Source organism: Sphingobacterium sp. LRF_L2 (genome assembly GCF_965644235.1).
In the GTDB taxonomy this organism is placed as follows: domain Bacteria; phylum Bacteroidota; class Bacteroidia; order Sphingobacteriales; family Sphingobacteriaceae; genus Sphingobacterium.
On the sequence record NZ_CBFFRI010000011.1, the window covers coordinates 57,672 to 115,342 of the forward strand.

General features: G+C 39.1%; 54 protein-coding genes (2 of these 54 cut by a window edge). 33 read left to right on the forward strand and 21 right to left on the reverse strand.

Annotated elements, in window-relative coordinates; all coding sequences use genetic code 11:
* Both ACSZOX_RS20015 and priA read left to right on the forward strand, forming a co-directional pair.
* Positions 1-18: the 3' end of a DUF423 domain-containing protein gene (locus tag ACSZOX_RS20015; RefSeq protein WP_437921970.1), read on the forward strand. Its footprint begins 372 nt before the window's first position; 18 of the gene's 390 nt are visible here — the last part of the coding sequence; the start codon falls outside the window, past its left edge; its stop codon occupies positions 16-18.
* A gap of 134 nt (positions 19-152) precedes the next feature.
* Positions 153-2,633, forward strand: coding sequence for a replication restart helicase PriA (gene priA / locus ACSZOX_RS20020; RefSeq protein ID WP_437921971.1), 2,481 nt, complete (start codon positions 153-155; stop codon positions 2,631-2,633).
* Between the two features lie 72 nt (positions 2,634-2,705).
* On the opposite strand, the gene ACSZOX_RS20025 is transcribed toward priA, so the two are convergent.
* Together ACSZOX_RS20025 and aspS are read right to left on the reverse strand one after the other, a co-directional pair.
* Positions 2,706-4,094 (reverse strand): LUD domain-containing protein, encoded by a 1,389-nt coding sequence (locus ACSZOX_RS20025; RefSeq protein ID WP_437921972.1) that lies wholly within the window; start codon positions 4,092-4,094, stop codon positions 2,706-2,708.
* A 427-nt stretch (positions 4,095-4,521) separates the two neighbouring features.
* Positions 4,522-6,273, reverse strand: a complete 1,752-nt coding sequence (aspS, locus tag ACSZOX_RS20030; RefSeq protein ID WP_437921973.1) for an aspartate--tRNA ligase — start codon at positions 6,271-6,273, stop codon at positions 4,522-4,524.
* 387 nt (positions 6,274-6,660) lie between these two features.
* Between aspS and mraZ the strand changes: the two genes are divergently transcribed.
* The 15 genes from mraZ to ACSZOX_RS20105 all read left to right on the forward strand — a co-directional run bounded on the left by mraZ (position 6,661) and on the right by ACSZOX_RS20105 (position 24,010).
* Positions 6,661-7,134 (forward strand): division/cell wall cluster transcriptional repressor MraZ, encoded by a 474-nt coding sequence (gene mraZ / locus ACSZOX_RS20035; RefSeq protein WP_437921974.1) that lies wholly within the window; start codon positions 6,661-6,663, stop codon positions 7,132-7,134.
* Positions 7,127-8,041, forward strand: a complete 915-nt coding sequence (rsmH, locus tag ACSZOX_RS20040; RefSeq protein WP_437921975.1) for a 16S rRNA (cytosine(1402)-N(4))-methyltransferase RsmH — start codon at positions 7,127-7,129, stop codon at positions 8,039-8,041. Before mraZ ends, rsmH begins: the two co-directional genes overlap by 8 nt.
* 13 nt (positions 8,042-8,054) lie before the next feature.
* Positions 8,055-8,462: an FtsL-like putative cell division protein gene (locus ACSZOX_RS20045; RefSeq protein WP_437921976.1), complete on the forward strand. Its 408-nt coding sequence runs from the start codon at positions 8,055-8,057 to the stop codon at positions 8,460-8,462.
* Between the two features lie 18 nt (positions 8,463-8,480).
* Positions 8,481-10,601 carry a penicillin-binding protein gene (locus tag ACSZOX_RS20050; protein ID WP_437921977.1) on the forward strand — a complete coding sequence of 707 codons (2,121 nt, stop codon included), beginning with the start codon at positions 8,481-8,483 and terminating at the stop codon, positions 10,599-10,601.
* Positions 10,602-10,609: 8 nt separating this feature from the next.
* Complete coding sequence (locus tag ACSZOX_RS20055; protein ID WP_437921978.1) at positions 10,610-12,064, forward strand: UDP-N-acetylmuramoyl-L-alanyl-D-glutamate--2,6-diaminopimelate ligase; 1,455 nt, start codon at positions 10,610-10,612, stop codon at positions 12,062-12,064.
* A 9-nt stretch (positions 12,065-12,073) separates the two neighbouring features.
* Positions 12,074-13,318 (forward strand): phospho-N-acetylmuramoyl-pentapeptide-transferase, encoded by a 1,245-nt coding sequence (gene mraY, locus ACSZOX_RS20060; protein ID WP_437921980.1) that lies wholly within the window; start codon positions 12,074-12,076, stop codon positions 13,316-13,318.
* Between the two features lies 1 nt (position 13,319).
* Positions 13,320-14,693 (forward strand): UDP-N-acetylmuramoyl-L-alanine--D-glutamate ligase, encoded by a 1,374-nt coding sequence (murD, locus tag ACSZOX_RS20065; RefSeq protein WP_437921981.1) that lies wholly within the window; start codon positions 13,320-13,322, stop codon positions 14,691-14,693.
* A 16-nt stretch (positions 14,694-14,709) separates the two neighbouring features.
* Complete coding sequence (locus ACSZOX_RS20070; RefSeq protein ID WP_437921983.1) at positions 14,710-15,909, forward strand: FtsW/RodA/SpoVE family cell cycle protein; 1,200 nt, start codon at positions 14,710-14,712, stop codon at positions 15,907-15,909.
* 9 nt (positions 15,910-15,918) lie between these two features.
* Positions 15,919-17,016: an undecaprenyldiphospho-muramoylpentapeptide beta-N-acetylglucosaminyltransferase gene (gene murG, locus ACSZOX_RS20075; RefSeq protein WP_437921984.1), complete on the forward strand. Its 1,098-nt coding sequence runs from the start codon at positions 15,919-15,921 to the stop codon at positions 17,014-17,016.
* Positions 17,017-17,019: 3 nt separating this feature from the next.
* Positions 17,020-18,378 carry a UDP-N-acetylmuramate--L-alanine ligase gene (gene murC, locus ACSZOX_RS20080; protein WP_437922088.1) on the forward strand — a complete coding sequence of 453 codons (1,359 nt, stop codon included), beginning with the start codon at positions 17,020-17,022 and terminating at the stop codon, positions 18,376-18,378.
* Entirely contained in the window at positions 18,371-19,198 is an 828-nt protein-coding gene (locus ACSZOX_RS20085) for a cell division protein FtsQ/DivIB (RefSeq protein WP_437921986.1), read from the forward strand. Before murC ends, ACSZOX_RS20085 begins: the two co-directional genes overlap by 8 nt.
* 35 nt (positions 19,199-19,233) lie before the next feature.
* On the forward strand, positions 19,234-20,598 hold the full coding sequence (gene ftsA / locus ACSZOX_RS20090; RefSeq protein WP_437921987.1) for a cell division protein FtsA: 1,365 nt from the start codon (positions 19,234-19,236) through the stop codon (positions 20,596-20,598).
* A gap of 139 nt (positions 20,599-20,737) precedes the next feature.
* Entirely contained in the window at positions 20,738-22,453 is a 1,716-nt protein-coding gene (ftsZ, locus tag ACSZOX_RS20095) for a cell division protein FtsZ (protein ID WP_437921989.1), read from the forward strand.
* 144 nt (positions 22,454-22,597) lie between these two features.
* On the forward strand, positions 22,598-22,783 hold the full coding sequence (locus tag ACSZOX_RS20100) for a histone H1 (protein WP_437921990.1): 186 nt from the start codon (positions 22,598-22,600) through the stop codon (positions 22,781-22,783).
* Positions 22,784-22,870: 87 nt separating this feature from the next.
* A complete protein-coding gene (locus ACSZOX_RS20105) occupies positions 22,871-24,010 on the forward strand; it encodes a sugar phosphate isomerase/epimerase family protein (protein WP_437921992.1) in 1,140 nt (379 codons plus the stop codon).
* 30 nt (positions 24,011-24,040) lie between these two features.
* On the opposite strand, the gene ACSZOX_RS20110 is transcribed toward ACSZOX_RS20105, so the two are convergent.
* Positions 24,041-24,682: a response regulator gene (locus ACSZOX_RS20110; RefSeq protein ID WP_437921993.1), complete on the reverse strand. Its 642-nt coding sequence runs from the start codon at positions 24,680-24,682 to the stop codon at positions 24,041-24,043.
* Between the two features lie 212 nt (positions 24,683-24,894).
* Here ACSZOX_RS20110 and mscL point away from each other — a divergent pair, with 212 nt between their 5' ends.
* The 5 genes from mscL (at position 24,895) to tsaB (ending at position 27,024) form a co-directional block, all read left to right on the forward strand.
* Positions 24,895-25,302: a large-conductance mechanosensitive channel protein MscL gene (gene mscL, locus ACSZOX_RS20115; RefSeq protein WP_437921995.1), complete on the forward strand. Its 408-nt coding sequence runs from the start codon at positions 24,895-24,897 to the stop codon at positions 25,300-25,302.
* A 193-nt stretch (positions 25,303-25,495) separates the two neighbouring features.
* Positions 25,496-25,654, forward strand: coding sequence for a 50S ribosomal protein L34 (gene rpmH / locus ACSZOX_RS20120; RefSeq protein WP_320185676.1), 159 nt, complete (start codon positions 25,496-25,498; stop codon positions 25,652-25,654).
* A gap of 50 nt (positions 25,655-25,704) precedes the next feature.
* Positions 25,705-26,115 carry a ribonuclease P protein component gene (locus ACSZOX_RS20125; protein WP_437921996.1) on the forward strand — a complete coding sequence of 137 codons (411 nt, stop codon included), beginning with the start codon at positions 25,705-25,707 and terminating at the stop codon, positions 26,113-26,115.
* Positions 26,078-26,332 carry a membrane protein insertion efficiency factor YidD gene (yidD, locus tag ACSZOX_RS20130; protein WP_437921997.1) on the forward strand — a complete coding sequence of 85 codons (255 nt, stop codon included), beginning with the start codon at positions 26,078-26,080 and terminating at the stop codon, positions 26,330-26,332. Before ACSZOX_RS20125 ends, yidD begins: the two co-directional genes overlap by 38 nt.
* 5 nt (positions 26,333-26,337) lie before the next feature.
* Positions 26,338-27,024: a tRNA (adenosine(37)-N6)-threonylcarbamoyltransferase complex dimerization subunit type 1 TsaB gene (tsaB, locus tag ACSZOX_RS20135; protein ID WP_437921998.1), complete on the forward strand. Its 687-nt coding sequence runs from the start codon at positions 26,338-26,340 to the stop codon at positions 27,022-27,024.
* 3 nt (positions 27,025-27,027) lie between these two features.
* Here tsaB and ACSZOX_RS20140 read toward each other — a convergent pair whose 3' ends face one another.
* Both ACSZOX_RS20140 and ACSZOX_RS20145 read right to left on the reverse strand, forming a co-directional pair.
* On the reverse strand, positions 27,028-27,930 hold the full coding sequence (locus tag ACSZOX_RS20140) for a CorA family divalent cation transporter (RefSeq protein WP_437921999.1): 903 nt from the start codon (positions 27,928-27,930) through the stop codon (positions 27,028-27,030).
* Between the two features lie 80 nt (positions 27,931-28,010).
* Positions 28,011-28,637: an OmpH family outer membrane protein gene (locus ACSZOX_RS20145; protein ID WP_437922000.1), complete on the reverse strand. Its 627-nt coding sequence runs from the start codon at positions 28,635-28,637 to the stop codon at positions 28,011-28,013.
* Between the two features lie 218 nt (positions 28,638-28,855).
* Between ACSZOX_RS20145 and gyrB the strand changes: the two genes are divergently transcribed.
* Positions 28,856-30,817 (forward strand): DNA topoisomerase (ATP-hydrolyzing) subunit B, encoded by a 1,962-nt coding sequence (gene gyrB / locus ACSZOX_RS20150; RefSeq protein WP_437922001.1) that lies wholly within the window; start codon positions 28,856-28,858, stop codon positions 30,815-30,817.
* A gap of 170 nt (positions 30,818-30,987) precedes the next feature.
* A complete protein-coding gene (locus ACSZOX_RS20155; RefSeq protein WP_437922003.1) occupies positions 30,988-31,869 on the forward strand; it encodes a pirin family protein in 882 nt (293 codons plus the stop codon).
* A gap of 56 nt (positions 31,870-31,925) precedes the next feature.
* On the opposite strand, the gene rpsA is transcribed toward ACSZOX_RS20155, so the two are convergent.
* The 5 genes from rpsA to ACSZOX_RS20180 form a co-directional block, all read right to left on the reverse strand.
* A complete protein-coding gene (gene rpsA, locus ACSZOX_RS20160; protein ID WP_437922004.1) occupies positions 31,926-33,860 on the reverse strand; it encodes a 30S ribosomal protein S1 in 1,935 nt (644 codons plus the stop codon).
* Positions 33,861-34,224: 364 nt separating this feature from the next.
* On the reverse strand, positions 34,225-35,190 hold the full coding sequence (locus ACSZOX_RS20165; RefSeq protein WP_437922006.1) for a YihY/virulence factor BrkB family protein: 966 nt from the start codon (positions 35,188-35,190) through the stop codon (positions 34,225-34,227).
* Positions 35,190-35,600, reverse strand: coding sequence for an acyl-CoA thioesterase (locus ACSZOX_RS20170; RefSeq protein WP_437922007.1), 411 nt, complete (start codon positions 35,598-35,600; stop codon positions 35,190-35,192). Before ACSZOX_RS20170 ends, ACSZOX_RS20165 begins: the two co-directional genes overlap by 1 nt.
* A 97-nt stretch (positions 35,601-35,697) precedes the next feature.
* The gene (gene mltG, locus ACSZOX_RS20175; protein ID WP_437922009.1) at positions 35,698-36,741 is read right to left on the reverse strand and encodes an endolytic transglycosylase MltG; all 1,044 of its coding nucleotides are present in this window, start codon (positions 36,739-36,741) and stop codon (positions 35,698-35,700) included.
* A gap of 6 nt (positions 36,742-36,747) precedes the next feature.
* Entirely contained in the window at positions 36,748-37,503 is a 756-nt protein-coding gene (locus ACSZOX_RS20180; RefSeq protein WP_437922010.1) for a PASTA domain-containing protein, read from the reverse strand.
* 223 nt (positions 37,504-37,726) lie between these two features.
* On the opposite strand from ACSZOX_RS20180, the gene ACSZOX_RS20185 reads away from it, so the two are divergent.
* Entirely contained in the window at positions 37,727-38,728 is a 1,002-nt protein-coding gene (locus tag ACSZOX_RS20185) for a D-alanine--D-alanine ligase family protein (protein ID WP_437922011.1), read from the forward strand.
* A gap of 44 nt (positions 38,729-38,772) precedes the next feature.
* Here the strand turns inward: ACSZOX_RS20185 and ACSZOX_RS20190 are convergent, their stop codons facing one another.
* The gene (locus ACSZOX_RS20190; RefSeq protein WP_437922013.1) at positions 38,773-39,270 is read right to left on the reverse strand and encodes a dihydrofolate reductase; all 498 of its coding nucleotides are present in this window, start codon (positions 39,268-39,270) and stop codon (positions 38,773-38,775) included.
* Between the two features lie 29 nt (positions 39,271-39,299).
* Positions 39,300-40,121: a thymidylate synthase gene (locus ACSZOX_RS20195; RefSeq protein WP_437922014.1), complete on the reverse strand. Its 822-nt coding sequence runs from the start codon at positions 40,119-40,121 to the stop codon at positions 39,300-39,302.
* Positions 40,122-40,236: 115 nt separating this feature from the next.
* Between ACSZOX_RS20195 and mtaB the strand changes: the two genes are divergently transcribed.
* The gene (mtaB, locus tag ACSZOX_RS20200; RefSeq protein ID WP_437922016.1) at positions 40,237-41,556 is read left to right on the forward strand and encodes a tRNA (N(6)-L-threonylcarbamoyladenosine(37)-C(2))-methylthiotransferase MtaB; all 1,320 of its coding nucleotides are present in this window, start codon (positions 40,237-40,239) and stop codon (positions 41,554-41,556) included.
* Between the two features lie 170 nt (positions 41,557-41,726).
* Here mtaB and ACSZOX_RS20205 read toward each other — a convergent pair whose 3' ends face one another.
* Positions 41,727-42,620, reverse strand: a complete 894-nt coding sequence (locus ACSZOX_RS20205; RefSeq protein WP_437922017.1) for an EamA family transporter — start codon at positions 42,618-42,620, stop codon at positions 41,727-41,729.
* A gap of 83 nt (positions 42,621-42,703) precedes the next feature.
* Between ACSZOX_RS20205 and ACSZOX_RS20210 the strand changes: the two genes are divergently transcribed.
* The 4 genes from ACSZOX_RS20210 (at position 42,704) to ACSZOX_RS20225 (ending at position 47,200) form a co-directional block, all read left to right on the forward strand.
* Positions 42,704-43,291 carry a C40 family peptidase gene (locus tag ACSZOX_RS20210; protein ID WP_437922018.1) on the forward strand — a complete coding sequence of 196 codons (588 nt, stop codon included), beginning with the start codon at positions 42,704-42,706 and terminating at the stop codon, positions 43,289-43,291.
* A gap of 89 nt (positions 43,292-43,380) precedes the next feature.
* Positions 43,381-43,881: a hypothetical protein gene (locus tag ACSZOX_RS20215; RefSeq protein ID WP_437922019.1), complete on the forward strand. Its 501-nt coding sequence runs from the start codon at positions 43,381-43,383 to the stop codon at positions 43,879-43,881.
* Positions 43,882-44,017: 136 nt separating this feature from the next.
* On the forward strand, positions 44,018-45,580 hold the full coding sequence (locus ACSZOX_RS20220) for a calcineurin-like phosphoesterase C-terminal domain-containing protein (protein WP_437922020.1): 1,563 nt from the start codon (positions 44,018-44,020) through the stop codon (positions 45,578-45,580).
* 300 nt (positions 45,581-45,880) lie between these two features.
* Complete coding sequence (locus tag ACSZOX_RS20225; RefSeq protein WP_437922021.1) at positions 45,881-47,200, forward strand: mechanosensitive ion channel family protein; 1,320 nt, start codon at positions 45,881-45,883, stop codon at positions 47,198-47,200.
* Positions 47,201-47,214: 14 nt separating this feature from the next.
* Here ACSZOX_RS20225 and ACSZOX_RS20230 read toward each other — a convergent pair whose 3' ends face one another.
* From ACSZOX_RS20230 to ACSZOX_RS20245, 4 genes are all read right to left on the reverse strand, one after another.
* Entirely contained in the window at positions 47,215-48,576 is a 1,362-nt protein-coding gene (locus tag ACSZOX_RS20230; protein WP_437922022.1) for a nucleoside permease, read from the reverse strand.
* A gap of 13 nt (positions 48,577-48,589) precedes the next feature.
* Entirely contained in the window at positions 48,590-49,213 is a 624-nt protein-coding gene (locus ACSZOX_RS20235; RefSeq protein WP_437922023.1) for a bifunctional nuclease domain-containing protein, read from the reverse strand.
* A 108-nt stretch (positions 49,214-49,321) separates the two neighbouring features.
* Entirely contained in the window at positions 49,322-50,296 is a 975-nt protein-coding gene (locus ACSZOX_RS20240; RefSeq protein WP_437922024.1) for an electron transfer flavoprotein subunit alpha/FixB family protein, read from the reverse strand.
* A gap of 24 nt (positions 50,297-50,320) precedes the next feature.
* Positions 50,321-51,058, reverse strand: coding sequence for an electron transfer flavoprotein subunit beta/FixA family protein (locus ACSZOX_RS20245; protein WP_437922025.1), 738 nt, complete (start codon positions 51,056-51,058; stop codon positions 50,321-50,323).
* A gap of 376 nt (positions 51,059-51,434) precedes the next feature.
* On the opposite strand from ACSZOX_RS20245, the gene ACSZOX_RS20250 reads away from it, so the two are divergent.
* Both ACSZOX_RS20250 and ACSZOX_RS20255 read left to right on the forward strand, forming a co-directional pair.
* A complete protein-coding gene (locus ACSZOX_RS20250) occupies positions 51,435-51,773 on the forward strand; it encodes a tetratricopeptide repeat protein (protein WP_437922026.1) in 339 nt (112 codons plus the stop codon).
* Between the two features lie 68 nt (positions 51,774-51,841).
* Positions 51,842-52,255 (forward strand): copper resistance protein NlpE, encoded by a 414-nt coding sequence (locus ACSZOX_RS20255; protein ID WP_437922027.1) that lies wholly within the window; start codon positions 51,842-51,844, stop codon positions 52,253-52,255.
* A 59-nt stretch (positions 52,256-52,314) separates the two neighbouring features.
* On the opposite strand, the gene ACSZOX_RS20260 is transcribed toward ACSZOX_RS20255, so the two are convergent.
* From ACSZOX_RS20260 to rsmI, 4 genes are read right to left on the reverse strand one after another with little or no spacing between them, the layout of a single operon-like run.
* Positions 52,315-53,451, reverse strand: coding sequence for a cysteine desulfurase family protein (locus ACSZOX_RS20260; RefSeq protein ID WP_437922028.1), 1,137 nt, complete (start codon positions 53,449-53,451; stop codon positions 52,315-52,317).
* A 48-nt stretch (positions 53,452-53,499) separates the two neighbouring features.
* Positions 53,500-55,110 carry an apolipoprotein N-acyltransferase gene (gene lnt, locus ACSZOX_RS20265; protein ID WP_437922029.1) on the reverse strand — a complete coding sequence of 537 codons (1,611 nt, stop codon included), beginning with the start codon at positions 55,108-55,110 and terminating at the stop codon, positions 53,500-53,502.
* Positions 55,111-55,113: 3 nt separating this feature from the next.
* The gene (locus tag ACSZOX_RS20270) at positions 55,114-55,818 is read right to left on the reverse strand and encodes a PH domain-containing protein (RefSeq protein WP_437922030.1); all 705 of its coding nucleotides are present in this window, start codon (positions 55,816-55,818) and stop codon (positions 55,114-55,116) included.
* Positions 55,819-55,861: 43 nt separating this feature from the next.
* On the reverse strand, positions 55,862-56,530 hold the full coding sequence (rsmI, locus tag ACSZOX_RS20275; protein WP_437922031.1) for a 16S rRNA (cytidine(1402)-2'-O)-methyltransferase: 669 nt from the start codon (positions 56,528-56,530) through the stop codon (positions 55,862-55,864).
* A 546-nt stretch (positions 56,531-57,076) separates the two neighbouring features.
* Here rsmI and serS point away from each other — a divergent pair.
* Positions 57,077-57,671, forward strand: partial view of a serine--tRNA ligase gene (gene serS, locus ACSZOX_RS20280; protein ID WP_437922032.1) — the 5' portion only. It continues 677 nt past the right edge of the window; 595 of the gene's 1,272 nt are visible here — the first part of the coding sequence; its start codon is at positions 57,077-57,079; its stop codon lies beyond the right edge, outside the window.

The following is a 57,671-nucleotide window of genomic DNA, read 5'->3' on the forward strand; positions in this document are numbered from 1 at the left end:
TTACGTAATCGTTCTTGATTTTTTTCTGCACGTTTGTCAAGTGATTTAGCGACATTCTTCATATTGTCTTGCTACTCACTTCTTATCTTTCATCTTTAAGCCCATTAACAGTGGGCATCTAACTCTTTGGCGGATTTTTTACCTTTGTAGATATGTCGGAAACCTCTTTATTTCATCGGGATAGACAGACCTTATTTGTTGAGGTAGTGTTGCCCCTTTATATTGCAAAGACCTATACGTATCGTGTACCCGTAGAATGGAATGATCAAATTGGAGTTGGAAAGCGGGTGATTGTGCAGTTTGGTAGAAACAAAATCTATGCGGCTATTATTTATAAGGTTTCTCATGAGGCTCCATTAAATTATGAAGCGAAATATATCTTAAATCTGATTGATGATCAACCTATATTGAATCTAAAGCAGTTGTCACTGTGGGAGTGGATTTCGGAATATTATATGTGTTACTTAGGTGAAGTGATGCAAGCGGCTCTTCCCGCGGCACTCAAAATGGCTAGTGAGACGAAGATTGTGGCAGCAGACAATGAGGGGCTTGATCGTACGTTGTTGTCCGATAAAGGATACCTTGTCATGGAAGCACTGGATGTGGCAGGTGAGCTGACCGTAAATGATATTGTCAAACTATTAGGTCAAAAAACGGTATTTCCCTTGTTAAAGACGTTATTTGATCATGGTTTTATATTAATATCGGAGGAAATAAAAGACAGATTTAAGCCGAAAAGAAAATCATTTTTGATCTTAGCATCGGAATTTTCAGATGCTGATGGTATGCGCGGTTTATTGGATTCCTTGAATAAAGCACCAAAACAACAAGATGCGATATTGGCGTTTCTGCAATTGAAGAAGAGTAAAGTTGATATCACTCGACAGGATATTATGGAAGCTGCAGGTGTAAGTTCGGGGATTTTGGGCTCATTGATTGAAAAGGGTGTATTCGAAGCCAATGAACGAATTGTATCGCGCTTAGGAGGCGAAGAGGTGGAAATCACGACAGCATTTGTTCTTAACGATAGGCAACAGGATGCTTTTCAGCAAATTAATTCCATTTTCGAGCATAAAGACGTTGTATTATTGCATGGTGTTACTGCATCTGGGAAAACACAGCTTTACATTCGTCTAATCGAACAAATGATGGAGTCGGGTAAAAATGCGCTTTATCTATTGCCGGAAATTGCACTCACTACGCAGATTACTGATCGATTGAAACTCCATTTTGGTGAAAAACTTGGGGTATACCATTCTAAGTTTAATGATAATGAGCGTGCCGAAGTGTGGCATAAAGTATTAAAGGGGGAGTACAAAGTGGTAATAGGTGCTCGTTCAGCAATTTTTTTGCCATTTAGGGATCTTGGAATAATTGTGATTGATGAAGAACATGAAAGCTCGTATAAGCAGTACGATCCTTCACCAAGATACCATGCGCGAGATACAGCTATATATTTGGCTCATTTGCACAAAGCGAAAGTGTTGCTTGGGTCTGCTACACCTTCTATAGAAAGCTACTATAACGCCAAAGCTGGAAAATATGGTTTTGTAGAAATTAAAGAACGATTTGGGGATTCCAAGCTTCCTGAAATCAGCGTAATCAATATTGCTGAAGAGGGGCGCAAGGAGCAAATGTATTCTTACTTCAGTGCGGCGCTGTTGTCGGGAATCACCGAAGCAATGGAGCGTAAGGAGCAAGTCATTCTTTTTCAAAATAGACGAGGTCATACTCCCTTTGTACAGTGCAGCACTTGTGGTTGGGTGGCCAAATGTGTGAATTGTGATGTAAGTCTAACATACCATAAATCCAGTAATCATCTGCATTGTCATTATTGTGGTCATATGGAGTCTCCAATTCAGGTCTGCCCAGCTTGTGGGATGCCTCATATTGAAAGTAAGGGCTTCGGTACGGAACGTATTGAAGAAGAGTTAGAGATTATACTTCCCCAAGCCCGTATCGGACGCCTCGACCTTGATTCTACAAAAGGTAAATTTGGCTTTGATAAAATTATTACGGCCTTTGATGATTATGAATATGACATTCTTATCGGGACACAGATGGTTGCAAAAGGTTTGGATTTTGGCCGAGTAAGCCTTATTGGTATAATTAACGCAGATGCAATGATCAATTTTCCTGATTTTCGAGCCTATGAACGTGCCTTTTCATTATTTTCGCAGGTCGCTGGGCGTGCAGGTAGGAGAGAGAAAGAGGGGAAGGTTATCATACAGACCCATACGCCCAATCATCGAGTCTTGGAACAGGTTCTTCAACATGATTACGAAGGAATGTTTATGACTGAAGTTAAAGAACGGAAAAATTATCAATATCCACCATTTTATAGGCTGATAGAAATTAATATAAAGCATACGGATATGCAGGTCGTGTATGACGGAGCGATTCGTTTAGCTTCTTTACTAAGGTCGCAATTGGGGAGCAGGGTGTTGGGGCCAGAGCCACCATTGATTGCTCGTATTCGGAATCACTTTATTCAAACCGTTACCTTAAAGATAGAGCGCAGCAATGTGAGTATTGCGAAGGTGAAAGAATTGATTCACCACTCCATCACGCAATTTGAAATTGATAAAGTAAACAAAGGAATTAGAATTTCTATTGATGTCGATCCTTATTAGTAAGGATGTTTCGAGAAAAGGGGCGTAAACCTAGAGATGAACAAAAACCGGAAAATCTCTAGGTACTCGTTTTTATGATCTATTTTTCTCTTGTTCTTTCCATTGTTTGGAGAATGATTTGTCTGCAACTTTTGGCATTTCACGATGTTTTCCCCATGCTTTACCAAAAAAATACCGAAGAAGAAAATTCTTCAATTTTCCTCCGAACAAATCAAGTATACTGCGTCGTTGAAATACGAAGTTGAAGCGTTTCCATATGCGCTTTTCTCTTGCTGAAATCAAGTTTTTGTCTACGGCGCTTTTTCGGTTGAGAAGTGTCATTTTTCGAAGATCTATACCCATAGGACAAATTTCGGTGGCGCTACCGCAAAGTGGGGAAGCAAAACTTAGGTGTATGTATTCTTTAAAGCCTCGCTTGTAGGGCGCGGTAACAGCACCTATTGGGCCCTGATAATCGGTATGATATGCTTGACCTCCAATATTTTGATAAACAGGGCAGGTGTTTAAGCATGCTCCACATCGCATACAGTAAAGCCCCTGTCGTTGGTCTTTGTCGGCGAGAAGGTTTGTTCTGCCATTGTCAAGTAATATAACAATAGTATCTTCCAATCCATCTGGCTCTGTATTTTTACGAGGGCCGTTCAATATATTATTATATACTGTGAGATTTTGCCCTGTTTCGTGAGAGGCTAGAAGAGGCCAGAATAAATCTAAATCGTTTATATTTGGTATAATTTGTTCTATCCCTACGACGGCTACATGTACTTTTGCGATACTGGTCATGCGATAAGCATTACCTTCATTTTCACTGAGGGCAATGCTGCCGGTGTCAGCAATAAGAAAATCAGCACCTGTAATGCACATCTCCGCTGCTTGGGATTTGTTAAGAAGAAGATCTCTCGAGAACTCGATTAAAACTTCTGGACTAGCTTCGGCGGGCGTGCCAAATTTCTCGTGAAATAGCTTGGTGATTTCTTCGAGACTGAGTTGAATTGTTGGGTTGGTAAAATGAGGAGATTTTTGTCCTGCCAGTTCAAGAATTAGCTGTCCTAAGTCTATTTGAGTGTTTTCTATCCCTTTCTTTTGAAAAAGTCGATTTAATTGAATTTCGTCAATAGTGGACGACTTTGTTGTCGTAACAGTTTTGACTTGCAGGGCATCAACGATTTTTTCAATCTCTACATGTGCTTCTTCGATATCATTAGCCCATATCACTTTGCCTCCACGACGTGTAAAGTTCATTTCGAAATCTAATAAATATCGATCCAAATTCTCGAGCGTCTTCCATTTGATGAGATGTGCCTTCCTCTTGGAGTTCTCCAGATTAAAAAATTTGCTTTTAGCCTTTTTAAAGGCTAGCTGATATTTTTCAATGCTGGAATTGATAATGTCGCGATGCTGTTGGTCAAATGAATTAACCGCACTTTCCTCTCTGAATTTTTCTGCCAATTTTTGCGCCATACGGTAAAACTACTCTTTTTGATTAAATACTTCCAATTTTTTTCTACGATAGGGGATAATTTATTTTTCTTAGGTTTATTTTTTGAAAATATGACCTTCACATTTATTAATTGTTCATCTCCTTTAAATGTTTTCTCAAATTCTACGTATCTTGTTTGAAAGTTTGTTGGAATCTGTAAAAAATTGATTCTGATTGGACTTGTGGTTATACTCCCTTTTCTACCAAATGTTTCACTTGTATTTTAGCGAATAGGAGAGGTAATGTAAAAGTCTCCAAAATGAACTATAAAACTATTTATAGGGCAAGATGAAATGAGTTAACGTATTAAAAGAATATTAACAAAGAATTTTGTGATAAATGAAAGAAGTCATTTTACTGCTTAGTAAAATGACTTCTATGTGTTTCGTCTGCAGCTTCTGCGTAAATTTATTTTACGTTCAAAGCTATACTCAATTCATCAAGTTGGGTCGTCGCTATAATGGATGGAGCGTCGATCATAACATCTCTTCCCGCATTATTTTTTGGGAAGGCAATGAAATCCCGGATAGTTTCTTGTCCACCCAAAATTGCTGTTAATCTGTCTAAGCCAAAAGCTAATCCGCCGTGTGGGGGAGCTCCATATTGGAATGCATTCATTAAGAAACCAAATTGTTCTTGTGCTTCTTCAGCAGTGAAGCCAAGGTGTCTGAACATGAGTGCTTGAGTCTCTTTGTCGTGTATACGAATAGATCCACCTCCAATTTCGTTGCCATTTAATACTAAATCGTACGCATTGGCACGGACGTTTCCGGGTTCGCTGTCTAGTAAATGTATATCCTCTGGCTTAGGGGATGTAAAAGGGTGATGCATAGCGTGGTAACGCTCTGTTTCTTCATCCCATTCTAATAAAGGGAAATCGACAACCCATAGCGGTGCAAATTCATGTGGTTTTCGTAAACCAAGACGGTTTCCTAATTCCATACGAAGAGCGCTCAATTGTGCGCGAGTTTTATTTGCAGGACCGGATAAAATGAGGATTAAGTCGCCTTTTTGAGCTCCTGTGATTTGTGCCCAATTTGCAAGATCGTCTTGATCATAGAATTTATCAACGGAAGACTTATACGAACCGTCTTCTTCACATTTGCAATAAACCATGCCTGATGCACCTACTTGGGGGCGTTTTACCCATTCGATGAGTTCATCAATTTGTTTTCTGGTATATGCCGCTGCATTGGGAACCGCTATACCAACAACAAGCTCTGCACTATTGAATACCGAAAATTCTTTATGTTGAGCAACATTATTTAGTTCTCCGAACTCCATCCCAAAGCGGATATCCGGTTTGTCATTCCCGTATTTGCGCATAGCTTCTTCGAATGTCATACGGGGAAATTTGTCAATCTCGATTTGATGTATTTTTTTGAGTAAATGCCTAGTGAGTCCTTCAAATACATCCAAAATATCCTCTTGGTCAATAAAGGACATTTCACAGTCAATTTGTGTGAACTCGGGTTGTCGGTCAGCTCGTAAGTCTTCGTCGCGGAAGCATTTTACAATTTGAAAGTACCGATCCATCCCCGCCACCATGAGCAATTGTTTAAAAGTTTGAGGGGATTGAGGTAATGCGTAGAATTGTCCCGGATTCATGCGTGATGGTACAACAAAATCGCGAGCCCCTTCAGGTGTTGATTTAATAAGATATGGTGTTTCGACTTCACAGAAATCAAGATTTGAAAGGTAGTTTCGCACCTCCTGCGTTACCTTGTGACGAAATAGTAAACTGTTTCTGACAGGATTTCTTCGGATATCCAAGTAGCGATATTTCATACGGATATCTTCACCTCCATCAGTGTCGTCCTCGATTGTAAAAGGAGGGACAATAGATGTATTGAGGATCGTCAATTCTTTTACTAGAACTTCAATGTCACCTGTCGGGATTACGGTGTTTTTTGATTCTCGTTCGATGACGGTACCTTTTACTTGAATAACAAATTCGCGACCTAGTGATTTTGCCAATTGCATAAGGGCAGCATCAGAGCGAGATTCATCGAATATTAATTGGGTGATTCCGTAACGATCACGTAGATCGACCCATACCATGAATCCTTTATCACGCGACTTTTGGACCCATCCTGCCAGTGTGATCTCTTTATTAATATCGTTTATGCGTAGCTCGCCGCAATTATGACTTCTGTACATTACTCACTGAAAATTAAAATTAGAAAATTTAAAAAAGCAAAAATATCGGATTTTATGGACAATAAAGAAAGTTTCTCTTCCACTTTCTCCCACTTTTTAGGTGAAAGTGTAGTAGAGGAGGTGAAAGCATGTTAAAAATAAAGAAACGCGAACTGCTTGTTACTGAATAAGGGGTGGTGCATCGTAAGAGCATTTGGGAACTGTTAGTTTATTGTTTTGTCTTTTAATCGATTGATTTTTATTGTTTTATATTGTTTTTGATGTGAGGTTTTTTCTGTTTTTTTTTACTTTTCTAGGTGTGGAAAACTTTTTTGTGTTATATTGTGGGGGAAAGTGGGGGAAAGTGTATACTTTTACATTAAATTTTGATTAGGCTTATAGGCTATAATGAATTATTTGATCGGAGAATACGAATGTAAGTTGGATACCAAAGGTAGAATGGTGGTTCCTGCAGCGCTCAAGAGGCAATTGCCTGATGTGGAGCGCGAGGGGCTTGTCGTGAACCGTGGTTTCGAAAGAAATTTGGTTATTTATACCCGATCGGAATGGGACAGAATTTTGAAACAGCTTTCTAGATTAAATCAATTCCAGACTAAAAACAGGGAGTTTGTTAGAAAATTTATGAGTGGAGCTACGGAGTTGATGTTGGATTCGGCGGGGCGTGTTTTATTGCCAAAGAGTTTGTTGGAGTATGCTGAGGTTGGAACGGATTTAGTGTTAGCTTGTAATTTGGAAAAGATAGAGGTTTGGTCGAAGGCTAAATATGAAGAACAGATGGAGATGTTGTCAGGAGAGGATTTTTCAGATCTTGCGGAGCAGGTGATGGGTGATTTTGATTTGGGAGGAGGTTTGGATGGCTAATCCTGAAACTTATCATGTTCCTGTGATGTTGCAAGAGTGTATGGATGCTCTGGCGATTAAGGCGGATGGTGTGTATGTTGATGTGACTTTTGGGGGAGGAGGGCATTCTCGTGAGCTATTGAAGAAGTTGGGTCCCAATGGTCGTTTGATTGCTTTTGATCAGGATCCAGATGCCGTTAATAATGCAATAGATGATCCTCGGTTCACGCTGGTTCATCAGAATTTTAGATTTCTGAAGAATAACCTGCGTTTGCTAGGTGTGAAGTATGTCGATGGGATTTTGGGGGATTTGGGTGTTTCTTCGCATCAATTTGATTCTCCGGAGCGTGGTTTTTCCATTCGATATGATGCTGATCTTGATATGCGTATGGATCGTGTTTCAGAAGTTGATGCTCGATCTATCCTTAATAACTATGCTGAGGAAGATTTGCATCGGATTTTTGGGATGTATGGTGAGATACAAAATGCCCGTTCTTTAGCAAAGACTATAGTTACAGCTCGTTTGAGTGGAAGTATTGATACTGTCGTGAGGTTGAAGGAGGTTATTAAGAGGTTGGTTCCGAAAGGGAAAGAGCATAAATATCATGCGCAGGTTTTTCAGGCTTTGCGTATTGAGGTGAATCAGGAGTTGGAGGTTTTGCAGACTTTTTTGGAGCAGACGACTTCTGTTTTGAAACCCGGGGGTAGATTGGTGGTTATGTCTTATCATTCTTTGGAAGATCGGTTGGTGAAGAGTTTTATGCAGAAGGGGAAGTTTAGGGGTGAAGTGGAAAAAGACTTTTTTGGGAATGAAATCAAGCCCTTTAAAGTGATTAGTCGTAAGGCTATTACAGCTAGTTCGGATGAATTGGTTATAAATAATAGATCGCGTAGCGCGAAGCTACGTGTTGCTGAAAGGGTCGATTAATTTTTTTTTGTTTATGTCGAAGAATACGATAAGAAATAAAGAATTAAGCGAGGAGGTTCAGGAGGAGATGAGTGAGTCGGTTGAGGAGAAGGTGGAACAAACGCAAGACTTCTTGCGTTCTGCATTTTCTACAAAGCGACTTTCAAGTTATCTCGTTGCTAGGAATCTTCCCTTTGCTGCTTTTGTTGCATTATTAGGTTTATTGTATATCTCAAATAGACATTTGGCTGAACGTACGGTTCGATCCATCGATCAATTGGGACGTGATGTAAAGGAGTTGAGTTGGGATTATAAATCTTTGTCGGCGGAGTTGATGAAATTAACAACGCAAACCGAGATAGCCAAACGTGCAGATACCTTAGGATTGAAAGAGCGTACGGAGCCGCCGATTAAGATTGAGGTGGTGAAGAAGCGTGATTAGTTAATAACACATGGTCATATGAATATTAGGAAATCTATACTTATTCGGGTATACCTGGCGTTCGGGCTTATGGTGTTTGGTGCGTTGTTGGTCTTTGGTAAGTTGTTGCATTTGCAGTATGTAGATGGTGGGGAGTGGCGAGCGATGGTAGATAGTTTGACGATACGGGAGAGGATTGTTGAGGCAGCTCGAGGAAATATCTACTCCAATGATGGGAGTTTGTTGGCTACTTCGGTTCCTGAGTATGAATTGCGGTTTGATGCAATGTCTATTCCTGCGGAGGCGACGGATGTGTTTAACTCCAAGGTGGACTCTTTGGCGTTTCGTTTAGCATCGCATTTTGGGGATAAATCTGCAAGGCAGTATTTGGCTTTATTAAAGAATGCGCGGGCTAAGAGAGCTCGCTATGTTTTGTTGAAAAGGAATGTTTCGCATCAGGAGTTGAAGGAGATAAAAGAATTTCCTTTGCTTCACACCTTCAGAGAGGGTAAGCAACGTTACTCAACAAGCTTGGTTACGGTTCGTGAAAATAAAAGAATCTTGCCGTTTACAAATTTAGCAGCCCGGACAATTGGCTATAAGAACATGAAGGGGGATACGGTGTTGGTTGGTTTGGAAGGCGCGTATGGATCCTATATGGATGGGAAGAGTGGTTCTCAGTTGATGCAGCGGATCGCTGGAGGTGTGTGGGTGCCGGTGAATAGAGAAGTGGAGGTTGCGCCAGTTGATGGTTCTGATATTATTTCAACATTAGATGTTAATATGCAGGATATGGCGCAACGGGCATTGTTGAAGCAGCTTATTGTGAGTGATGCAAATGACGGGTGTGTGGTTCTGATGGAAGTGAAAACCGGAGAAGTACGAGCTATAGCGAATTTTACGAGAGATAGTGAAGGTGTTTTTAGGGAGAAGTATAATTATGCAATTGCAAATGGAGCAGATCCGGGTTCGACATTTAAATTAGCCAGTTATCTGGCTTTGTTGGATGATGGGTTGGTTGATACCTCCACTACTGTTGATATAGGGAACGGTACATATAAGGTTCCTGCGCATACGATTCGGGATTCACATGCGCCGAAAAAGTCTGTGTTGACGGTGAAAGAGGCTTTTGAGGAATCTTCAAATGTTGGAGTTGCTAAATTGGTTAACGCGCATTATGGAGCTAATCCCGCAAAATATACCTCAAAGTTGCATGATTTTGGGCTGGGTCAACCTTTAGGATTGCAAATTCCAGGAGAGGCGAAGCCATGGGTTAAGAACCCTGATAGTAGGACTTGGAGTAAATTGTCCTTGGTTCAAATGGCGTATGGATACGAATTGAGATTGACACCACTGCAGATGTTGACATTTTATAATGCTGTGGCTAATGACGGTAAAATGGTTGCTCCCTTATTTGTTAAGGAGATTAGGCATCTAGGAAATACGGTAGAGCAATTTGAAGCGCGTGTAGTAAATAAACAGATTGCATCTAAGCAAGCGATAAAAAAGGCGCAAGAGATGTTGGAGGGGGTGATGATTGAGGGGACAGGTAAAAGTTTGCGATCGCCTCTATATACTTCAGCGGGAAAGACAGGTACGGCGCAGATGAATGACGGTGCGCGTGGTTATGGAGCCCGTCGTTACCAATCATCGTTTGCAGGATATTTTCCGGCAGAAAACCCAAAGTATTCTATGATCGTTGTGATCAGGAATCCGAGAAAAGGATATTATGGAGGGGCAATAGCGGGGCCTGTGTTTAAAGAATTGGCTGACATGGTGTATGCAAATGATTTGTCATTGCATGGATCGTTTGCTACTAGAAAGGTAAATATGGCAGGCACACGGACGCCATTAACATTAAAAGGTTCGAAAGAAGCATCGAATGCAGTTTACGAAGCTTTGGGTGTTCATGCTTCTAATTGGAACGCGTTAGCACAGTCTACAGATTCGTCAGCTAAAGGTGTGCCATTTGTGGAGGTAGCTGTTAAGGATGGTGTTGTGCCTGATGTGGTTGGAATGGGCCTTTCTGATGCCATTTTCGCTATGGAGAATGCGGGTTTTAAAACGCGCGTGACAGGAAGGGGAAAGGTTACTTTGCAATCCCTGACTGCAGGAACAAAATTGAAACGAGGTACGCCAATTGTTTTGGCACTGAATTAAAGAGTAATATGAAGCTGAAAGAACTATTACATGCTATTCCGGTACAGCAGCTTGAGGGGAGCCTCGAGGTTGACGTGCAGTCGATTTGTTTCGATTCTAGGAAAGTTGTTGAAGACAGCTTGTTTGTTGCTGTTCGTGGGGTTCATACCGATGGACATTTGTTTTTGGATAAAGTTGTGGAACAGGGTGGGCAGGTTTTGGTGGTTGAGGAGCTCCCTGTGAAACTGCAAGAGGGTATAACCTATGTATTGGTAGATGATACAGCCTATGTGTTAGGTCTTCTGGCAACGAATTTTTATGGAGATCCTTCAAAGAAACTAAAGTTAGTTGGAGTGACGGGAACAAATGGAAAGACGACAATTGCCACATTGCTCTTTAATTTATTTGAAAATCTTGGCTATCATGTAGGTCTTATCTCTACTGTGCAAAATAAAGTAGGAGATCGGATTATTCCATCAACGCACACAACTCCTGATCCGATTGCATTGAATGCTTTATTGCATGACATGGTAGAAGATGGATGTGATTATTGTTTTATGGAGGTGAGTTCACATGCCGTAGTGCAACAGCGTATTGCAGGCCTCCGTTTTGCAGGTGGAGTGTTCTCTAATATAACGCATGATCATCTCGATTTCCACGAAACATTTGATAATTATATCAAGGCGAAGAAGAAATTTTTTGATGATTTAGATCGATTCGCTTTTGCGCTGACTAACGTTGATGATCGTAATGGTTCCGTGATGTTACAAAATACCATTGCACACAAGAAGACATATGGCTTGAAAAACATGGCTGACTTTAAAGCTAAAATTGTTGAAAGCCACTTTGATGGTATGTTATTGCATATTGATGGTCATGACGTGTGGGTGAAGCTTGTTGGAGGTTTTAATGCATATAATCTTTTGGCGGTATACGGAGCGGCTATCTTATTGGAGCAGGAGACTGTAAAAGTTCTTACTGCGATGAGTAGTATAGTTGGAGCTGAGGGACGCTTTGATGTTGTTCGTTCGAGTCAAGGTGTAACTGGTGTTGTAGATTATGCACATACGCCAGATGCTGTTGAAAATGTATTGACAACTATCCGTGATTTACGAAGTTCCGGTCAACAAATTATTACCGTCTTAGGATGTGGGGGGGATCGCGATAAAACGAAACGCCCGGAAATGGCCGCTGTTGCCGTTCGTATGAGTGATCGCGTCATTATCACATCGGACAACCCGAGAACGGAGGATCCGATGACAATTATTCGGGATATGGAAACAGGGATAGAAGCTAAGGATCGAAAAAATGTGTTTACCATCGCTGAGAGGAGAGAGGCCATTCGTGCAGCTTGTCATCTAGCGCAGCCTGGAGATATTATATTGGTTGCTGGGAAGGGGCATGAAAAGTATCAAGAAGTGAATGGTATACGTCATCATTTTGACGATAAGGAAATATTGGAAGAAACTTTTAACGAACAATAACAAGATAGGATGTTATATTATTTATTTACCTGGTTACAAGAACATGTGCATATTCCTGGTGCAGGATTGTTTCAATACATCTCTTTTCGTACAGCGATGGCTGTTATTGTGTCGTTAATTATCACCACTGTTTATGGAGGTCGCCTGATTCGAGCTTTACACAATAAGCAGGTGGGAGAGACGATTCGAGATTTAGGTCTAGAAGGTGAAAAACAGAAGGCCGGGACACCTACAATGGGTGGTCTGATCATCATCGCTGGTATTCTCATCCCAACATTATTGTTCGCGAAATTAGATAATATCTACGTCATTGTTATGATTGTGACGACAATTTGGATGGGGGCTATTGGTTTTTTAGACGATTATATAAAAGTTTTTAAAAAGAATAAAGAAGGTTTAGCGGGGCGTTTTAAAGTAATTGGTCAAATTGGATTGGGTACATTGATTGCTATCACAATGTATTTCCATCCAGGTATTGTTTCCCGAGAAGAGGTGAAAAACCCAACGTCTACACATGCTGTTCAGATTATGACCGATACACAGACAGGTGAACGTTATTATGCTGAAAATGTTAAATCAACGAAGACTAACATTCCTTTCTATAAAAACAATGAGTTTGATTATGCTAAGGTGTTGAGCATGTTTGGACTGAATAGCAGTCTTGCAACTTTTATTGTATTTCTTATTGTCGTCGTTTTTATTGTAACTGCTGTTTCAAATGGTGCTAATATTACCGATGGTATTGATGGTTTGGCAACAGGGACTTCAGCGATCATAGGTATAACGTTAGCTATTCTGGCGTATGTTTCCGGAAACGTTATTTTCTCAGACTATCTGAATATTATGTACATCCCAAATTCTGGTGAACTCGTAATTTTCGCAGGAGCTTTTGTTGGAGCGTGTACTGGTTTTCTTTGGTACAATGCTTATCCTGCGCAGGTTTTTATGGGGGATACAGGAAGTTTGGCTATTGGTGGTATTATAGCTGCGTTTGCTATTTTAATTCGAAAAGAACTATTAATCCCTGTACTATGTGGTGTTTTTCTGTTGGAAAATGTTTCCGTTATTATGCAGGTATCTTACTTTAAATACACCAAGAAGAAATATGGAGAAGGGCGGCGTATATTTCTTATGTCACCGTTACATCACCATTATCAGAAGAAAGGATATCATGAATCTAAGATTGTAATGCGATTTTTTATTGTATCTATCATCTTAGCAATTTTGACTATTGTAACATTAAAAACAAGATAGCATGGCTAATATTGCTCATACATACTATCCGCAATCTGGATTTTTGGTTGTGCTAGGTGCAGGCGAAAGCGGTGTTGGTGCCGCGATTTTAGCTAAAGATAAAGGTTTTGATGTATTTGTTTCTGATCGAGGTGTAATTGCTGAAAATTACAAATCTACTTTACGGGATGAGCAACTTCTTTTTGAGGAGGGGATTCACAGTGAGTCAAAGATTTTGAAAGCAAACCTAGTGGTGAAAAGTCCAGGTATTCCCGAAGGAGCCCCACTTATAAAAACGTTAAAAGCAGCGGGTATTCCTGTAATCTCTGAGATCGAATTCGCAGCACAGTATACAGATGCAAAGTTGTTTTGTATTACAGGATCTAATGGGAAGTCAACCACGACGATGTTGACTTATTATATGCTAAAGAATGGTGGAGTCAACGTTGGCTTGGCGGGAAATATTGGAAAAAGCTTCGCTCTTCAGGTGGCGCGAGCGCAATATGATGTGTATGTATTAGAGATTTCCAGCTTTATGTTGGATGACATGTATCATTTCCGCGCGGATGTTGCTGTTATTCTTAATATAACAGCAGATCATTTGGATCGATATGATTATCGAATGGAAAATTATGTCGCCTCTAAATTCAGGATGATTAGAAATCAAACGGAAGATGATTATTTCATCTATTGTTTAGATGATGAAGAAACGAATAAAGCACTTGCATTGTATCCTACTTCTGCATTGCATTTGCCTTTTTCAATTCAGCAAGAAGTTTCGCAAGGAGCTTATGTTGATCAAGAGAATACTATTGTAATAAATGTACCAAATAAAGAAACTTTCGAAATGAATATTGAAGAACTATCATTACAGGGAAAACACAATGTGTATAACAATATGGCTTCAGGGCTTATTGCAAAAGCACAGGAGTTACGTAATCAGACGATGAAAGAGAGTATGGGTTCTTATGTGAATATAGAACATCGTTTAGAGCATGTTGCCTGTATAGGTGGTGTGAACTATATAAATGATTCCAAGGCAACAAATGTCAATTCTGTTTGGTATGCTTTGGAGAGCTTCTCTCCTGATATCATACTGATTATGGGAGGAGTTGACAAAGGAAATGACTATGAAATGCTTCGTGATTTGATAAAGGCAAAGGTGAAAGCAATAGTTTGCATCGGAAAAGATACTGTTCGTATTCATGAGTCATTTGAAGATGATACCGACGTGATTGTTAATAGTTCATCTATGCAGGAAGCGGTTGAAATGGCTTCACACTTATCAAAAAAAGGGGATACGGTGCTTCTTTCTCCTGCATGCGCGAGTTTTGATTGGTTTAAAAACTATGAAGAACGTGGCGATAAATTTAAAGAAGCGGTAATGGCTTTGTAGTAAAAAAGAGCGTACGATGATAGATCAAATTTTTAGTAAGCTGAAAGGAGACAAATGGATTTGGATAATTGTGATTGTCCTATCTGGTTGGTCTTTGCTTGCCGTGTACAGCTCGGTCGGTACGTTAGCTTATAAAGAAGGGAAAGGCACTGAAATGTATCTTTTTAAGCATTTCTCTATCATCGCAATTGGTTTGGTTTTAATGTACCTGTCTCATAAGTTGGATTACCGCTATTATGCTGGTATATCTAAATTGTTGATGATCATTACGATTCCACTATTGCTGTTTACGTTGATAGGAGGGAATAGGGTAAACGATGCAAGTCGTTGGGTAACAATACCTGTAATCAATCAAACGTTTCAGACCTCCGATTTAGCAAAGTTAGCATTGATTACATTTTTAGCTCGGATGCTCTCACGCAAGCAAGAGGATATAAAGGATGTAAAGAAGTCTTTTGTTCCAATCATGGGTGCTGTTTGTGCGGTTTTTATATTGATCGCCTGGGCAAATTTATCGACGGCGTTGATGCTATTTGGTACAAGCGTTCTCTTGTTGTTGATCGGACGTATCAGTTTTAAACAAATAGCGATGGTATGTGTAGGGGGAGGGTTTTTGTTGACATTGGTTATTTTGATAGGACCACGACGCGCGACTTATTTGAGCCGTATAGAAGGTTTTTTTCGCACAGAAGAATCCATAGATGGGGGGGCTGTTCCTTTTCAGGAAGATAAAAACTATCAGGCTAACCTCGCTAAAATGACGATCGCTTCCGGAGAGTTTTTTGGAAAGGGGGCTGGGAACAGTGTAGGACGAAATCTACTTCCTCATCCCTACTCCGATTTTATCTTCGCTATTATTATCGAAGAATATGGTACGATAGGAGGGGCGATATTGTTGTTGTTGTATATGGCGTTGATGTACAGATGTATTCGTATTGTAACGCTAAGTCCACGTGCGTTTGGAGCTTTTTTGGCGGCCGGCTTGGGATTTAGTTTGACTATACAAGCCTTAGCCAATATGGCTGTGGCAGTAGGATTGGGGCCTGTCACTGGGGTACCGTTGCCGTTGGTCAGTATGGGAGGAACTTCCATTTTGTTCACCAGTGTTGCTTTGGGAATCATTCTTAGTGTCAGCCGTAATATTGAAGAGTTGAAAAATAAGGAGGAGTTAAATGAAACTCCGCGGCCTAGAAAAGTCGTGGTAGGAACAATATAATTAAGCAGTATGGCTCATAAAATAATTATCAGCGGCGGAGGGACAGGAGGACATATTTTCCCGGCAATTGCGATAGCAAATGCCTTGCGTCAATTGGAGCCTGATGTAGAGATATTGTTTGTAGGGGCCAAGGGGCGTATGGAAATGGAGCGAGTCCCAGCAGCAGGGTATTCGATTGTTGGGTTGGATATACAGGGGATTAACAGGAAGTCGCTTTTGAAAAACATAACGCTTCCTTTTAAGATGATAAGTAGTTTAATGCGTGCGAAACGTATTATACGTGAATTTAAAGCGGATGTTGCTGTAGGTGTAGGAGGTTATGCTTCTGGACCGTTATTGATGATGGCTAATACGTTGGGTGTACCTACTTTGATTCAAGAACAGAATTCGTATGCTGGTGTGACGAATAAACGATTGGGAAATAAAGCTGCGCGCATATGTGTTGCTTATGAAGGTATGGAGCAATTTTTTTCGAGAGATAAATTGTTGTTGACGGGGAATCCAATTAGACGTGCTTCCGTGGATATTGCCGGTAAAAAAGAAGAAGCATTGGCTTCGTTTGGGTTGAAAGAAGGAAAGAAAACGGTGCTGTTTACTGGAGGCAGTTTGGGGGCGAAGACATTGAATGATTGTGTGCGCGGAGGTTTGTCAACGTTTGAAGGGCATGATATTCAGGTGATTTGGCAGTGTGGAAGTTACTATTACGAGACGTTGGATAGCGAATTGAAAGAAGTCCTACCGAAAAATGTTGTCATGGTACCATTTTTACAACGTATGGATTATGCGTATGCAGCAAGTGATCTGATAATTTCTCGTGCTGGTGCTGGAACAATTTCCGAATTGTGCGCTATAGGAAAAGCCGTGATTCTGGTGCCTTCTCCGAATGTAGCAGAAGATCATCAGACGAAAAATGCGCATGCCCTGGCTGTGAAACAAGCGGCTGTTTTGATAAAAGATGATGTAGCAAGGGGGGAATTGCTTGATACTATACTTTCATTGTTCGAAGATGAAAGTAAACGAGCGCAGTTGGGAGTAGAAATTAAGAAGCTTGCTAAATTGGAAGCAGATGAAATTATTGCAAAAGAAGTACTGAAATTAATTAGATAGATGATGAACCTCGACCATATAAAACGCGTTTACCTTCTCGGGATTGGAGGGATAGGAATGAGTGGATTAGCAAGGTACTTCCAGCATTTAGGCTGTGAGGTGAAGGGGTATGACAAGACGGAAACGGATCTGACTCAAGCTTTGGTCTCAGAAGGCATTGAAGTTGTTTATCAAGACGATTTATCGTTGATTCCAACGGCTTATCAAACGGCATCTGAAGAGACTCTTTTGATCTACACGCCAGCAGTTCCAAAAGATCTTAAATTGAAGTGTTTCTTTTTAGAACAAGGATTTACACTGTATAAGCGATCAGAAGTATTGGGTATTATTAGTGCTAGTAGATTTACCATTGCAGTAGCTGGTACGCATGGGAAGACAACGACGTCGACAATGATAGCTCATATTTTAAAGGATTCAGGCTATGACTGTTCTGCATTCTTGGGCGGGATCAGTTCGAACTATAATACGAATGTGTTGTATGGAGGTAATAATGTCGTAGTGGTGGAGGCAGATGAGTACGATCGTTCATTTTTAACACTACATCCCAATATTGCTGTTGTGACATCCGCAGATGCAGATCACTTAGATATTTACGGAGATGAAAGTCATCTGCTTGAATCTTTTGTTTTGTTTTTAGGCCGGATTGTATCAAATGGAGTATCAATTGTAAAAAAAGGATTGCCATTTCAGGGGACATTAACCTATGCGAAAGAAGATGAATGTGATGTCTATGCCGCAAATATTCATATTGTAGAAGGAGAATTTTTCTTTGACTATATCGGTAGGGATGGGTTAGTTTTCGAGGCGATTCATTTAGGAATTCCAGGGTTGCATAACGTCGAAAACGCCGTAGCGGCTGTTACAGTTGCTTTGGAACTCGGTATAGAAGAGGGGAAAATAAGACAGGCTTTAAGTTCCTTTAAAGGTGCGAAACGTCGCTTCGAATATATCGTTAAAAAATCTGAGGCAGTTTATATAGATGATTATGCGCACCATCCGGAGGAACTACGTGCTTTTTTAACGTCCATGCGTAAGTTGTACCCCGAGGAAAAGTTGACAGTTATATTTCAACCTCACTTGTTTAGTCGTACACGAGATTTCGTAGAAGGATTTGCTGAAGTACTTGGTATGGCGGATGAACTCTTGCTTATGGATATATATCCCGCTAGAGAACTGCCAATAGAAGGAGTGACGTCAGGTTGGTTGCTTGATAAAATACAGTTGCAACAAAAAAGAATTGTGACAGCGCAAGAAGTACTTGATGTTGTGCGGTCAGAAAAACCCAAGTTGCTGGTAACAGTTGGGGCGGGAGATATTGATCGATTGGTAAGGCCACTAAAGGAGATTTTGGAACATGCTTAAACTATGGCGTCGCATATCGTGGAGTTTCGTAGGCTATACCTGTTTAGTTCTGCTCGCTTTTGTGGGTTTAGGTATGTTGATGGGGCTAGTCAAGAAAAAAGATATGACGCAGATTTGTTCGTCGATGAAAGTAATGATAGAGGGGAAAGAAGCTTTTATTGATCAGCATGACATTTCTGATTTAGTAAAGACAAAATTTGGAAAAGTTGTTGGAAAGCCATTAGCACAGATACCCGTGGAGGAAATAGAAAAAGCGCTGTTAGAATTACCTTACGTATCTGCCGCGGAGATTTATGTAGATATGGATGGGGTGTTGCAAATTTCTGTGCAGCAAAGGGAAGTACTACTGCGGATAATTAATAAGAATGGTCAGGAATTTTATATCGATACAAAAGGGGCCAAGGTGCCCGTAACTTTAAGGTATGTTCCTCACGTGTTAGTGGCAAACGGAAATATTAGAGAAGGATATAAAAAAGCCTTGGATACAGTAGAGACAAAGTTGGTTAGGGATTTGGTAAGTGTCGTGGAGCATGTGAAAAATGATCCCTTATGGAGCAATCAAATTGTTCAGTTGTATGTCAACGAAACTAAAGATATTGAAATTGTACCTCGGGTGGGTACGCAGCAGTTGGTGCTGGGGGATGCAACAAAGCTAGATGAAAAATTGAAGAGATTGCTTTTGTTCTATCAGAGTATTTTACCGAAGGTGGGAACTGAAGCATATACGAAAGTGAATGTCAAGTATGACGACCAAATCGTTTGTGAACGAAAAGGAAATTGGGTTATTGACAGTTTGCAGTTTAAAATGAAGTTGAATTAAAGTAATACAGTATATACAGCACAAATACACAGCATATGAAACCAAGATTAGCAGAAAACGAAAAAGAGAATCCGATCATCGTAGGATTGGATATCGGAACAACAAAGATTTGTGTAACCGTGGGTCGACGGAGTGGCACAAACAAGATTGAGCTGTTAGGCGTGGGGAAAGCCGAATCTTCGGGGGTTAACAGAGGAGTGGTAGCTAATATCCAGAAAACCGTGAGTAGTATCAGGGAAGCTGTTACCATTGCGGAGTCACAATCAAATGTAGATATTAAAGTTGTCAACGTGGGGATTGCGGGACAGCATATCAAAAGTATTCAACACCGTGGTATTTTGACAAAACGTGACTACGATGAAGTAGGTCGTCTGGACGTTGAACAATTGATTTCTGATATGTACAAATTGGTTCTTCCTCCAGGGGAAGAGATTATTCACGTTCTGCCTCAAGAATTTACAATTGATAATGAACCGGGTATCAAAGAGCCTATAGGTATGGCCGGACGTCGCGTAGAAGCTAATTTTCACATTATTTCTGGGCGCGTAACAGATATTAGAAATATAAAGCGTTGTGTGGATAACGCTGATCTTGAAGTTTCATCATTAGTTTTGGAACCTCTAGCATCATCTGAAGCTGTGTTGGATGAAGAGGAAAAAACTGCTGGCGTTGTATTGGTTGATATTGGAGGTGGTACTACGGATGTTGCCATTTTTCACGAAGGTATTATTCGTCATACTGCTGTTATTCCTTTGGGAGGGAATATTGTGACAGAAGATATTAAACAAGGATGTTCCGTTCTGCGTAACCAAGCAGAACAACTAAAGGTGCGCTACGGTTCCGCTTTGGCTGATGAAAATAAAGATAACGAGGTTATTTGTGTGCCAGGTATACGCGGACGTGAAGCTAAAGAAATCTCAGTTAAGAATCTAGCTTATATCATTCAAGCTCGTATGGAAGAGATTATCGAGCATGTTTACTATGAAATCAAATCTTCTGGTTATGAAGATCGATTAATTGCAGGTATTGTTATTACAGGTGGTGGCGCTCAGTTAAAGCATTTGGTACAACTGGTGGAATATATTACAGGTATCGGTTGTCGTATAGGTTATCCAAATGAATATCTATCGAAAACAGAAATGTTGAACAAACAGGCTTTGGAAGAATTGAAGAGCCCTATGTATGCTACATCAATCGGCTTGTTGATTAAAGGTGTTCAAGCTATGGAGGAAGATGAGGCAACGCAACAAGAGATGGTATCTAAACGTGTGAGTAAGGAAAAAGTGACTGAGATAGCAGAAGAGAAACGGAAAAAGGAAAGCTGGTTTACGAAGATCTTGTCGGATTTTATTAAAGATGATACCGGCATTGATGATGACACGTTTATAGGAAAGAAGTAAGTTTTCCACAATTTGAGTTTTTTCCACAATTTAACAAATGTGGAAAACTCTCGTGGAGATTTTGGTATTATTACATTTGAATTGTTGAACCCAGAACAGTTTTCTAAGTGGTTTAGCAAGAGTTAAATAGGGTATTTTTATGTCGATACAATTTGAAATGTTAAAGGAGCAATCGTCAATAATCAAGGTTATTGGGGTTGGTGGTGGCGGAGGCAATGCCGTTAACCACATGTACAAGCAAGGTATTAGTGGAGTAGATTTCATTGTTTGTAATACAGATGCGCAGGCTTTGGAGCTAAGTCCTATTCCTAACAAGGTACAGTTGGGTGTTAGTTTAACAGAGGGAATGGGAGCTGGAGCGGATCCTGATGTAGGTGAGAACTCTGCAATAGAGAGCATCGAAGACATTAAACGTATGTTGGGGACCAACACAAAGATGCTTTTTATTACAGCAGGTATGGGGGGAGGAACTGGTACGGGAGCGAGCCCTGTATTAGCTAAGGCTGCAAAAGAATTAGGTATTCTCACTGTTGCTATTATTACAACTCCATTTACATTCGAAGGTAAGCGTCGTCGTTCTCAAGCGGAAGAAGGTTTGGAAGAGTTGCGTAAGTATGTAGATTCCTATTTGGTTATCTCGAATGACCGTTTACGTGAAATATTTGGTAATCTAACCATGACGGCAGCCTTCGCAAAAGCAGATGACATTTTAACTACAGCTGCTAAAGGTATCGCAGAAATTATTACAATACCAGGTTATGTGAACGTGGATTTCAAGGATGTGCGTACTGTGATGAATGATAGTGGTGTTGCAATTATGGGAAATGCCATTTCTACAGGAGAGAATCGCGCTATCGAAGCTGTTACAGGTGCATTAGCATCGCCGCTTTTGAAAGATAATGAAATAGAAGGTGCCCGTTATATTTTATTGAATATAACTTCAGGTAGAAAAGAAGTGACTATGGATGAAGTAGCCATTGTTACTGATTATATACAGGAAAAAGCAGGCTTGTCTGCCGATTTGATTTGGGGTAATTGTATTGATGAGAGTTTGGAAGATGAGCTATCGGTAACTATTATTGCGACAGGTTTTCAGACAGCTGAAGAGCGTGTGAAGGAGAAAGAAAAAGAGAAAATTGCGTTACCCTTAACTCCTGAACCTGTAGCGAATCAGTTTGTTAAGCCAGTGGTTCAGAATCAATTTGTCTCCAAGCAAGAGCCTGCGACAACAACACAAACATATATTAAACCGGTGCAGAATACGGTGGTAGCTACACCGATGCAGATGCAATCTACGCCTCCAGCTGACTTGTTTACATCTCCGAAGCCTATTCATTCTGCTATCGTGAATAACACGAGTAATGAGGAGCCTCAGATTATTCGTCATACACTTAATTTCGAAGAGCCGGCACAGGAAGAAGAAATTGAAGAGACTATCGGAGGGTTTGAACTAAAAACCTCTCCTTCGGTATTCGAATTCAAACTGCCTTCTGTTTTTGATGCTTTTGATAAAAGTACAGAACCTACTGGAGCCGAGCAGGTAGCGCCTACTCAAAATACCTTCAACGAGCCTACAAATAGTATTGTGGCGGAACCTAAGGAAATGGATTTTGAGGATCAGTTGATGAAAACGAAAGAACGTATTTTGCGTTTGAAGGAACTCAGTATGAAATTGAAGTCTAGCAACGGTTTACAAGAGTTGGAAAACGAACCTGCATACAAAAGGAGACAGAAATCTTTAGAGGATGTTCCTCATTCTTCGCAATCGCAAGTATCTCGATTTACCCTATCATTTGATGATGGCGAGACGGAGATTCGTCCAAATAACTCCTTCTTACATGATAATGTAGATTAAATTTGATCCTATTTAAATAAAATATAAAAAAGACGACTCAATAGGTTGTCTTTTTTTATATAAAAATTTTTTTATTTGTCAAAAGATGCTATTTTTATAAACAAGTTAATTATTAATACATTATAGAACTTAAATCTTTCAGTTATGGCTAATTTTGATAAATTCAAAGCGTTAAAAGCATTGGTCGATGGCTTAGAAGTCGATGCAGACAAATTTTTTGTTAAAGGAAATAGCGCGGCAGGGACGCGTGTTAGAAAGGGACTTCAGGATATCAAAAGCCTCTCTCAGGAATTGCGTTTAGGGATACAGGAGCTGAAAAATCAGAAATAAGCTCGTTTTTATATAGAAACTTGAGAAGCCCTTTGAGGGCTTTTTTTATTATATTTACGGATGTGGAACTAAAGGCTAAAAATAATTATGTCAGGTAAACTAAACAACCCTATTTGGGTGATGAGTTCGGCTTACGAGAAATTGTCATTGGATGAACTTGTAACAACATCAAAGGAAGTCGGCGCACAAGGAATTGATCTATGTGTATTTAGAAAAGACGGAACAAGGGAAGATCATACAGCTACACATTTGGATTATGAAAATTTTTCTCCCGATAGTGCGCGTGTATTGATAGAGAAGTTCAACCAAGCTGGTTTGGGGCTGTCTTTGGGGGCTTTTGAGAATATGATAGGTGGGGATCCTGCCGAGCGAATCAAGAATCAGAATCACCTTCTTCGTTTAATTCGTATAGCTCACTTGTTAGGAGGTGATGCTAATGATGTAAGAGTAGGTACATTCGTGGGATATAACCACAAATTGGGTAATGAAATTGATGGTTTTCAAAAGAATTTAGACGAATATAAGCGTGTTTTTGAACCTATTGTAAATTATGCGGAAAGCCTTGGTGTTACGATTGTTTATGAGAACTGTCCTATGGAAGGTTGGCGTTCATCTCGTTATTCCAGTACCTATAATAACTTGCCAGCGGTGTTGGCTGCAAGGAAGTTAATGTATGCGTTGATTCCTAGTAAAGCTCACGGAGAGATTTATGATCCTTCCCATGATATTTGGCAAAATACGAATCCCGTAGAGGTAATAGAAAATATGGATATTACTCGTCTGAAGCGTATTCATGTTAAAACAACTCGAAACTTAAAAACAACAGCTCGTGTAGAGTGGGGAGGGATGTATGCGATGCAGCATGTCGATGAGTCGTTGGCTTCGCTTGCTGGTGTAACTATTCCAAAGCACGATTGGGATCGCCATCACTATGAAGCAATGTTGCCAGGTTTCGGAGGTACAGATCATATGGATTGGAATGATTTTGTAGCAGTTTTACATCGCCGTGGATTCAATGGTCCATTCGAAATTGAAAATGAAGCAAAAAATTCAAAGGATACAGGTAATATTCATGCAACCAATCAAGGGTTCGCTAATTGTATCCGCTTTCTTTCGCCATTATTGTGGGATTTGGATAGTGATAAAGGATATGCTTTTAAAAGCACAAAAGAACTGGTATTTCCGTCCTTAAAAGATGTGCCAGAAGTTACAATAGATCAGCTATAATGCAGAGGACGAAGAGTAACAGTCCAGCTGTTACTCTTCGCTATGTAATTTAAACAATTCAATAAGTTCAGGAAGATTATGAACGTTTAATTTTTCGAAAATCCTACTTTTATAAGTGCTTATTGTGGATGAACTTAAATCCATTAACGTGGCAACTTCTAAAATTCCCAATCCTTTGATAAGGTGCTTTGAGACGTCCATTTCCCGGTTCGATAGCTTCCTCAATGGATTATTGCCATCAAAAGAAGATTTGCTTGTCGTTAGCTTTTGTATGTAGAGCTCTTTTACAGCTTCCGACATGTATTTTCCTCTGCTGATGATGCTCTGTATTGCATTTTTCAATTCGGACATGGCGGTGTTCTTATTTAGATACCCCGACGCACCAGCGCTGATATAGCGAAGAGCATATAAGTTCTCTTCGTAAGAAGAGAAAATTAGAATTTTGACATGAGGCTGGAGTGCTAATATTTCTTTTACAACTTTAATATTGTTTCCTCCAGGCATGTTGATGTCTAAAAGTAATAAATCAAAATCTTCCTTACCTAACGCATCGTAGACTTCATTATAGGTTTCTGCCTGCAATATTGTGGCGTCTGGAATACTTTCTTTTATTATAAGTGAAGCGCCTAATCTCACAATACTATGATCATCAGCGATTAATATTTTTTTCATTTAGTTGACACGGTTAACGTTCTTAAATGGTTTAACTAAAATAACGTCAGTTGCTTAGCAAATATATGGAAAAAACTCAATTAAAGGGGTGTAAAAAATAGTTTAACTAAAAGTAACAGTAATACTAAAATTTGTAATTTAGTCAACAAAAGCTTTTTATTTTTGTTTAATTTGTGTTAATTTTTGTTCTTGATTAGTTTAATTTTCGAATTATGGGATTTTTAAAAGAGTTTAAAGAGTTTGCAATGCGCGGAAGCGTTATTGATTTAGCTGTCGGTGTCATCATTGGAGGTGCGTTCGGTAAAATTGTATCCTCATTGGTTGATGACATTATTATGCCACCAATTGGATTTGTAACCGGTGGGGTGGACTTTTCGAATCTGAAGTACATTATAACAGAGGCAAATGAAGCCGCTGGTGTCACCGAGGTTGCTATAAAGTATGGTAATTTCATCAATGTAGTGATTCAGTTTCTTATTATTGCGTTCTGTATATTCTTGGTTATTAAAGGTCTTAATTCCTTGAAGAAAAAAGAGGAAAAGGCACCATCTGCTCCACCGGCACCTACTAAAGAAGAGGTTTTGTTGACTGAAATCCGTGATATACTTCGTAGTAAGTAAGCTGTACATTCGGAGTTCTACTCTCATTTTTGTATTTCTATTTAAGTACTGGATTGCGGTATAGGTATAAAGAGAAAAGAAAGGTGGAAATATTTTAACACAATGCTTGCTTCTTTTGCAAATTAACTGTACTTTTGCATTCCCTTGAATAGGAATAAATTGATTAAAATATTTAAATAAGCATAATAGCGTCATGAAAAGAACATTTCAGCCTTCGCAAAGAAAAAGAAGAAATAAGCACGGATTCAAAGAGCGTATGAGTACTGCTAATGGTAGAAGAGTATTAGCTTCTCGTAGAGCTAAAGGTAGAAAACGTCTTACTGTATCAGACGAATACCGTCACAAAGGATAATAACATTTGCCGGTGACTCTTCCGGGTCTAAGATCCGGCTATTGGTTGCCATGCATCATACATTTACGAAAGAAGAGCGATTATGTAGTAAAAGACTTATAGATGGTCTTTTCCATAATGGTTCTTCTTTTGTCATGTATCCTTATCGTATAGTTTTCTTAAAGCCGGATGGACAACAACGTGAGCAGCTCCCTGTGCAATGTATCATGTCGGTGTCGAAGCGGCGGTTTAAAAAAGCTGTAGATCGTAACTACGTGAAGAGACGTATGCGAGAGTCTTTTAGACTTCAAAAAGCAGAATTATACGAGTTCCTTCAATTGCATTCCTTAACTTTGTTGGTAGCATTCCAATATGTTGGGAAAGAAAAAGTGCCTTATGACCAAATGTACAAACGTATCGGTGCTGTGTTAGTTAAATTGAAAGATGAATGTTGTCGGCTTTATTTGGGAGAAAATGATTAAATGGCCACTTCAGGGCCTATTTATTTTGATCATCCGTTTCTACCAACTTTTTATTTCTCCCTTCTTAGGGTCTAATTGTCGCTATACCCCCACATGTTCACAATATGGTAAAGAGGCTATTTTGAAATATGGTCCATTTAAAGGTGGGCTCTTGGCTATCCGTCGTATTCTAAGATGTCATCCATGGGGAGGACATGGACATGATCCCGTTCCCTGATTTTTATGAAAGATATTTATATTCTACAGATCGAAACAGCAACAGCGGTATGTTCCGTTGCACTAAGTAAAAATGGTGAACATATTGCGTCGGTGGAAGCTGATGAACCTAATTTACACGCCAGTCGTCTTACCTTGTTTATTGAGGAGGTCATTTCTAGCGCCAACATCACCTTATCTTCTTTAGCTGCTATTGCAGTAAGCATGGGGCCTGGTTCCTACACAGGGTTGCGTATAGGTGTATCTACAGCAAAAGGACTTTGTTATGGATTGGATATACCGCTTCTTGCAATTAATACCTTAGATGCCATGGCTGTTGGGTTCACCGATTTCTCTCAGGCAGATATTCTGGTGCCTATGATCGATGCCCGTAGAATGGAGGTTTATACAGCCAACTATAATACGAAGGGAGAGCGAATTTCTGATGTTGTTGCAGCCATTATAGATGAATCCTCTTTCGATAATGAATCTTTAGCAGCAAACTATGTTCTTTTTGGAAGTGGAGCGGATAAGTTCCAAGAACTTTTTTCGAATCACTCCCGTGTCCGTATAGCCCCGGGGTTTTCTAATTCAGCAAGTTTTCTTGGATCAACGGCCTTTGAGAAGTTTCAGCGACAGCAGTTTGAAGATTTAATTTATTTTGAACCCTTCTATTTAAAGGATTTTATCGCTACCACTCCTAAAAAGCGCTAAACACTATAGCCATTTCTTTCTTTTAAACCAATAGTAGATAATCAAAGCTAGTAATGCCATGCAAACAAGAATGACGGGGTAACCATAATACCATTCTAATTCAGGCATATTTTTGAAATTCATACCATAGATTCCAACAATAAATGTCAGCGGCATAAAAAAGACCGATATAATGGTCAGTGTTCTCATGATATCATTGGTATGATTCGATTCAATATTAAAATATACAGATAGCAACTGTGTTGTGTTTTCTGCAATATTTCTGTAGAGCGTTTGTGAACGCGCGTAAATATCTTTTAGATCCTGGGTGTATATGTTTTTGAACGCCGGTAAATGAAAGAAGTCGACAATGTCTTTATAGAGCGTTAAAATGATGCGTATAAGATCAATTTGTCTCTTGATGTAGTAGAGTTGGCGTAAGAAATCTTTTTTTCTCTTATGCAGAAATACCATCTCTTCATAGCTGTCCAGCTGCTTGTTTAATTTGTTAATAACAAGATTTTCAAATGTTTTCAATGCTTCTGAAGCGAGATGATTAATTAAAAGCTTGCTGGAATTCAGTTTGCTATAGGGGAAATTTTCGGCTAAAGCCTCTAGATATTGTGTTTTCCCCCGATGTACAGTAATAACAAACTTTTCTCCAAAAAATATAGAGACACGTTCCGTTATTTCTGTAAGTGTATCCGAAAGTGCATCAAATTTGGTGGGGATTGATCGAATAATAAGAAAGTGATAATTTTCAAATTCTTCTATTTTTGGCAACTGGCCAATCTGTAGGCAATCTTTTATGGATGCTTCGTGCAAATTATATTTGACCCGTAGTTCTGCGAAGTCTTGGTATGTAGGCTCCGAAATATCGATCCAATCGAAGGTGGAGTTTGTTTCGTTTAAGATGTATTGTATCATAACTCAACGTGGTTAGTAACCGAGGTTGTAAAAGAAAAGGCTTCCCATTCTATGAGAAGCCTTTTCTTTGCTAGAAGAACTTATTTCTTTTCTTTTGCTTTTTTGTCTTTGTATTCCTTGTTCAAAACATCAATTACATGCGCTGTAATGTCCAATTTAGGATCCGCATACAATACTGTTGGATTCGATTTGGAATAGGTAAGTACAAGCGTATATCCATTATCTTCTGCGTGCTTTTTAAGGTATTCAGTAATGGTATTATAAACATTGTTAAATTCAGTGGATTCATCCTGTGCAATTGCAGCAGAAGCATTTTGATCCAATTTGCCAAGCTCGTCTTGTTTACGGGCTAATTTTTCTTCTGTAGCTTGGCGTTCAGACGCACTCATTGTCGAGGCTTTTTGTTGATATTCTGCAACCTCGCGTTGGAAGGCCTGACCTTTAGATTGAAGATCAGATTGTGCTTTTTTTACTTTTGCCTCAAGTTTGGCTCTGATATCTTTGAAGTATTCGTATTTTTCGGATAAAGTATCTGAATTGATATAGACAATTTTCTCTTCTTTCGCAGACGCGGTGGACGTCTTTGCAACTGTGGAATCGCCGGCCGTGTTATTCCCTGTTTGTGCAGTTTGGTTACATGATACTGCGGCTATAGCAATTGCTACTCCGAAGGATACTTTTGTCACTGTTGTGAATAGTTTATTCATTCTAATCTAATTTTCGAGTTTTCTATTTTTCAAAAAACAAACCTAACATAAAAAAATTAAATTTCCTTAGTTCATTACGTAAACTTATAAAAAATACTGATAGAAATTATGCTCTTTTTTTGGGCGGTACTTGTCATTTTATAGCAGCGAATGTTTGATTTTTAGCGAAAAAAAACGTATTTTTGAATGTTAAACAGTACTCATTTTAATTTCATTTCATGAGCGAAGAAAATAAAAATGCATCAACATATTCGGCCGATAATATTCAGGTTTTAGAGGGTTTAGAGGCGGTACGGAAGAGACCTTCCATGTATATTGGTGATACGGGTGTGAAGGGATTGCATCACTTGGTGTATGAAGTTGTTGATAACTCTATTGATGAAGCCGTAGCGGGCTACTGTACCGATATTGTGGTTACTATTCACGAAGATAATTCGATTTCTGTAAAAGATAATGGCCGCGGTATTCCCACTGGTATCAACAAAAAGGAAAATAAGTCAGCCCTTGAATTGGTTATGACTGTGCTTCATGCTGGAGGAAAATTTGATAAAGACACCTATAAGGTTTCTGGAGGTCTGCATGGTGTGGGGGTGTCTTGTGTGAATGCATTATCGACACATTTATCTGCAGTGGTTCATCGCGAAGGAAAGGTTTTCCAACAAGAGTATGAAAAAGGAAAGCCTTTGTATGATGTGAAAGAAATTGGCGAGAGTGATATAACAGGAACTATTGTTACATTTCACCCGGATGCCGAAATCTTTACAATGACAACGATTTACAACTATGATACACTAGCGAATCGTCTTCGCGAATTGGCATTTTTGAATCGAGGCGTTCGATTGATACTGGTTGATGAGCGCGAGAAAAACGATGATGGTTCTTCGTTTAAATCTGATGTATACTATTCCGAAGGAGGATTACAGGAGTTTGTGAAATTTCTAGACGGTACACGTCAACCACTTATTCCAGATCCTATACATGTGGAAGGTATTAAGCAGGGGATTCCTGTAGAGTTAGCTTTACAATATAATGATACCTATTCGGAAAATGTGCATTCCTATGTAAATAATATCAATACAATCGAAGGTGGGACACACGTCGCTGGATTCCGAAGAGGTCTTACGCGAACGTTGAAAGCCTACGCGGATAAGTCTGGGTTATTGAAAAATCTGAAAGTTGATATTACAGGAGATGATTTCCGGGAAGGTTTAACTGCTGTTGTATCAGTAAAGGTTGCAGAGCCTCAATTTGAAGGACAAACAAAGACCAAACTCGGTAACAATGAAGTTATGGGAGCTGTCGATGTTGCTGTTGGTGAGATTCTAGGGGTCTATTTAGAAGAAAATCCTAGAGAGGCGAAAGCTATCGTTCAAAAAGTAGCTATTGCGGCTCAGGCGCGTGCAGCAGCTCGTAAAGCGAGAGAGTTAGTACAGCGTAAAACAGTGATGGGTGGTTCTGGATTACCGGGTAAATTGGCTGACTGTTCTGACAATGATCCTAATAAGTGTGAGATATTTTTCGTCGAGGGAGACTCTGCGGGTGGAACAGCTAAGCAAGGAAGAAATCGTCGATTCCAGGCGATTATGCCTCTGCGAGGTAAGATCTTGAATGTTGAAAAAGCAATGGAACACAAAATATACGAAAATGAGGAGATCAAGAATATGTTCACCGCATTAGGCGTAAGTGTTGGTACTGCGGAAGATTCGAAAGCACTTAATTTAGAAAAATTAAGATACCATAAGATCGTAATCATGACAGATGCTGACGTCGATGGTTCACACATTGCCACGTTGATTCTTACATTCTATTTCCGTTATATGAAAGAGCTAATTGAAAAAGGATATGTTTATATCGCTACTCCGCCGCTCTATATGGTTAAGAAAGGAAGAGATTTTGAATACGCTTGGAATGAAGATCAGCGTCTTGCTGCTATACAGCGTTTGAAAGGGGCAGGTAAAGAAGAGTCAGTTAATGTACAGCGTTATAAAGGTCTTGGTGAGATGAATGCAGAACAATTATGGCAGACTACAATGGATCCAGAACACCGAACTCTTCGTCAGGTAACAATTCAAAACGCTGCCGAATGTGATCGCATCTTTTCAATGTTGATGGGAGATGAGGTTGCTCCACGACGAGAGTTTATTGAAAAGAATGCTCGATATGCGAAGATCGATGTTTAATAATTGATAAAATTTTATAATATAGAGATCCCAATCGACTTTCGGTTGGGATTTTTTATGTAATATCGTTTTCTAGATGTTCAGGAGCAGTTTTTATTTCCTGTGATTATTCTCTCAAATGGAGAAAAATTTTATTTGTAAATTGGAGTTCTTTTTATAATTGCTCCATTATGTCAAATATTGATTTTATACATGAAGAAAAAGCTGCTGATATTGGCAACTTTCTAGTTGGTAGATTACTACCCTTCCGCCAAAAACGTTCTATAGGTCCATTTGTTTTCATCGACCATATGGGGCCCGCTTGTTTGGCCGATTACGAAAATTTAGACGTTCCTCCACATCCGCATATAGGATTGTCTACATTAACTTACTTATTCGACGGTGCGATCATGCATAGAGATAGTATAGGTAATGAAATCGAAATTCAACCCGGTGCTGTTAATTGGATGACTGCCGGAAAGGGTGTTACACATTCTGAGCGTACACCAGTATACTTGCGTCAGCGTGATAAATTTTTGCATGGATTGCAGATTTGGGTGGCATTACCTAAAAAATTAGAGTTCATAGATCCGGAGTTCTATCATGTAGAAGCAAAGGATATTCCTTCTTGGACAACAGAGGGGATTTCGTATAAGTTGATAGCAGGAGAGGTATTTGGAAAGAAATCAGCTGTCCCTGTTTATTCGCCTCTCTACATGATTGAAATAACGAGTATTGAAGAAAAAAACATCGATATAGGTCAGTATCTTTTTGGAGAAAGTGGGCTTTATATTTTAGAAGGTGAGGTCGTTAACCAAGGACATCATTATGGGCCAAAGCAAATTTTGATTACAAAAGATGCCCATCTTTGTTCATTTACAATGAAAGCAAATACCACAGTCTATATTTTTGGGGGAGAACCTTTTCCTGAAGAACGATTTATTTATTGGAATTTTGTAGCTACTGACAAGGCTACTATCGATAAGGCAAAGGACGATTGGAGTAATCATCGGTTTCCACTTGTTGTGAATGATTCAGGTTATGTTCCTTTACCAGAATCAAAGCTGAAATAGAAAAAAAAATCCCTGACGTAAGTCAGGGATTTCGAAAAGTATGTTTAAGAATCTAATTACTTAGATTTCTTTTCGTCACCTTCCATTTGCTCTTTAAGTTGAGCAAGAACGTCTAGATCACCTAAAGTAGATTTCTCTACGGAATCTTTCACTTTCTTCACTGCAGAGTTAGCAGCTTTCGCTTCTTTTTTACGAGCATTGAATTCTTCAATACGCGCTTCTGCTTTTTGGTCTTCCCAAATACGTGAGTGAGAAATTACTAAACGTTTGTTTTCTTTGTTGAATTCGATGATTTTGAACTCTGTTACTTCGTCAACTTTCAAAGCTGTACCATCTTCTTTCACAGAATGTTTGTTAGGGCAGAAGCCTTCTACACCATACTGTAAAGCAACGATGTCACCTTTGTCACCAACTTTGATTACTGTTCCTTCGTGAACTGAACCTTCTGTAAAGATAGTTTCAAAAGTATCCCAAGGATTTTCTTCTAATTGTTTGTGACCTAAAGATAGTTTACGGTTTTCTTCATCAAGTTCAAGAACTACAACGTCTAATTTTTCACCAACTTTAGTGAATTCATTAGGGTGATTGATTTTCTTAGACCAAGATAAATCAGAAATGTGGATCAATCCATCGATACCATCTTCTAATTCTACGAATACACCAAAGTTTGTCATATTCTTAACAACCGCTGATTGTTTAGAACCTACAGGGTAACGCTCAGTGATATTTTTCCATGGATCAGGTGTCAATTGTTTGATACCTAAGCTCATTTTACGCTCTTCACGATCTAATGTTAAGATCTCAGCTTCGATTTCGTCACCTACTTTCAAGAACTCTTGTGGAGAACGTAAGTTTTGAGACCAAGACATTTCAGAAACGTGAATCAATCCTTCTACCCCAGGGATAATTTCAAGGAAAGCACCGTAATCTGCAACAGTTACGATTTTACCTTTTACTTTAGAACCAATAGCTAATTCTTTATCTAAAGATTCCCAAGGGTGTTCTGATAATTGTTTTAAACCTAATGCGATACGTTTTTTCTCATCATCAAAGTCTAATACAACCACGTTGATAGTTTGGTCTAAAGACAATACTTCTTTCGGATGTTCGATACGGCCCCAAGAAATGTCAGTAATGTGAAGTAATCCGTCAACACCACCTAAGTCGATGAACACACCGAAATCAGTGATATTTTTAACAGTACCTTCCAATACTTGTCCTTTTTCCAATTTCGCAACGATTTCTGATTTTTGGTTCTCTAAATCGTCTTCGATTAATACTTTATGTGATACAACAACGTTTTTGAATTCATGGTTGATTTTTACAACTTTGAATTCCATTGTTTTACCAACGTATACATCGTAATCACGAATAGGTTTGATATCGATTTGAGATCCTGGTAAGAAAGCTTCTACACCTTTGATGTCAACGATTAAACCACCTTTAGTACGTGATTTTACGAAACCGTCAATGATTGCATCATTTTCTAATGCTTCATTGATTGCTTCCCAAGATTTTTGTGTTTTAGCACGTTTGCGTGATAATACTAATTGACCGTTTGCATCTTCTTGTGATTCTACAAACACGTCAACTTTATCACCAACTTTTAAGTCAGTTAAGTCGCGGAACTCAGATAATGCTACAAGACCGTCTGATTTGAAGCCAACGTTTAAAACAACATCTTTGTTATTGATAGATACTACAATACCTTCAATAATCTCACCTTGGTTGATTTGGTTGAATGTTCCAGCGTATTGTTCTTCTAGTTTAGTACGCTCAGCTTCGCTGTAGTTACCGAAAGCTTTTTCGTCAAGATCCCAATCGAAATCACCTTCTGGTGTACTCCAAGTGTTAGATTTGATTTCGTCGATTAATTTTGAATCTGCTTCAGACTCGATTTTTTCAGTGTCTTTCACTACTTTAGTGTCAGCACCTTGTAGCTCTGCGTTTTTCGCCGCTAACTCTTTTTCTGCTTCTTGTTTTTTTGCCATTAATTATTTTTTCTCCTTTTCCCTACGTTGTAGGGACTGCAAAAATACGAAAAACTTTTATATACAAGAGATTAAGAGAAAAAAAGTTTAAGAAAATCAAGCCTCTCCAAAACAATGTAAAATCCAATATATCTGTGCCAATTGTCCGCAGCAAACGCAGAGAGGTATTTTTAGTGTTGTAGGCTTACTTATGGCTTAAATATTAAAATCATCAGAAGTATATACATCTTATTACTGCCCCTTTATCTGAGTACAAAGAGGGAACGTATTCCCGAAAGCCCTATTTTTTTTGTGTAACAAACATAAAATTGTTGTGATACTAAAGGGGAGGGGGCTATCGAGATACTAGAGCCAGTGCTCTCCTTTAGTTCTTAAACGAATTGTATATACGTGGTTTGACTATTTTTATACTTTGTTTTGAAAGGGCAATAGACGCATTTAACTCGAAGCCGATGAGAAGTATGAGCGAGTTGAGGTACATCCAGATCATTACGACAATCAAGGTGCCGATAGAGCCATACAATTTATTGTATGCGCCAAAGTTGTCAATATAAAATGTAAAACCTGAGAATGTAAGTACTGCAAGAATAGTTGCTAGACTTGCTCCGGCATTAAGAAATTTCCATTTCTTCGAGTCACTCGGACCAAATTTATACAACATACTTACGGTGATAAAATAAATACCAAAAAGTACTATCCAACGTGATAATGTGAGTATAAACGTCCAGAACCATGAAAGATCGTAATCAATATGTGTTTTTAAGTAGTTGATGACTAGGCCGGTGCCTGTGAAAATACCAATTCCTACAGCCAAAGCCATGACAATTGCAAATGACAGTGCAATAGCATGAAGCCTTCGACGTAACCAAGAACGTTTTTCTTTGGATAGAGAGGCCTTATTAAAAGCCATCATAAGCGTAGTCATGCCATTCGTTGCAAAAAATGTTGCCAGGAGAAAACCAATAGAAAGTAAACCCGAGTTTTGATTTTCGACAATATCTACTAATGTTGTTTTTAGCACATCGTAAGCGTTGTGGGGAAGTGCTACCTGTATCAGATCGAGGAGCTTTTGTTGAAAATTATTGACAGGAATATATGGGATTAACGTAAATAGAAAAAGAATTCCGGGGAAAATAGCCAGCATAAAATTATAGGCTAGTGATGAAGCCTTATTTAAAATAGATTCACGAGCTATTTCCTGAAAGAAAAAGGTAAAAACAGTATATAAAGGCAATGATCCGAAACCCGGAATAATAGCTACCTTAGTCCACTCTATGAACCTGTCGTAGGGTTTTAGGCGTAGTAAAGAGCTATGTATTTTTGTTTTCATCACGTGCCGAAAAATACTTCCATTTTTTCCTGAAAAACTAAAGGGGCCTTACAAGGGCGATTTTTTTTCATATCCACAAATACCAATTGTGTAGAGCCTGTGTTTAATAGCGTACCCACTTCATTGAATATCTCATGTTCAAATTTGATTCTGACGAGAGGTTTTTCTCTGATATACGTTTTTATTGTAAGAAGATCATCATAGCGTGCGGGTTGATAATATTTACAATGGAGATCTGTTACAGGAAGCATAACTCCCATTTCTTCCAGTTCTTTGTAAGTGATCCCGGTACTACGAAGCATCTCGGTACGACCAACTTCGTAAAAAGAAGCGTAGTTACCATAGTACACATATCCCATCTGATCAGTTTCTGCATATCGAATGCGTATTTTGGTTTCGTGTATGAACATTAAACTTAAGCGTTGAAAATAAATCTGTTTAAAGCTATGCCATCTGTTAAATAGGTCGATCACTTGCTATAATAACATATGGAGCATCCGTGAATTGTTATTTTTTTATGTTTCTTGCATCCAAAGCACGTTGAAATTTACGGGCATTAACAAGATGCTCAGTTTCCGTTTTTGCGAAATTGTGATAGCCTGAAAAGTCATCTTTTGCACACATGTAAATATAATCGTGGTGACTGTGATTAAGTACAGCATCAATTGCCGCAATGCTGGGTAATGTGATCGGCCCCGGAGGGAGACCACGATAACGATAGGTATTATAAGGATTGTCTATCGTTAAATGTTTATTTAATACGCGACGAATACTAAAGTCATTGTTCGCGAATATCACTGTTGGATCGGCTTGTAGCAACATGCCCTTCTTTAATCTATTCAAGTATAAGCCAGCTATTTCAGGCATTTCGTCTTTATGCAATGCTTCTCCTTTGACAATTGAAGCTAATGTGCTGACCTCTTGTGGTGTAAGGTGAATTGCAGCTGCCTTTTCTTTCCGGTCTGTATTCCAAAATTTGTCATATTCTTCATGAAATCTTTCGATAACTTTATCTGGGGCCGTGTTCCAATAAATTTCATACGTATTAGGAATAAACATACTGAAGAAATTGTCATTGTTGAAACCGTACGACATCGCAACTTCCTCATTGTTGAGGATTTTTAGAAATGCAGCAGAGTCAGCTTCAAAACTTTTGCCGAAGAGCGCAGCCAGATTTTCTTTCAACCGGACATTTTCAAATCTAAATTTGACCGCTTCCTGGTAGCCTCCGCGTAAGTTGCCGATCAAACGACGGTTAGACATTCCCGCCGTTAATTTATAACGACCAGGTTTGACTAAATTCGGGTACTCCATACGCCTAGCAACATAGTCAAAAAACGTGGGGTTAGCGACTATTTGCTGTTTTTTTAATGTACTTAAGACATCATTATAAGTATCTCCTGTTTTCACATAGAGATATTCTTGTTTGTCAGTAACACTTGCTCCTAAAAAAGCACTGTATCCTATCCAACCGACAACTATTCCTACGAGTAGTATGAGTAGAAGTAAAATTTTGAGCAACTTTGGAAACCCCTTTTTCTTTTCTGTCATAGCTTCTTAATTCGATAAAGTTAAGTTCACTGCGGTACCGATACTCACTATTCCTGTTGTCGAATCCGGTTGTTGGCTAATTACTTTTGCAGCAAGAGAATCGACAACTGCTCCAGCGTAGTTAATCGTGCCGATATTCAGGCCGACACCAATCAAAGCAAATCGGGCTTCGTCCAAAGATAGTCCTACAAGATTGGGGAGCTCTACTTCGTTCGATCCTCGACCATTGCCGAGCACGAGAGTCAACTTAGATCCTTTAGGAACCATTCTTCCAGGCTTCAACGGTTGACCGGCAAATTTGACATCTAGCACCACATCCCGCGCGATATCGGCGATATACACTGTATCTCCAACTTTCAAGGACTGATTACGTAAGATCGCAGAAGCCTCAATCAAAGTCTTGTCGATAATATTTGGAAACGCAACTTCGGGGGGCACTTGTGTAATTATGGTTAGATATATCGTTCTACCTGTTTTTACATGCGATTTGGGCTCGGGATCTTGTTCAATGACTAAGCCAGGTTGCATATCCATTTGATAAATTGAATCAATAAAGTATTCAAGATCGGCTTTCTCCAATACGTCGATTGCCTGATCGATATGCATTCCTTTAACGGTGGGGACTTCGATGGAATCTCCATGCTTGGTGTATACTCTGAGGCCAATGTAGACTCCCAAAAATAAAACGACAATGACAACTAAAGCCGCAATTAGATTTTTTCGAAACGCATCCGTTTTTAGATACAACAACAGTTTTGACATGTATTTTTAAAATTACTAGAAGCAATATTAAAGCCATTTTCTTAATATAGCTCGATCAGCTTCACTTTTTATTTAATAAACAAAAATATTCGTTTTTCCGTGTAACGCAAATTATATTTGTTTGCGTTTAGCATTAATAATTATGAAACCCAGATGTTGTCACGCTTAGCGAAGCTAATATGAACAGCATAGAGCTGTCGCCACCATTGATATAAAACAGTAGATGAAAACAAAAGTAGCATTAATTACGGGAGGTTATACAGGAGAAGCCGAGGTTTCTTTTAAAAGTTCAGCTTTTGTACATTCCCAATTGGATAAAGATAAGTATGATGTTTATCCTATTACTATAAGCTTAGATTCATGGTTTCACGTGAATGAGGCGGGGCTCAAATTTACCATCAATCGGGAAGATTTTTCATTGACGATAGATGATCATATTTTAAAATTTGATATCGCTTTTATCGTATTACATGGTACTCCCGGAGAAGATGGACGATTGCAAGGATATCTTGATATGATTGGTTTACCCTATACATCTTGCGGAGCGTTGACTTCGGCTCTAACGATGAATAAAGGATATACAAAATCTATTATTGCAGATATACCAGCGTTACACGTAGCAAAGTCTGTCTTATTATTTGAAGGAGATAGAAATCAGGGCTGTGAAACAGTAAAAAAACAATTGGCCTTGCCTTTGTTTGTAAAGCCTAATGCTGGAGGAAGCAGTATTGGTATGACGAAGGTTAAGGACTGGAACGAATTGCCAGAAGCGCTAGACAAAGCGTTCGATGCAGAGAGTACCGGATCGCAGGTATTGGTTGAAGAATTTGTAACGGGCAGAGAATTCTCGCAGGGTATTTTCCGTAATGTTGCAGGGGAGCTCGTCGTATTACCTGCTACTGAAGTGCGTACGACACGCGAGTTTTTTGATTTCGAAGCCAAGTATATACCAGGATTGACCGAAGAAATTACGCCCGCGGATTTAACCGACGAACAACGAGATCGGGCCTCCCGGATTATTCGTGAGGTTTATGTACGTTTAAATTGTAGAGGGATGGTTCGTGTTGATTTTTTCCTAGAGAAAGGCACAAACAATTTTTATTTCATAGAGATCAATACGATTCCCGGACAAACGGCACAAAGTTTTATACCACAACAAGTACGTGCATTTGGTATGAAAGAGCGTGATTTTTATAGCGAGTTAATTGAGGCTGCATTAAAATAGCCGCATAAAATAAAGAGAGGGGGAATTACAAATTCCCCCTCTCTTTATTTTATGCGTTCCCAAACTTCAAAGGTGAAATCATAAGCATGTCTTTCATCTTTTGGGTGATGTTCACTATTTACCAATTTCCATTCTGATAGCGGAAGTTCCGGATAAAAAGCATCGCCATCGATTGACGTATCTACTCGTGTTAACAATACTTTTTCAGACATAGGCAAAGTCTGTTCGTATATTTTTGCTCCACCAATGATGAAAATTTCGCGTTCATCCCTACAATAAGTTAGTATCTCCTGAATGGAATTTGCTACATCCACGTCTTCTGCAGCCCATTCCTGATCTCTTGTAAGAACAATATTTCTGCGATCCGGGAGAGCTTTACCCAAAGAATCAAATGTCTTTCGCCCCATAATAACAGAATGATCGATTGTGTTCTTTTTAAAGTATTTAAAATCATCCGGTAAATGCCAGGGCATTTTATTGTCTTTACCTATAACATTGTTGTTGGTAGCAGCAACGATTTGTGTTAATTTAAGATTACTCATACTAGCGAATTAGTGCTCTTGGTTTTTGTTTAAATAGCAACAGGAGCTTTGATATGGGGGTGAAATTCGTAATTTTCCAATTGAAAATCACCGAATGTGAAACTAAAAATATCCTTAACTTCAGGATTAATCTTTAATGATGGAAGAGGTTTTGGATCCCGCGTTAATTGAAGTTCTGTCTGTTCGAAATGATTACTATAGATATGCGCATCGCCAAGTGTGTGGACAAAGTCGCCAGCTTCCATATCACAAACTTGAGCAACCATCATCGTCAACAACGCATAAGAGGCAATATTAAAAGGAACACCAAGAAAGATGTCAGCACTTCGTTGATATAGTTGACAAGATAAACGTGCTTTTGTTATTCCCTTTTCTGGTTGCGCAGGTGTTACATAAAATTGAAAAAAAGCATGACAGGGGGGAAGTGCCATATTTTCAATTTCTGCGACATTCCATGCCGAGACAATAATCCGCCGAGAATCCGGGGATTTTTTCAATTGGTTGATAACCTGTGTAATCTGATCAATATGACGGCCGTCAGGTGTCGGCCATGAACGCCATTGTGATCCATAGACAGGACCTAGATTACCTTCTGCATCAGCCCATTCATCCCATATACTCACGCCATTATCTTTTAGATACTTGATATTTGTTTCACCTTTTAGAAACCAAATCAGTTCATGGATAATGGAACGAAGATGTAGTTTTTTTGTCGTAACAAGTGGAAAACCGTCTTGTAAATTGAATCGCATTTGATATCCGAAAACACTACGTGTCCCTGTTCCTGTGCGATCTGTTTTATCCACGCCATTTTCATAAACATGTTTGAGTAAATCTAGATATTGTTTCATTGCCGAAGTCTCCAGTTATGTGACGACGAAGATACCCTTTTTTGCATCATGACAATATCACAATTTTTCAACAACTCACATTTTGAGACTTTTTGTGTATTTTTGCAAAATTATCATGAACAAGAAAGTAGCATTTTATACATTAGGGTGTAAGCTGAATTATTCGGAGACCTCCTCCATAGGTCGAATTTTTAAGGAAGCAGGATACGAAACAACCCCTTTCAATAGTCAGGCTGATGTGTACGTCATTAATACCTGTTCTGTTACAGAACATGCCGATAAGAAATGCCGTAAAATTGTAAAGGAGGCGTTAAAGCATTCCCCTAATGCTTACGTAACTATTGTAGGATGCTATGCCCAATTAAAACCACAAGAGATTGCCGAGATACCGGGAGTAGATATGGTGTTGGGGGCTGCGGAGAAATTTAATATTATTGAACATATTAATGATTTGACAAAGCAGGCGAAAACAGTTGTTCATAACGCGCCGATAGATGAAACAAATCAATTTGTATCGGCTTACTCTATTGGCGATCGCACACGTACTTTTCTAAAAGTTCAGGATGGATGTGATTATTCCTGTACCTTTTGTACCATCCCATTAGCACGAGGAGCCAGCCGATCTGGAAAGATTGAAGATATTGTTCGTCAAGCAGAAGAAATTGCAGCTTCCGGCGTAAAAGAAATTGTCTTGACTGGTGTAAATATCGGTGATTTTGGCATCCGCGATGGAAAACGGCAGGACCGTTTCTTGGATCTTGTTCGTGCATTGGACGAGGTAGAAGGCATTGATCGTATTCGTATCTCTTCAATAGAACCTAACTTATTGGCGAACGAAATCATAGAATTCGTCGCACAGTCCAAACGATTCGTTCCGCATTTTCATATGCCACTACAGTCTGGCAATAATAAGGTTTTGGGAATGATGCGTCGTCGATATAAGCGAGAGCTCTATCAGGAACGTGTAGCTAAAATAAAATCTTTAATGCCTGATTGTTGTATCGGGGTAGATGTTATTGTAGGATTCCCTGGAGAAACACGTGAAGACTTTGTAGATACTTACAACTTTTTGAACGCTATGGACATATCCTATCTGCATGTGTTCACCTATTCAGAAAGAGAAAATACAATAGCGGCCCAAATGGAAGGTGCGGTTCCAGGGGCACAACGAAGTGATCGGAGTAAAATGTTACATATTCTTTCTGAAAAAAAGCGCCGTGCGTTCTATGAAGACCAAATGCAGAAAATAGGACAGGTGTTATTCGAGGGGGATGTGAAAGACGGTTATATGCACGGATTTTCAAAAAATTACGTAAAGGTACGCGCATTGTACGACCCATTATTGGTAAACGAAATTGTTCCGGTTAAATTTACATCAGTTACTGAACAGTGTGAAGTAGAGGTGGAGGAAATACGTGAGTTGTTAACGCATTAGTTTCTTCAATCTTTAAAAACAAAGCTTTTCAGCCGATACATGCTTTGTTCCGAAGCGGATTCTCATTTTTTTATTGACAATAGGAATAAGAACTTGCAATAGTTTCAACGCCTTGAAAACGTTGGGATCGTTGTGACTATTTCTATTATAATGTAAAATGTGAAGGCCTATTATAAAGCGCCTTTTCTCAGATTCAGAAATACCACTGTCGCCAGAATACACCCTACACCGATAAATTGAAGCGGAGTAACAACTTCGTGAAGCACAAAAAACGACATGCATACAGCCACAGGCAATTCAACTGCACTTAAGATGCTGCCTAATGCAACGCCAATCTTCGGCATTCCATAAGCAAATAAAACAGGAGGTAATACCGTACCGAAGAGAGAGAGAAGTAGCCCGTAAGAAAACAGATTTTTTAATGTGCCGAGTTCAAACAGACTAAACGGTTGAAATAATAGGAATACGAAAATACAAGCTCCGGTTATCATGAACGCACTTTTTTGTAGTGGAGGATGATCGTTACCTACGCGACCATTTACTATAATAAAAAGAGCGTAAGCCGTAGCAGCCAGTAGACCATAGCAAATACCTATACTATCGATAGATTTCATTTCGTGCTCTAATAGACCTGTTGCAGCGACAGTTGCTAATAAGATAACGAAGATACCTATCATATTTTTCTTGCTAGGTTTCTCTTTAAAGAAGATAACCTCAATGAGTTGACCTATCCAGATATATTGCATCAATAGGACAATGGCTAAAGAAGCAGGAACTAATTGCACACATTTATAATAAAGTACACTTACTGCTCCCGTTGAAATACCACTCAGGATGATTGTCCAGCGAGGTGTTTTCGAAGTATACTTCGAAAAATAGCTTCGTTTAAAAATACGTAGGAATAAGATTGTTATCCAGAGCATAATCATCCCAAAAAAGGCTTGAACAGCTGTTACTTCCCCTAGTGAAAATCCTTGTTCATAAGCTTTTTTTACAAAAGTTGAGAGGATGCCAAAACTCGCTGCACCCAGAAAAACGGCAATTATAGCTTTAAATCTTCCCATGATTATTTTCGCGCAAGGTACAAAAAATGACCGTTATACTTGTTGATAGAAGGTTGGTTCATTACATTTGCTTTATGATCAGAATGTCATTTAACTTTCTTGCGAGTTTATCTTTTGTTATTCTGTTGCTTTCTTCTTGTGGTGCCAGGAAAAAAGGAAGTACTGTTTTAAGACCAAATACAGAAATAAAATCAGGCAAAGGAACTATTCCCACCGATGCTAGTGACGCGCGAGCAAAGACGCTCTCGGGTTCTAAAATGGATCAATACGCCGATTTATTAGGTACATCCTCCAAAGAGTTGTCAAATAAAACATTGTATTATTTTATTGACGGTTGGATGGGGAGTCCGCATCGATTAGGGGGAATGGAAAAAAACGGAATAGACTGCTCTGGTTTTGTGAGCATACTATACAAAGAGGTATATGGAGGACAATTGCCTCGTACTTCGCGTGATATGAGCGAGGATGTAAAGCGGAAATATGAACGTGACCTCAAAGAAGGAGATTTGTTGTTTTTCTCATTCGGAGGTCGTCAAGTTGATCATGTAGGCGTTTATTTAAGGAATAATAAATTCGTACATGTTTCAACAAGAAAAGGTGTCATTATCTCAGATTTAAAAGATACTTGGTATTACAAATACTTCGTGCGCTGTGGCTCTCCGAAAATCTAACATTTAAATTACATTATAGCGGTAATTCTCGTTGTAGTTGACTTCTTAGTTCGCGCTTATTCCTTATTTTTGCCACATATATTACGATCATGACTAAAAAGACAAAAGCTATATTTCTTGGATTGTGTATCATCGGTTCTTTTTTTATTTATTGCGTATTCTATTACTCCAATATGTTAAAAAATGCACCTTATCGATTCTCCGATTTTGAGTACGTATCCATTCAATATGGTTTGCCAGACTCCATGTTGAATAGTTATAATTCCGCTACACAGGATTATCAATATTTGAACAAGGATAATAAAGTGATTAAAACGAAGCTGAAGCTGAGAGATGATGATTTACTTTTCCTGCATCGTAAAGCAATGGAGATGGGGTTTTGGAATGTCGACAGTGATATGACTACGGTGCGGAAGGATTCGTTAGAAGGGAAGGATGTTCCGCGTTACATTGTAGAGTATAAATACAAAGAAAAGGGAAAGAAAGTGGTTTTGGATGCTGATTATCCCGGCAACCAGAAGATGAAAGATGCAACAAAAACCACCATTGAAAAGATATTGGAAATTATTAACATTGCGAGTGCACGTTAATAGAGACTAAGTCAATGATAAAAAGAGGAACATCCATTTAGATGTTCCTCTTTTTATATAACATCAACTTAATTTACGGTTTACATTTTCTTTATCTCATAACAGTAAGTTTGTCGCATTATAATCGATAAGCTTTATGAAGAATATTTGTTGGGCACTTTTAGCATGTGCCTTATCAGGAACTGCCTTTGGACAAGACATGGCCAAAGGTATCGTCTACGTGGACGCAAATGCGAACGGTATACGAGATAAGAAAGAAGTCGGATTGGCAGGTGTCAGTGTGAGTAATGGAATCGAAGTTGTACAAACAGATGCAGAAGGCCGCTATCAGTTGCCGGTACAAAACGATAATATCATCTTTGTGATTAAGCCCTCGGGCTATAGACTTCCGTTAGATAAAGATAATCATTCGCAGTTTTATCATCTCCACAAACCAAAAGGATCTCCTGAATTGAAATACGCAGGTGTTGCGCCGACAGGAAAACTACCGAAATCCATTGATTTTGCTCTTCAGGTTGTTGAAGAACCAACGAAGTTCTCTGCATTTATTTTTGGAGATCCGCAAGCTTATAATGAAAATGAGATGGATTTCTTCAAACGCGCTGTTGTAGAAGAGGCCAAGCTCAAGAAAGGGCCCTTGTTTGGGATTAGTTTAGGCGATTTGGTTGGCAACGATCTTAGTTTACACCCAAGTTACAAACAAACTATTGGTCAGATGGGGTTACCATGGTACAACGTTATTGGGAACCACGATTTAAATTTTGATGTAAAAAGTGATTCGCTTTCGGACGAATCTTTCGAGCGACTTTTTGGCCCTGCAAATCACGCCTTTAATGTTGGAAACGTACACTTCATTATATTAGATGACGTTTTGTATCCACATCCTACTACAGGTGAAGGCTACCAAGGCGGATTTCGCAAGGAACAACTTGACTTTGTGGAAAATGATCTACGTTTTGTACCTAAAGATAAGTTGATCGTATTGGCTTTACATATTCCATTGAATCCGGACAATGATGCCTCATTTAGGAATGAGGATAGACAACGTCTATTTGATCTGTTAAGCAGTTATACACACACATTATCGCTATCCGCCCATACACATTTTCAACAGCAAAACTACTACAAAGCGAAGGATGGCTGGAAAGGTCAACGTCCTCACCACGAATATAATGTAGGGACGACCTCTGGAGATTGGTACTCAGGACGTCTTAATGAGGCAGGTATACCTGTGTCTACAATGCGTGACGGTACACCAAAAGGCTATGCAATTCTTCATGTTGACGGTAATAGTTATACGTTCGACTATAAAGTTGTTGGTAAAGGAGATGACTATAGTATTGGTTTATATGGTCCATCAGTTGTTCCAGAGCGTTACGCCAAGAGATACTCATTATACGCTAATTTTTTCATAGGAACAACAGATAATAAAGTAAGATATCAGGTGGATGGCGGATCTTGGAAGAAAATGGAACAAGTAAATGACCAAGATCCAGACTACACTAAAGAGGTTTTATTATTTGATGGAACCAAGGAATTAGTCGAAGGTCGACGCCCTTCTGATGCCGTTCCTTCGAAACACCTTTGGAAAATCAAATTACCAAAATTAGCAGTAGGGGTACATACAATAACGGTGGAAGCAGAAGATATATTTGGACGTCTTCATCGTACAAAAAAAGAAATCACAGTTGTAGAATAAAGAATTTCTTATTTAATGAGAAGCTAATATTCTATTAATATGAAAATATCATCTTTGAACCAGAGTAATTTTTGTTCATAGTGTTATGGTTAATGTTTAGGCCTGTTGTGAAATATGCTGAGACGAAATTTGTTTTCATACAAATAAGAAAAGGTTGTCCACAGACAACCTTTTTCTATTTATTAGATTTCTCAAGTCTACTTCGAACAATGTATTTCTCTAATTCACGTGTAATTTTTCTTTTATAGTCTGTAAATATTTTTGCTAAAAAAAATAGATTATATAAGTTTGCCGAATACTATGGATAAAGTTAATATCATCAATATACCGACTAATCAAAAAAGTGTCATCTACGATTGGACGGTACAACATATAGAAGCAATAGGTATTCCAGATCGGTTTGCTCATTTTTGTAGTTCTGCAGTTCTTCTGCTTGTAAGTTTGGTATTTCTTGTTATAGTCGACTTTTTCATTCGAAGGATTGTCAAAGCTGTCTTTGTGAAGCTAATTAAAAAGACAGCCTACACATGGGATGATAAATTGTTGGACAATAAGGTTCTCGATCACTTAGGGCATATTATTCCCCTGTTATTAGCACAACAGCTACTCCCCTCGATATTTATAGGATTTCCAAGTTTTATGACAATTCTTGTCAAGTTCTTTGCTATTGTGATGACACTTGCATTTTTTAGAATGGTCAATGCCCTGTTAAAAAGTACCCGGGATATTCTGAAAACGTCCGCAATATTCTCGGATAAACCATTGGATAGTTATCTACAAGTCGCTCAAATTTTTCTTTTCTTTATCGGAGGAACGATTATTTTTTCTATCGTGACTGGAAGTTCTCCCTGGTCATTTTTGGTTTCCCTAGGTGCTGCATCGGCAATATTGATGTTGGTGTTTAAAGATACTATACTTGGATTTGTAGCAAGTATTCAGGTCTCCGCTAATGATTCGGTACGTGTAGGAGATTGGGTTGAAATGACAAAGTATGGGGCTGACGGTGATGTTATACAGATTAACCTGAATAATGTTAAGGTTCAAAATTTTGACAAAACTATAGTTTCTATTCCAACACATACATTGTTGACTGACTCTTTTAAAAATTACCGTGGTATGCGTCAATTTGGAGGGCGACGAATTAAGCGAGCAATTCATATCAAAATATCCTCCGTACGCTATCTGACAGAGAAAGAAATTGGTGAGTTGGAACGGATACAATTACTTAAGCCGTATATAGACGAACGTAAAAAAGAGATAGCACAGTATAATGCGGAGACCCATGCAGATCCTTCTATGCCTGTGAACGGAAGGCGTATGACAAATATTGGTTTATTTCGAGCTTATATAACCCGATATGCACAAAATAATCCGAATATCCATCAAGATAAAATGTTGATGGTACGGCAACTAGCGCCGACGGAACATGGTCTGCCGTTAGAATTGTATATGTTTGCAGCAGGTACAGAATGGATGTTTTATGAAAATACGATGGCCAATATTTTTGATCACCTATTTGCGGCAATAAAATATTTTGATCTGGAAGTTTTCGAGCTGCCCGCATCTGATGATGTTAGGCAGCTTATGAAGAAATTTGTAGTTGACGACATAGAATACTAGCGTCAAATTTTTTCTTACATTTCGTTATTTTGGTGTTTATGTTTAAATAAAACGGCAAATAAAATTGCGATAACCAGGGTATATCCAGCAAACGTAAGCCATATATTGTGCCAATCTTTTAAGAAGATACCCGCGCTCAGCGACCCATTCTCTAGAACTGTTTGTCCTTGCGCTTTAATAAACGATAAGAGCGTAAGATTCGTTGAATCTGTCTTTAAGTAAGAAGCTAGATCTTGGATGTTCGAGAAATTCAAGGTAAAGTAGTGGTCGATCACCCAACCCGAAATTAAACTACCTAACACTGCACCAAAACCATTTGTCATCATCATAAAAAGCCCCTGAGCAGAACTTCTGATATGTGAGTTGGTGGAGGTTTCTACAAATAGCGAACCTGATATGTTGAAGAAATCGAAGGCCATACCGTATACTACGCAAGAAAAAATAATCATCCACAAACCTGTCGTAGGATCTCCATAAGCAAACAGGCCAAAGCGTAATACCCAAGCAAACATAGAAATTAACATTACCTTTTTTATGCCAAATCTCTTGAGGAAAAAAGGAATCGCCAATATAAAGAGCGTTTCCGAAATTTGAGAAATCGACATGATAATGGTCGAGTACTTGACAACAAAGGAATCTACATACTGTGGATAAAATTTAAATTCGTCTAAGAAAACATCCCCATAAGCATTTGTCAATTGTAGCGCTCCTCCAAGAAACATTGAGAAAATAAAGAAGAGTGCCATTTTGTAATTCGCAAACAATTTAAAGGCTTCAAGTCCGAATATCTGTATCAGCGATTGGTTTTCCCTGTTGATATTTTTAGGAGGACATTTAGGCAGCGTGAGTGCGAATATACTTAAGCCAAATGCTGCGGCTCCTGCAATGTAAAATTGGTTTCCAGTGGCTTTGTTCCCCGTCAGATTGACCAACCACATCGCAGCGATGAAACCAATGGTTCCCCAAACTCGAATAGGAGGGAAAGCCTTAACGAGGTCGTATTCCCCTGATGTGAGTGCTGTATAGGAAATAGAATTTGATAAAGCTAGTGTTGGCATGTAGAAACACATGGCCAATAACATGATGTAAAAGAATACGTGAGGATCGTTCACTTGAGGCAGATAACACAATGTGGCCGCATATAGGAAGTGAAGTATGCTGTATAATTTCTCTGCATTGACCCATCGATCAGCAACAATACCCACGATTGTTGGCATAAAAAGAGAAGCAATTCCCATGGTGGCAAATATGGCTCCAAATTGAGTTCCATCCCAATGTTTTGTCCCGAACCAGTAATTCGCAAATGTAATTAACCAAGCTCCCCACACAAAGAATTGGAAGAAGCTCATGACGGTTAACCGTAATTTAATTGACATAGTGTGTTGGTATTTATGATTTTCTTCTTTCGATTTCGTCACGAATTTTGGCAGCAGTTTCGTACTGTTCAGCATCTATAGCCTTGTTTAGGCTCGTTTCGAGCTGCTCATCGCTGAGATTCGTGTAAGGAGATTTAGGTTTTTCTTTTTCGGAAATAGGATCTTTATGAAGCGTGTTCTCTTTTTGGGAAATATTTTCCATATTCTCTAAGAAAGCGAAATCGTTACTTTCTATAATGATGCCGGCGGCATCCATGATAAAATCATATGTAAATATGGGAGAACCGAAACGTACAGCCAGCGCAACGGCATCTGAAGTTCGGGAGTCTAATTCAATAGTCTTATGTCCATCAGAACACATGAGTTTAGCGAAAAAGATGCCGTCAATCAGATTATAGATTAGAACTTCTTGAATATTGATTTGGAAATTATCTGCAAATGTCTTGAAGAGATCGTGGGTAAGAGGTCGGCTAGGCTGCATTTTTTCTATTTCTACAGCGATTGCTTGAGCTTCAAAACCCCCGATAATGATGGGAAGACGTCTGTTGCCTCCTATTTCTCCAAGAACTAGCGCGTAAGCCCCCGATTGTGTCTGACTATAGGATAACCCAACGATATCTAATTTGATTTTCTTCATTCTTAAAGCCTTACGGTAGTACAAAGATGTAAATATTCGAGACAAAATAAAAATGGCCAGACACATTTTGTTGTTGTCCAGCCATTTACTTTGTATTGCTCTTGTTGTTTAGTTGTTTTTGTATGTTTTTATAGCTTCAATCAGCTGCGGAATGATTTCAAAAGCGTCGCCGACGATACCATAATCAGCTACTTTGAAAAACGGAGCTTCTGGATCTTTGTTGATGACGACGATAGTTTTTGAAGAACTGACACCGGCTAGATGTTGAATGGCTCCGGATATACCTATGGCAATATATAGTTTAGGACTTACTGCAAGTCCAGTTTGGCCTACGTGTTCTGAATGAGGTCTCCATCCTGCGTCAGATACAGGTTTGGAACAAGCTGTTGCAGCTCCTAGTATTGCAGCTAGCTCTTCAATCATTCCCCAGTTTTCAGGGCCTTTCAAACCGCGTCCAGCTGAAACTACAATATCGGCATCAGGCAAGGCAACTTTATCGGTAGCTCTAACGATATTTTTAATTAAGGTGGAGAAATCGCCATCCACAAGTTTGGGATCATATGTCTCCATTGTTAGGCTGACGGGATTTACCTTCGCCTCAAAGCTATTTGGAGTAAGGGTAATAACTCGCTTAGAGGTATGTAATTCGGTATGGGCGATAGCTTTGTTGGAGAATGCTGTCTTTTTTATCTTCCATACATCGTTTTCTACAGTAGGTAAAGAAATCGCTCCATCCACAAGAGCGGCACCAAGTTTTGTGGCAATACGTGGCGCTAGCCCTTTTCCATTGAATGAATTAGCAATTATGACTGTATTGGCGCCTATGTGCTGTGCGACTTCAGCAATGATAGATGCATATGCTTGATTAACGAATTGCGTTAACTTTTCGCTATCAATTTGAATGAGCTTTTCGACACCATATTCGCCTATCTTGTTTACAGACGAAGCGTCAACGGTTCCAATATTCAACGCGATGACGTCCTGCTGCGTTAGTTCTCCAATAGCACGAGCGTACGTTAAAAGCTCAAAGGCAGACTTTTTAAGCGTGCCGTCTATATTTTCAATATATACGAGGATTGACATAAAATACTTTTTAAAATGAAAGAATTAAATAACTTTTGCCTCCCTATGAAGCAAGTCGACGAGTTGTGCTACATTATCTTTGTCGATATAGCTTACCGCTTCCCGAGGTGATGGAGTCTCATAACTACTGATGCTAGACAATAAAGGGACCTCGATAGCATCTACGACTTTGAGAGGCTTCGTTCTCGCTGTCATTATACCTCGCATGTTAGGGATTTTTGGTTCTGCAACGCCCTCTGCGGTACCTATTACCAATGGTAATGAAGCGGTCAGGATCTCCTTTCCTCCTTCGATCTCTCGCTCTACTGATGCGCTGTTATTTTCGATATCTATTTTTTTAGCTATAGCAATCGAAGGAATTTGGAGCAGTTCCCCTAAAAAACTCTGTACTTGTGCGCCATTGTAATCGATGGATTCGCGACCAGTCAGCACAAGGTCAAATGGATTCGACTTCACAAAATGAGCGATCTGGTTGGCTACAAACCAAGCATCTCGGGCAGGTGCATTAATACGGACAGCATCATCGGCTCCGACAGCAAGAGCTTTTCTAATGGTTGCATCTGCAGACGCTTCTCCGACATGTATTACCGTCACTGTAGCTGCCCCGCCTTCAGCAAGTTCAACAGCTCTTGCTAGCGCAATTTCATCGTAAGGGTTAATTATATATTGGATACCATTCGAATTAAACGACGTATTGTTGTCGGTGAACGTAATTTTTGACGTGGTGTCTGGAACGTTACTTATACATACTAATATCTTCATATCTAATAATTTATTTATGTACTCATATTTCTGTTTAGGATAGCAGTACCCCAAAAGAATATGGTCAGGTCTATATTTGTTTTATTATCGCTGTTTTACAAACCTATTATTTTTCCAACTTAAAATCAAGAAAGTAGAGTTGCGCTTGGGTCAATAAATTGTCATTTTTCTATGCGTGCATAGTATTTTTTCTCTGTAAGAGATTTTCCGATGTGCTTTTTCTAAGACGACATTTCGTAGATTTGTCATATGTTGTGATTAGCGTACATTGTATGCGAAATCAATAAATAATCACAAATAAGAATGACCGCTGTAGGGTATAATTACTACTAAAGAAGAAGTCATTTGATAGGCTGTAGATAAAAATAAATTTATTATGAAAGGACGTATAGCGGAGTTAGAATCATTTTTGGAAGAAAATCCAAATGATCCATTCCTGAAATATGCTCTCACGATGGAGTTTAAAAAACTCGGTGAAACAGAGAATACCTTGCTGGGCTTCCAAAATTTAGTCCAAGATCACCCGGATTACGTGGGGACATACTATCATTATGGAAAACTTCTGGAACAATTAGGAAATAAAGAAGAAGCTGGAGCAATCTATAAACGAGGTATGGAAGTTGCACAACGTCTACGAAACCGCCATGCCTATGGAGAATTGTTGGGAGCTTATAATCTTTCTCAGGGTATTGAAGACGACGATTGGGACGATTAGAAATAAAAAAACACGGCGTTAACATTTTATGGTATCCTTTTTGTTTGAAATGTTAAAAATATTTTGTGATGCGTTTCATTCGTTATATAAGTGGGCTTCTAATCATACTTGTTTTTTCCGTCAGTTGCATAAATACACGTACCAATGCGAGCATTGAAAGTAATAAATTCGGGAAAATAAACGAGAGTAGGTTAGTGGGTACTTATAGGGGTGATTTACCCTGCACCGACTGTGATGCTATTGCTACGATTTTAACTCTAGGAAGTGATAGGGGATATGTGTTAGAGTATGTTTACGTTGGAAAAAACGTAGAACCCTTTACAAAAAAGGGAACTTGGGAATTACAGGATGGTGATTTGAATCTAGATGGGTTAGACTATAAATATAGGGTGGAGCCAAATCAGCTCAGACAATTGGATTTATCTGGCAAAGAAATAACAGGCGATCTAGCCGAGCGATATATTTTACGTTCACTAGAATAGGCAATACTAAAAAGATAGGGCAATTGACCCTATCTTTTTAGTATATATCTTTCCCGATTTTAATGGTGGTTTTCGCAAAGTTCTTTGATCGTTTTCACGACAAAATCAATTTCCTCTTTTGTATTGTATTTACTGAACGAAAAACGAACAGAAGGACGTTCGCTGTTTCCTTTTATCGCATGTAGTACGTGACTTCCTATTTCAGAACCAGAGCTACAGGCACTTCCTCCAGAGGCAGAAATACCCGCGATATCGAGACTAAACAGCAGCATATCTGCAATTTCCGAACACGGTAGCGATACATTCAGTACAGTGTATAAAGAACGGCTAGCTTCTATATTACCATTAAATTCTACATCAGGAATGTTTTTTTTGAGCGCTAGGATCATATAATCTTTCAGGTCTTGAATGTAAGACCGGTGCTTCTCCATTTCTGCATATGATAATTCCAAGGCCTTTGCCAGTCCAACAATACCGTACACATTTTCAGTACCTCCCCGCATGTTGCGCTCTTGAGCTCCTCCATAAATCAAGGGTTGTATTTTATTTCTACCGTTTATGTAGAGAAATCCAACACCTTTAGGGCCATGAAACTTGTGTGCAGCGCCCGTAATGAAGTCGATCTTTAGCTCCGAAAGATCATGAATATAGTGCCCCATGGTCTGTACAGTATCAGAATGTAGCACAGCATTAAATTCTTGACATATTGCCGATACTGTTTTCAGGTCTGTAAGATTTCCAATTTCGTTATTGGCATGCATCAATGATACGAAAGTACGTGGGTTTTGTGATAACAATTCACGTAGATGTTCCAAATCAATATTTCCATGTTCATCAATGTGGATGATGTCCAAATGTATCAATCCGCGTTTTTCCTGTTCTTCTAAGGTGTGAAGAACAGCATGATGTTCTATTGGCGATGTGATAGCATGCGTAATGCCCAGATCTAAAATAGAGCGAACGATAGCCATATTATCAGCTTCAGTACCACCTGAAGTGAAGAAAATCTCTGAGGGAGATGCTTTCAACAAGTTTGCGATCGTTTTCCTCGCCTTTTCTACTATTGTTTTTACCTGACGTCCATGTGAGTGTATAGAAGAAGGGTTGCCAAAATTCTCTTGCATGGTTTCGGTCATGACCCGAATTACTTCTGGTTCTAATGGCGTTGTAGCGGCATTATCAAAATATACTTGCATGGTGCAAAAGTAAACAAAGCAAACGTAAATAAAATACTATTGGCGTAGTTAGGCAGATTTCTTTCGCAATAAATTGTAGATTGAAAACAAGCCACCTAAAAGCGCAAAATATAAGAGGAAGTCACCGTAACTTGTATAGAATGTCAGTTCTTCGTTAAGGTTTATTTCTTGAGAAATAGCAGCAGGTTGCCACCAAGATGTTTGCTGTACGATATCCCCTCGTTGATTAATGAAACCTGAAATTCCCGTATTAGCAGATCGAGCCACCCATCGTCTATTCTCTATCGCCCTCAATTTGGCATATTGTAAATGTTGGTCTTTTCCGGATGTGTCTCCCCACCAGCCGTCATTTGTGACGATGGCAATAAATTGAGCACCTTCTTTAATATATTCAGCTACATAATTCCCCCAAATGGATTCATAACAAATCACCGGTGCTGCACCAATACCACTTTGTGAATAAACCACAGAAGGATGTTCCTGACTACCATAACCTCCCGTTGATCCGCCAAACTGAGCAAAAAGAGGCTTCATAAAGGCGAGAGCTTCGCCAAAGGGAAGTTGTTCTACACCTGGTACTAATTTTGACTTATGGTAAAATTGTAATTTACTGGATTGATCGATTAACACAGCTGCGTTGAAAGGATCTAAAAATACGTTGTTACCAAAACTTCTCGCAGTAAGTGTTTTTGGAAAATTGTAAATCTGGTAGCTCTCGATTCCGGATAATACATTTCCATTTTTAAACTTGTTAAGGAAAAGCTGTATGTTTTCAAATGCAGGGGACTCTCTAAAGCTATCTTCATTTATTCCTCGCGAAGCGGAAATCGCTGTCTCTGGCCAGATAAAAAATTCGGTATTCGTTTTGGCTACTTTTTCAGAGAGGTTGATCAATGTGCGCAATTGCTCCTCCGGCGGAATAAAACCAAATTTCCCATAAGGGTCAATATTGGGTTGTACAACAACTACTTCAGATGGATTGAGGTGTTCTTCATAATTGCTGTAGATAAGCAGTGAAACAACAATGGGAACCCCTACAACGGAAGTCAAGGCTATAGTCAACTTTTTATTGGGAATGACTTCAATTTTCTCGCGTTTTTGCCAAATGATTAGGAAGAGAAGGATGTTACTGCACCAAATCCATAGCGTGCCGCCGAAAACACCGGTTATGCTATACCATTGAATAAGTTGGTGAAAGTTTGCAAATCCATTCCCTAGCGTCATCCACGGAAAAGCAAGATCCCACCATTGGTGAAGAAATTCATAACCGATCCACAATGATACAAGACCAATGAAACTAGAGCCTATAGCTACCTTCTTTCGCAAGAGGTAATAAAAACGGAAAACGATAGCCATCAGTAGCGGTGCTAGCGCAAAAGGTATAAGCGAAATAAGTAATGCTACATAGCTCGGAAGTTGAGCTTGCATCGCATTAAACACCCAATAGATTGAGGCTGTGTTCCAAATGAAGCCCGTAAAAAAGGCAAGGCAAAAAACCTTCTGTGCTTTCTTTTTGTAATCACCCCGGATAACTTTCTCTATGGCGATCAGTAACGGGACAAAGCCAATAAGTAAAAGTGGACTACTATAAGGGATGGGAGGCCATGCCAACCACAATAAAAAAGCACTAAAAAGTGCCAAGATATAGTTGCTTTTCACGGATTAAAGTTGCGATAAGAGTTCTGACTTTTTGCTTTCGTATTCTGCTTGCGTAATCAATTGTCTGTCGTACAGAGTTTTTAATTTTTTTAGCTTTTGTGTTAATTCGTCATCTTCTTCCTTTTTTAGCTCAGGCGTTTCGATGGTAGGCAACACTGTCTGGCTTGTTGGTTGAACCTCCATTACAACTTCATTTTTCAAGGGCTGTGGTACCTCTACTTTTTCTGTTTCCACTGGTTGAGGAGCAGGCGAAGAATTCGATGTCGGATAGCTTGGCTTTGCGACGTCATTACCGGCTGAACTAACAGAGGATGATGTCTTATTTGAATTTTCTAATGCTTCCTTGATCAGCTGATAAAGCTTTCTAGCTTGCACCTTTGGGATATAATCAATCGTTAGGTTTTCTCCGGCCAAAGGAATGACAGTTACCTTCGAACCAAAAATTTCTTCTTTAAATGCGATATCTTTGATGTCGCTCCAAGAGAAAATTTCGAAGTTAGTGGCTAGTCCCAATTTCGTGAATTCACACAAAAATATTCTTTTATTACTCACCGTAATGCTGTCAGGTAGGAGTGTTACAGCAGGTTTTTTTTGCAGGGATATGTATTGGATAAACTCCCCGGCAGTAAGCATATCGATGATTTTATCATGAATTTTTTCTAGCACTTTCGGATCTTGTCCGTCCTGAATAAATTTTTCTATAGCCATTTTAAACAATATAAATTAAAAATTAGCATACGGAACGAAACGGTTATTCGTTTATTCCTGCAACACAAAATACGAATTCTCCTTTTACCGGATGGTTTTCGAAATGTAATTTTAATGTAGCCAAGGTGCCCCTTACGGTCTCTTCGTATATTTTGGATAATTCTCTCGAAATCGATGCTTCTCGGTCTTCGCCGAAATATTGAATAAACTCTTCAATTGTTTTTACAATCCTATGAGGTGATTCGTAAAACACCATAGTCCGTCTCTCCGCGATCAACTGCTTTAGTCTTGTTTGCCGGCCTTTTTTTACAGGTAAAAAGCCTTCGAAGCAAAATCGATCATTAGGTAAACCCGAATTGACCAGTGCTGGTACAAATGCCGTAGCACCAGGTAGACATTGTATATCGATATTTTCTTTAATAGCTTCCCTTACCAACAGAAATCCTGGGTCAGATATTGCAGGAGTACCTGCATCCGATATGAGCGCTATGGTTTGCCCTTCCTTAAGAAATTTGATGATTTCAGAAACCGCTTTATGTTCATTGTGCTGATGGTGCGCAAAGACTTTTTTCTCTATTCCAAAATGCTTAAGTAAAGGAGCGCTTGTGCGCGTGTCTTCGGCTAGAATCAAATCCGCTTCCTTTAAAATACGGATGGCCCGGAAGGTCATGTCTTCCAGATTACCAATAGGCGTGGGTACTAAATAAAGCATAGTCAAAGGTAATAAATAGTAATGAGTAATACGCGATAGGAAGGAGAGAATAGATAAAGCGACTCTAGGTGTAAATGCCGGGAAGCGGAGCTGTCGTTATTGATTTTATGAAGATTTGCTGCGAGGAGAAAAATATTGGGAGTACAAATTAGAAATAAGCTTTGGGTTGTTCAAGTCAAAGCGTACGGCTAATTAGTGCGCCCAATAGCTAGTCTTCAAAGTTGACATAATCATCGCCATCATAAGCAAATTCTATCAAATCTGCGTAGATGTCTTGTTCCAAAATTTCTAAGTCTTTTAACATGTTTTCTATTTCTTTAATGATAATCAAATGTAGCTGCAAATTATGAACTGAACATTATCAAGTCGTCAAATAATTGTTAATTCGGTTGTGAATTGATCAAAAATATAAATTAAATTTAAAAATACAAATGGAAGTATGGTAAAATGATAAAATAAATACAATAAAATTATAAAACTCGTGAAAATGTGCTATTTCGTTTACACTTCTTATCTTTGTGTCTCTAAATTTATATTTATTCATTTATGTTACAGTTAAATTATATCCGTGAAAACAAGGATGTCGTAGTTGAGAGACTAGCTGTTAAGAATTTTAAAGCAGAATCGTTGGTAGAAGAGTTGATTCAGCTTGACGAATCCCGTCGCAAAATTCAGAACGAGTCGGATGCTATTGCGGCTGAAGCCAATGCTGCAGCGAAGCAGATTGGAGATTTAATGCGCCAAGGTAAAAAAGAAGAAGCTGAAGCTGTTAAATCGCAATCGTCCGGATATAAAGAACAAGTAAAGCTTTTAACAGATAAGTTGGCAGGCGTGGAGCTGGATTTGCATGAGAAATTAGTTCAATTGCCAAATCTACCCCATGAATCTGTTCCCCAAGGCAATTCAGCTGAAGATAACGAAGTTGTATTAACGTGGGGTGATATACCAACATTAACGGACAAAGCACTACCCCATTGGGAGCTACTTACAAAGTATGGTATTGTTGACCTTGAATTGGGGGTAAAAGTTACAGGAGCAGGTTTTCCAGTATATAAAGGAAAAGGTGCCCGCCTACAGCGCGCCCTTATCAATTTCTTCTTGGATGAAGCTGCAGCTGCAGGTTATCATGAAGTACAAGTTC

What these genes read in the sequence shown, in the direction of transcription:
- priA (WP_437921971.1), top strand. Translation starts at nt 153, where the DNA reads ATGTCGGAAACCTCTTTATTTCATCGGGATAGACAGACCTTATTTGTT.
- ACSZOX_RS20025 (WP_437921972.1), bottom strand. Translation starts at nt 4,094, where the DNA reads ATGGCGCAAAAATTGGCAGAAAAATTCAGAGAGGAAAGTGCGGTTAAT.
- aspS (WP_437921973.1), bottom strand. Translation starts at nt 6,273, where the DNA reads ATGTACAGAAGTCATAATTGCGGCGAGCTACGCATAAACGATATTAAT.
- mraZ (WP_437921974.1), top strand. Translation starts at nt 6,661, where the DNA reads ATGAATTATTTGATCGGAGAATACGAATGTAAGTTGGATACCAAAGGT.
- rsmH (WP_437921975.1), top strand. Translation starts at nt 7,127, where the DNA reads ATGGCTAATCCTGAAACTTATCATGTTCCTGTGATGTTGCAAGAGTGT.
- ACSZOX_RS20045 (WP_437921976.1), top strand. Translation starts at nt 8,055, where the DNA reads ATGTCGAAGAATACGATAAGAAATAAAGAATTAAGCGAGGAGGTTCAG.
- ACSZOX_RS20050 (WP_437921977.1), top strand. Translation starts at nt 8,481, where the DNA reads ATGAATATTAGGAAATCTATACTTATTCGGGTATACCTGGCGTTCGGG.
- ACSZOX_RS20055 (WP_437921978.1), top strand. Translation starts at nt 10,610, where the DNA reads ATGAAGCTGAAAGAACTATTACATGCTATTCCGGTACAGCAGCTTGAG.
- mraY (WP_437921980.1), top strand. Translation starts at nt 12,074, where the DNA reads ATGTTATATTATTTATTTACCTGGTTACAAGAACATGTGCATATTCCT.
- murD (WP_437921981.1), top strand. Translation starts at nt 13,320, where the DNA reads ATGGCTAATATTGCTCATACATACTATCCGCAATCTGGATTTTTGGTT.
- ACSZOX_RS20070 (WP_437921983.1), top strand. Translation starts at nt 14,710, where the DNA reads ATGATAGATCAAATTTTTAGTAAGCTGAAAGGAGACAAATGGATTTGG.
- murG (WP_437921984.1), top strand. Translation starts at nt 15,919, where the DNA reads ATGGCTCATAAAATAATTATCAGCGGCGGAGGGACAGGAGGACATATT.
- murC (WP_437922088.1), top strand. Translation starts at nt 17,020, where the DNA reads ATGAACCTCGACCATATAAAACGCGTTTACCTTCTCGGGATTGGAGGG.
- ACSZOX_RS20085 (WP_437921986.1), top strand. Translation starts at nt 18,371, where the DNA reads ATGCTTAAACTATGGCGTCGCATATCGTGGAGTTTCGTAGGCTATACC.
- ftsA (WP_437921987.1), top strand. Translation starts at nt 19,234, where the DNA reads ATGAAACCAAGATTAGCAGAAAACGAAAAAGAGAATCCGATCATCGTA.
- ftsZ (WP_437921989.1), top strand. Translation starts at nt 20,738, where the DNA reads ATGTCGATACAATTTGAAATGTTAAAGGAGCAATCGTCAATAATCAAG.
- ACSZOX_RS20100 (WP_437921990.1), top strand. Translation starts at nt 22,598, where the DNA reads ATGGCTAATTTTGATAAATTCAAAGCGTTAAAAGCATTGGTCGATGGC.
- ACSZOX_RS20105 (WP_437921992.1), top strand. Translation starts at nt 22,871, where the DNA reads ATGTCAGGTAAACTAAACAACCCTATTTGGGTGATGAGTTCGGCTTAC.
- ACSZOX_RS20110 (WP_437921993.1), bottom strand. Translation starts at nt 24,682, where the DNA reads ATGAAAAAAATATTAATCGCTGATGATCATAGTATTGTGAGATTAGGC.
- mscL (WP_437921995.1), top strand. Translation starts at nt 24,895, where the DNA reads ATGGGATTTTTAAAAGAGTTTAAAGAGTTTGCAATGCGCGGAAGCGTT.
- rpmH (WP_320185676.1), top strand. Translation starts at nt 25,496, where the DNA reads ATGAAAAGAACATTTCAGCCTTCGCAAAGAAAAAGAAGAAATAAGCAC.
- ACSZOX_RS20125 (WP_437921996.1), top strand. Translation starts at nt 25,705, where the DNA reads ATGCATCATACATTTACGAAAGAAGAGCGATTATGTAGTAAAAGACTT.
- yidD (WP_437921997.1), top strand. Translation starts at nt 26,078, where the DNA reads ATGAATGTTGTCGGCTTTATTTGGGAGAAAATGATTAAATGGCCACTT.
- tsaB (WP_437921998.1), top strand. Translation starts at nt 26,338, where the DNA reads ATGAAAGATATTTATATTCTACAGATCGAAACAGCAACAGCGGTATGT.
- ACSZOX_RS20140 (WP_437921999.1), bottom strand. Translation starts at nt 27,930, where the DNA reads ATGATACAATACATCTTAAACGAAACAAACTCCACCTTCGATTGGATC.
- ACSZOX_RS20145 (WP_437922000.1), bottom strand. Translation starts at nt 28,637, where the DNA reads ATGAATAAACTATTCACAACAGTGACAAAAGTATCCTTCGGAGTAGCA.
- gyrB (WP_437922001.1), top strand. Translation starts at nt 28,856, where the DNA reads ATGAGCGAAGAAAATAAAAATGCATCAACATATTCGGCCGATAATATT.
- ACSZOX_RS20155 (WP_437922003.1), top strand. Translation starts at nt 30,988, where the DNA reads ATGTCAAATATTGATTTTATACATGAAGAAAAAGCTGCTGATATTGGC.
- rpsA (WP_437922004.1), bottom strand. Translation starts at nt 33,860, where the DNA reads ATGGCAAAAAAACAAGAAGCAGAAAAAGAGTTAGCGGCGAAAAACGCA.
- ACSZOX_RS20165 (WP_437922006.1), bottom strand. Translation starts at nt 35,190, where the DNA reads ATGAAAACAAAAATACATAGCTCTTTACTACGCCTAAAACCCTACGAC.
- ACSZOX_RS20170 (WP_437922007.1), bottom strand. Translation starts at nt 35,600, where the DNA reads ATGTTCATACACGAAACCAAAATACGCATTCGATATGCAGAAACTGAT.
- mltG (WP_437922009.1), bottom strand. Translation starts at nt 36,741, where the DNA reads ATGACAGAAAAGAAAAAGGGGTTTCCAAAGTTGCTCAAAATTTTACTT.
- ACSZOX_RS20180 (WP_437922010.1), bottom strand. Translation starts at nt 37,503, where the DNA reads ATGTCAAAACTGTTGTTGTATCTAAAAACGGATGCGTTTCGAAAAAAT.
- ACSZOX_RS20185 (WP_437922011.1), top strand. Translation starts at nt 37,727, where the DNA reads ATGAAAACAAAAGTAGCATTAATTACGGGAGGTTATACAGGAGAAGCC.
- ACSZOX_RS20190 (WP_437922013.1), bottom strand. Translation starts at nt 39,270, where the DNA reads ATGAGTAATCTTAAATTAACACAAATCGTTGCTGCTACCAACAACAAT.
- ACSZOX_RS20195 (WP_437922014.1), bottom strand. Translation starts at nt 40,121, where the DNA reads ATGAAACAATATCTAGATTTACTCAAACATGTTTATGAAAATGGCGTG.
- mtaB (WP_437922016.1), top strand. Translation starts at nt 40,237, where the DNA reads ATGAACAAGAAAGTAGCATTTTATACATTAGGGTGTAAGCTGAATTAT.
- ACSZOX_RS20205 (WP_437922017.1), bottom strand. Translation starts at nt 42,620, where the DNA reads ATGGGAAGATTTAAAGCTATAATTGCCGTTTTTCTGGGTGCAGCGAGT.
- ACSZOX_RS20210 (WP_437922018.1), top strand. Translation starts at nt 42,704, where the DNA reads ATGTCATTTAACTTTCTTGCGAGTTTATCTTTTGTTATTCTGTTGCTT.
- ACSZOX_RS20215 (WP_437922019.1), top strand. Translation starts at nt 43,381, where the DNA reads ATGACTAAAAAGACAAAAGCTATATTTCTTGGATTGTGTATCATCGGT.
- ACSZOX_RS20220 (WP_437922020.1), top strand. Translation starts at nt 44,018, where the DNA reads ATGAAGAATATTTGTTGGGCACTTTTAGCATGTGCCTTATCAGGAACT.
- ACSZOX_RS20225 (WP_437922021.1), top strand. Translation starts at nt 45,881, where the DNA reads ATGGATAAAGTTAATATCATCAATATACCGACTAATCAAAAAAGTGTC.
- ACSZOX_RS20230 (WP_437922022.1), bottom strand. Translation starts at nt 48,576, where the DNA reads ATGTCAATTAAATTACGGTTAACCGTCATGAGCTTCTTCCAATTCTTT.
- ACSZOX_RS20235 (WP_437922023.1), bottom strand. Translation starts at nt 49,213, where the DNA reads ATGAAGAAAATCAAATTAGATATCGTTGGGTTATCCTATAGTCAGACA.
- ACSZOX_RS20240 (WP_437922024.1), bottom strand. Translation starts at nt 50,296, where the DNA reads ATGTCAATCCTCGTATATATTGAAAATATAGACGGCACGCTTAAAAAG.
- ACSZOX_RS20245 (WP_437922025.1), bottom strand. Translation starts at nt 51,058, where the DNA reads ATGAAGATATTAGTATGTATAAGTAACGTTCCAGACACCACGTCAAAA.
- ACSZOX_RS20250 (WP_437922026.1), top strand. Translation starts at nt 51,435, where the DNA reads ATGAAAGGACGTATAGCGGAGTTAGAATCATTTTTGGAAGAAAATCCA.
- ACSZOX_RS20255 (WP_437922027.1), top strand. Translation starts at nt 51,842, where the DNA reads ATGCGTTTCATTCGTTATATAAGTGGGCTTCTAATCATACTTGTTTTT.
- ACSZOX_RS20260 (WP_437922028.1), bottom strand. Translation starts at nt 53,451, where the DNA reads ATGCAAGTATATTTTGATAATGCCGCTACAACGCCATTAGAACCAGAA.
- ACSZOX_RS20270 (WP_437922030.1), bottom strand. Translation starts at nt 55,818, where the DNA reads ATGGCTATAGAAAAATTTATTCAGGACGGACAAGATCCGAAAGTGCTA.
- rsmI (WP_437922031.1), bottom strand. Translation starts at nt 56,530, where the DNA reads ATGCTTTATTTAGTACCCACGCCTATTGGTAATCTGGAAGACATGACC.